The organism is Sphingomonas sp. SORGH_AS_0870 (assembly GCF_031453175.1).
Classification (GTDB): domain Bacteria; phylum Pseudomonadota; class Alphaproteobacteria; order Sphingomonadales; family Sphingomonadaceae; genus Sphingomonas.
On the sequence record NZ_JAVIYW010000002.1, the window covers coordinates 4,075,343 to 4,131,414 of the forward strand.

The 56,072-nt window shown below is 68.0% G+C and carries 56 protein-coding genes and 2 pseudogenes (2 of these 58 running past the window's edge); 32 read left to right on the forward strand and 26 right to left on the reverse strand.

The window, feature by feature from the left end:
- On the forward strand, window positions 1-283 hold the final stretch of the coding sequence (locus QE363_RS18835; protein WP_309697756.1) for a DUF1800 domain-containing protein. The gene continues 1,229 nt to the left of window position 1, outside the view; the window shows 283 of its 1,512 coding nt (coding positions 1,230-1,512); its start codon lies off the left edge, out of view; the stop codon is at window positions 281-283.
- A 9-nt stretch (window positions 284-292) separates the two neighbouring features.
- Window positions 293-1,504 carry a DUF1501 domain-containing protein gene (locus QE363_RS18840; RefSeq protein WP_309697758.1) on the forward strand — a complete coding sequence of 404 codons (1,212 nt, stop codon included), beginning with the start codon at window positions 293-295 and terminating at the stop codon, window positions 1,502-1,504.
- Between the two features lie 107 nt (window positions 1,505-1,611).
- On the opposite strand, the pseudogene QE363_RS18845 reads toward QE363_RS18840, so the two are convergent.
- The 5 genes and pseudogenes from QE363_RS18845 to QE363_RS18865 form a co-directional block, all read right to left on the reverse strand.
- Window positions 1,612-1,944, reverse strand: a pseudogene (locus QE363_RS18845) (transposase); the annotation flags it as partial.
- A gap of 14 nt (window positions 1,945-1,958) precedes the next feature.
- A protein-coding gene (locus tag QE363_RS18850; protein ID WP_307098127.1) for an IS630 family transposase occupies window positions 1,959-2,905 on the reverse strand; the annotation gives its coding sequence in 2 pieces (ribosomal slippage) (window positions 1,959-2,569 and window positions 2,569-2,905; 948 coding nt in all).
- Between the two features lie 264 nt (window positions 2,906-3,169).
- Entirely contained in the window at window positions 3,170-3,619 is a 450-nt protein-coding gene (locus tag QE363_RS18855) for an Rrf2 family transcriptional regulator (RefSeq protein WP_307101092.1), read from the reverse strand.
- Window positions 3,620-3,839: 220 nt separating this feature from the next.
- Entirely contained in the window at window positions 3,840-4,631 is a 792-nt protein-coding gene (locus QE363_RS18860) for a glutaminyl-peptide cyclotransferase (protein WP_309697761.1), read from the reverse strand.
- On the reverse strand, window positions 4,628-5,191 hold the full coding sequence (locus QE363_RS18865) for a helix-turn-helix transcriptional regulator (RefSeq protein WP_309697763.1): 564 nt from the start codon (window positions 5,189-5,191) through the stop codon (window positions 4,628-4,630). Before QE363_RS18865 ends, QE363_RS18860 begins: the two co-directional genes overlap by 4 nt.
- A gap of 115 nt (window positions 5,192-5,306) precedes the next feature.
- On the opposite strand from QE363_RS18865, the pseudogene dapF reads away from it, so the two are divergent.
- Together dapF and QE363_RS18875 are read left to right on the forward strand one after the other, a co-directional pair.
- Window positions 5,307-6,243 (forward strand): annotated as a pseudogene (gene dapF, locus QE363_RS18870) (diaminopimelate epimerase).
- 245 nt (window positions 6,244-6,488) lie between these two features.
- Window positions 6,489-7,313, forward strand: coding sequence for an oxygenase MpaB family protein (locus QE363_RS18875; protein WP_405053227.1), 825 nt, complete (start codon window positions 6,489-6,491; stop codon window positions 7,311-7,313).
- A gap of 2 nt (window positions 7,314-7,315) precedes the next feature.
- Here the strand turns inward: QE363_RS18875 and QE363_RS18880 are convergent, their stop codons facing one another.
- From QE363_RS18880 to QE363_RS18905, 6 genes are all read right to left on the reverse strand, one after another.
- Window positions 7,316-8,230 (reverse strand): winged helix DNA-binding protein, encoded by a 915-nt coding sequence (locus QE363_RS18880; RefSeq protein WP_309697770.1) that lies wholly within the window; start codon window positions 8,228-8,230, stop codon window positions 7,316-7,318.
- Between the two features lie 142 nt (window positions 8,231-8,372).
- Complete coding sequence (locus QE363_RS18885; RefSeq protein ID WP_309698246.1) at window positions 8,373-9,908, reverse strand: NAD(P)(+) transhydrogenase (Re/Si-specific) subunit beta; 1,536 nt, start codon at window positions 9,906-9,908, stop codon at window positions 8,373-8,375.
- Between the two features lie 8 nt (window positions 9,909-9,916).
- On the reverse strand, window positions 9,917-10,216 hold the full coding sequence (locus tag QE363_RS18890; protein ID WP_307101104.1) for a proton-translocating transhydrogenase family protein: 300 nt from the start codon (window positions 10,214-10,216) through the stop codon (window positions 9,917-9,919).
- A gap of 1 nt (window position 10,217) precedes the next feature.
- Entirely contained in the window at window positions 10,218-10,586 is a 369-nt protein-coding gene (locus QE363_RS18895) for a DUF559 domain-containing protein (protein ID WP_309697774.1), read from the reverse strand.
- Window positions 10,587-10,715: 129 nt separating this feature from the next.
- Window positions 10,716-11,837: an NAD(P) transhydrogenase subunit alpha gene (locus QE363_RS18900; RefSeq protein WP_309698247.1), complete on the reverse strand. Its 1,122-nt coding sequence runs from the start codon at window positions 11,835-11,837 to the stop codon at window positions 10,716-10,718.
- 10 nt (window positions 11,838-11,847) lie between these two features.
- Complete coding sequence (locus QE363_RS18905) at window positions 11,848-11,982, reverse strand: aa3-type cytochrome c oxidase subunit IV (protein WP_307101107.1); 135 nt, start codon at window positions 11,980-11,982, stop codon at window positions 11,848-11,850.
- 245 nt (window positions 11,983-12,227) lie between these two features.
- Between QE363_RS18905 and QE363_RS18910 the strand changes: the two genes are divergently transcribed.
- Complete coding sequence (locus tag QE363_RS18910) at window positions 12,228-13,649, forward strand: sigma-54 dependent transcriptional regulator (protein ID WP_309697777.1); 1,422 nt, start codon at window positions 12,228-12,230, stop codon at window positions 13,647-13,649.
- 39 nt (window positions 13,650-13,688) lie between these two features.
- Here the strand turns inward: QE363_RS18910 and QE363_RS18915 are convergent, their stop codons facing one another.
- On the reverse strand, window positions 13,689-14,573 hold the full coding sequence (locus QE363_RS18915; RefSeq protein ID WP_307101110.1) for a bestrophin family protein: 885 nt from the start codon (window positions 14,571-14,573) through the stop codon (window positions 13,689-13,691).
- 280 nt (window positions 14,574-14,853) lie between these two features.
- Between QE363_RS18915 and thiD the strand changes: the two genes are divergently transcribed.
- The 8 genes from thiD to QE363_RS18955 all read left to right on the forward strand — a co-directional run bounded on the left by thiD (window position 14,854) and on the right by QE363_RS18955 (window position 22,775).
- Window positions 14,854-15,681: a bifunctional hydroxymethylpyrimidine kinase/phosphomethylpyrimidine kinase gene (gene thiD, locus QE363_RS18920; RefSeq protein ID WP_309697781.1), complete on the forward strand. Its 828-nt coding sequence runs from the start codon at window positions 14,854-14,856 to the stop codon at window positions 15,679-15,681.
- Between the two features lie 72 nt (window positions 15,682-15,753).
- Window positions 15,754-16,350 (forward strand): ribonuclease HII, encoded by a 597-nt coding sequence (locus tag QE363_RS18925; RefSeq protein ID WP_309697783.1) that lies wholly within the window; start codon window positions 15,754-15,756, stop codon window positions 16,348-16,350.
- Window positions 16,351-16,571: 221 nt separating this feature from the next.
- A complete protein-coding gene (locus QE363_RS18930; protein WP_307101120.1) occupies window positions 16,572-17,711 on the forward strand; it encodes a site-specific DNA-methyltransferase in 1,140 nt (379 codons plus the stop codon).
- 147 nt (window positions 17,712-17,858) lie between these two features.
- Window positions 17,859-18,914: a dihydropteroate synthase gene (folP, locus tag QE363_RS18935; protein ID WP_309697786.1), complete on the forward strand. Its 1,056-nt coding sequence runs from the start codon at window positions 17,859-17,861 to the stop codon at window positions 18,912-18,914.
- 52 nt (window positions 18,915-18,966) lie between these two features.
- A complete protein-coding gene (locus QE363_RS18940; RefSeq protein ID WP_307101124.1) occupies window positions 18,967-19,728 on the forward strand; it encodes an exonuclease domain-containing protein in 762 nt (253 codons plus the stop codon).
- 54 nt (window positions 19,729-19,782) lie between these two features.
- Entirely contained in the window at window positions 19,783-21,282 is a 1,500-nt protein-coding gene (locus tag QE363_RS18945; protein ID WP_309697789.1) for an ATP-binding protein, read from the forward strand.
- Window positions 21,283-21,726, forward strand: coding sequence for a response regulator (locus tag QE363_RS18950; RefSeq protein WP_307101128.1), 444 nt, complete (start codon window positions 21,283-21,285; stop codon window positions 21,724-21,726).
- Window positions 21,727-21,740: 14 nt separating this feature from the next.
- Window positions 21,741-22,775, forward strand: coding sequence for a histidine kinase dimerization/phosphoacceptor domain -containing protein (locus QE363_RS18955; RefSeq protein ID WP_309697791.1), 1,035 nt, complete (start codon window positions 21,741-21,743; stop codon window positions 22,773-22,775).
- 152 nt (window positions 22,776-22,927) lie between these two features.
- On the opposite strand, the gene QE363_RS18960 is transcribed toward QE363_RS18955, so the two are convergent.
- Window positions 22,928-23,689, reverse strand: a complete 762-nt coding sequence (locus QE363_RS18960; protein ID WP_309697793.1) for a methyltransferase — start codon at window positions 23,687-23,689, stop codon at window positions 22,928-22,930.
- A gap of 133 nt (window positions 23,690-23,822) precedes the next feature.
- On the reverse strand, window positions 23,823-26,315 hold the full coding sequence (gene gyrB, locus QE363_RS18965; protein WP_309697795.1) for a DNA topoisomerase (ATP-hydrolyzing) subunit B: 2,493 nt from the start codon (window positions 26,313-26,315) through the stop codon (window positions 23,823-23,825).
- A 189-nt stretch (window positions 26,316-26,504) separates the two neighbouring features.
- Here gyrB and QE363_RS18970 point away from each other — a divergent pair, with 189 nt between their 5' ends.
- Complete coding sequence (locus QE363_RS18970) at window positions 26,505-26,879, forward strand: hypothetical protein (protein WP_309697797.1); 375 nt, start codon at window positions 26,505-26,507, stop codon at window positions 26,877-26,879.
- Window positions 26,880-27,304: 425 nt separating this feature from the next.
- Here QE363_RS18970 and recF read toward each other — a convergent pair whose 3' ends face one another.
- The 3 genes from recF to QE363_RS18985 form a co-directional block, all read right to left on the reverse strand.
- Window positions 27,305-28,348: a DNA replication/repair protein RecF gene (gene recF, locus QE363_RS18975; RefSeq protein WP_309697799.1), complete on the reverse strand. Its 1,044-nt coding sequence runs from the start codon at window positions 28,346-28,348 to the stop codon at window positions 27,305-27,307.
- Window positions 28,349-28,501: 153 nt separating this feature from the next.
- Complete coding sequence (dnaN, locus tag QE363_RS18980) at window positions 28,502-29,617, reverse strand: DNA polymerase III subunit beta (RefSeq protein WP_309697801.1); 1,116 nt, start codon at window positions 29,615-29,617, stop codon at window positions 28,502-28,504.
- Between the two features lie 151 nt (window positions 29,618-29,768).
- Window positions 29,769-30,383 (reverse strand): outer membrane beta-barrel protein, encoded by a 615-nt coding sequence (locus QE363_RS18985; RefSeq protein ID WP_309697803.1) that lies wholly within the window; start codon window positions 30,381-30,383, stop codon window positions 29,769-29,771.
- A gap of 141 nt (window positions 30,384-30,524) precedes the next feature.
- Between QE363_RS18985 and QE363_RS18990 the strand changes: the two genes are divergently transcribed.
- The 4 genes from QE363_RS18990 (at window position 30,525) to QE363_RS19005 (ending at window position 33,874) form a co-directional block, all read left to right on the forward strand.
- Window positions 30,525-31,184 (forward strand): histidine phosphatase family protein, encoded by a 660-nt coding sequence (locus QE363_RS18990; protein ID WP_309697805.1) that lies wholly within the window; start codon window positions 30,525-30,527, stop codon window positions 31,182-31,184.
- On the forward strand, window positions 31,181-31,651 hold the full coding sequence (locus QE363_RS18995; protein WP_309697807.1) for a hypothetical protein: 471 nt from the start codon (window positions 31,181-31,183) through the stop codon (window positions 31,649-31,651). Before QE363_RS18990 ends, QE363_RS18995 begins: the two co-directional genes overlap by 4 nt.
- Before the next feature lie 87 nt (window positions 31,652-31,738).
- Window positions 31,739-32,923: a 23S rRNA (adenine(2503)-C(2))-methyltransferase RlmN gene (gene rlmN, locus QE363_RS19000; protein WP_307101146.1), complete on the forward strand. Its 1,185-nt coding sequence runs from the start codon at window positions 31,739-31,741 to the stop codon at window positions 32,921-32,923.
- A gap of 192 nt (window positions 32,924-33,115) precedes the next feature.
- Window positions 33,116-33,874, forward strand: coding sequence for a sulfite exporter TauE/SafE family protein (locus QE363_RS19005; RefSeq protein WP_309697809.1), 759 nt, complete (start codon window positions 33,116-33,118; stop codon window positions 33,872-33,874).
- On the opposite strand, the gene QE363_RS19010 is transcribed toward QE363_RS19005, so the two are convergent.
- The gene (locus QE363_RS19010; RefSeq protein WP_309697811.1) at window positions 33,865-34,308 is read right to left on the reverse strand and encodes a hypothetical protein; all 444 of its coding nucleotides are present in this window, start codon (window positions 34,306-34,308) and stop codon (window positions 33,865-33,867) included. The two genes, QE363_RS19005 and QE363_RS19010, sit on opposite strands and share 10 nt — an antisense overlap.
- Window positions 34,309-34,826: 518 nt before the next feature.
- Window positions 34,827-35,447 carry a flavin reductase family protein gene (locus tag QE363_RS19015; RefSeq protein ID WP_307101151.1) on the reverse strand — a complete coding sequence of 207 codons (621 nt, stop codon included), beginning with the start codon at window positions 35,445-35,447 and terminating at the stop codon, window positions 34,827-34,829.
- A 25-nt stretch (window positions 35,448-35,472) separates the two neighbouring features.
- Between QE363_RS19015 and QE363_RS19020 the strand changes: the two genes are divergently transcribed.
- From QE363_RS19020 to QE363_RS19030, 3 genes are read left to right on the forward strand one after another with little or no spacing between them, the layout of a single operon-like run.
- The gene (locus QE363_RS19020; RefSeq protein ID WP_309697813.1) at window positions 35,473-36,207 is read left to right on the forward strand and encodes a cytochrome b/b6 domain-containing protein; all 735 of its coding nucleotides are present in this window, start codon (window positions 35,473-35,475) and stop codon (window positions 36,205-36,207) included.
- Window positions 36,204-36,956, forward strand: a complete 753-nt coding sequence (locus tag QE363_RS19025) for a molybdopterin-dependent oxidoreductase (protein WP_309697815.1) — start codon at window positions 36,204-36,206, stop codon at window positions 36,954-36,956. Before QE363_RS19020 ends, QE363_RS19025 begins: the two co-directional genes overlap by 4 nt.
- 18 nt (window positions 36,957-36,974) lie before the next feature.
- The gene (locus QE363_RS19030) at window positions 36,975-38,201 is read left to right on the forward strand and encodes a cyclopropane-fatty-acyl-phospholipid synthase family protein (RefSeq protein ID WP_309697818.1); all 1,227 of its coding nucleotides are present in this window, start codon (window positions 36,975-36,977) and stop codon (window positions 38,199-38,201) included.
- A 238-nt stretch (window positions 38,202-38,439) separates the two neighbouring features.
- Here QE363_RS19030 and QE363_RS19035 read toward each other — a convergent pair whose 3' ends face one another.
- Together QE363_RS19035 and QE363_RS19040 are read right to left on the reverse strand one after the other, a co-directional pair.
- A complete protein-coding gene (locus QE363_RS19035; protein ID WP_307101159.1) occupies window positions 38,440-38,844 on the reverse strand; it encodes a hypothetical protein in 405 nt (134 codons plus the stop codon).
- Window positions 38,841-39,272, reverse strand: a complete 432-nt coding sequence (locus tag QE363_RS19040; protein ID WP_307101161.1) for a TIGR01244 family sulfur transferase — start codon at window positions 39,270-39,272, stop codon at window positions 38,841-38,843. The genes QE363_RS19035 and QE363_RS19040 overlap by 4 nt, the downstream gene beginning before the upstream one ends.
- 159 nt (window positions 39,273-39,431) lie before the next feature.
- On the opposite strand from QE363_RS19040, the gene QE363_RS19045 reads away from it, so the two are divergent.
- The 6 genes from QE363_RS19045 to QE363_RS19070 all read left to right on the forward strand — a co-directional run bounded on the left by QE363_RS19045 (window position 39,432) and on the right by QE363_RS19070 (window position 45,354).
- Window positions 39,432-40,457, forward strand: a complete 1,026-nt coding sequence (locus QE363_RS19045; RefSeq protein WP_309697821.1) for a twin-arginine translocation pathway signal protein — start codon at window positions 39,432-39,434, stop codon at window positions 40,455-40,457.
- 60 nt (window positions 40,458-40,517) lie between these two features.
- Entirely contained in the window at window positions 40,518-41,690 is a 1,173-nt protein-coding gene (gene crtY, locus QE363_RS19050) for a lycopene beta-cyclase CrtY (protein WP_309697823.1), read from the forward strand.
- A complete protein-coding gene (locus QE363_RS19055) occupies window positions 41,687-43,162 on the forward strand; it encodes a phytoene desaturase (protein ID WP_309697825.1) in 1,476 nt (491 codons plus the stop codon). Before crtY ends, QE363_RS19055 begins: the two co-directional genes overlap by 4 nt.
- Before the next feature lie 170 nt (window positions 43,163-43,332).
- Window positions 43,333-43,635 carry a metalloregulator ArsR/SmtB family transcription factor gene (locus QE363_RS19060; RefSeq protein ID WP_309697827.1) on the forward strand — a complete coding sequence of 101 codons (303 nt, stop codon included), beginning with the start codon at window positions 43,333-43,335 and terminating at the stop codon, window positions 43,633-43,635.
- The gene (locus tag QE363_RS19065) at window positions 43,617-44,273 is read left to right on the forward strand and encodes an SdpI family protein (protein ID WP_309697830.1); all 657 of its coding nucleotides are present in this window, start codon (window positions 43,617-43,619) and stop codon (window positions 44,271-44,273) included. The genes QE363_RS19060 and QE363_RS19065 overlap by 19 nt, the downstream gene beginning before the upstream one ends.
- A 109-nt stretch (window positions 44,274-44,382) precedes the next feature.
- On the forward strand, window positions 44,383-45,354 hold the full coding sequence (locus tag QE363_RS19070) for a hypothetical protein (RefSeq protein ID WP_309697832.1): 972 nt from the start codon (window positions 44,383-44,385) through the stop codon (window positions 45,352-45,354).
- A gap of 8 nt (window positions 45,355-45,362) precedes the next feature.
- Here the strand turns inward: QE363_RS19070 and QE363_RS19075 are convergent, their stop codons facing one another.
- Both QE363_RS19075 and QE363_RS19080 read right to left on the reverse strand, forming a co-directional pair.
- Complete coding sequence (locus QE363_RS19075) at window positions 45,363-47,192, reverse strand: ABC transporter ATP-binding protein/permease (protein WP_309697834.1); 1,830 nt, start codon at window positions 47,190-47,192, stop codon at window positions 45,363-45,365.
- A 252-nt stretch (window positions 47,193-47,444) separates the two neighbouring features.
- On the reverse strand, window positions 47,445-49,412 hold the full coding sequence (locus QE363_RS19080; protein WP_309697836.1) for a S9 family peptidase: 1,968 nt from the start codon (window positions 49,410-49,412) through the stop codon (window positions 47,445-47,447).
- 122 nt (window positions 49,413-49,534) lie between these two features.
- Here QE363_RS19080 and QE363_RS19085 point away from each other — a divergent pair, with 122 nt between their 5' ends.
- Window positions 49,535-49,765 carry a hypothetical protein gene (locus tag QE363_RS19085; protein WP_307101176.1) on the forward strand — a complete coding sequence of 77 codons (231 nt, stop codon included), beginning with the start codon at window positions 49,535-49,537 and terminating at the stop codon, window positions 49,763-49,765.
- Window positions 49,766-49,867: 102 nt separating this feature from the next.
- Here the strand turns inward: QE363_RS19085 and QE363_RS19090 are convergent, their stop codons facing one another.
- From QE363_RS19090 to QE363_RS19100, 3 genes are all read right to left on the reverse strand, one after another.
- A complete protein-coding gene (locus QE363_RS19090) occupies window positions 49,868-50,818 on the reverse strand; it encodes a phytoene/squalene synthase family protein (RefSeq protein ID WP_309697839.1) in 951 nt (316 codons plus the stop codon).
- On the reverse strand, window positions 50,815-51,396 hold the full coding sequence (locus tag QE363_RS19095) for a TIGR00730 family Rossman fold protein (RefSeq protein ID WP_309697840.1): 582 nt from the start codon (window positions 51,394-51,396) through the stop codon (window positions 50,815-50,817). Before QE363_RS19095 ends, QE363_RS19090 begins: the two co-directional genes overlap by 4 nt.
- A gap of 412 nt (window positions 51,397-51,808) precedes the next feature.
- Entirely contained in the window at window positions 51,809-52,093 is a 285-nt protein-coding gene (locus QE363_RS19100) for a CsbD family protein (protein ID WP_307101183.1), read from the reverse strand.
- Between the two features lie 153 nt (window positions 52,094-52,246).
- Between QE363_RS19100 and recQ the strand changes: the two genes are divergently transcribed.
- From recQ to QE363_RS19120, 4 genes are all read left to right on the forward strand, one after another.
- Window positions 52,247-54,016: a DNA helicase RecQ gene (gene recQ, locus QE363_RS19105; RefSeq protein WP_309698248.1), complete on the forward strand. Its 1,770-nt coding sequence runs from the start codon at window positions 52,247-52,249 to the stop codon at window positions 54,014-54,016.
- 13 nt (window positions 54,017-54,029) lie between these two features.
- Window positions 54,030-54,554: a GNAT family N-acetyltransferase gene (locus QE363_RS19110; RefSeq protein ID WP_309697842.1), complete on the forward strand. Its 525-nt coding sequence runs from the start codon at window positions 54,030-54,032 to the stop codon at window positions 54,552-54,554.
- A gap of 697 nt (window positions 54,555-55,251) precedes the next feature.
- Window positions 55,252-56,034: a sterol desaturase family protein gene (locus tag QE363_RS19115; RefSeq protein WP_405052675.1), complete on the forward strand. Its 783-nt coding sequence runs from the start codon at window positions 55,252-55,254 to the stop codon at window positions 56,032-56,034.
- Window positions 55,940-56,072 carry the 5' end (the start) of a DUF2141 domain-containing protein gene (locus QE363_RS19120; protein ID WP_309697846.1) on the forward strand. It continues 305 nt past the right edge of the window, so only the first 133 of its 438 coding nucleotides appear in the window; the start codon lies at window positions 55,940-55,942; its stop codon lies off the right edge, out of view. Before QE363_RS19115 ends, QE363_RS19120 begins: the two co-directional genes overlap by 95 nt.

Below are 56,072 nucleotides of genomic sequence, written 5' to 3' on the forward strand. Positions count from 1 at the left end.
TGACCTGACCAGCGCGGGCTGGTCGGCACCGGGGCAGATGGCGACGCGGTTCGATATCGCACGCCAGATCGGCGGCGGCGCGGCGCGGCTGTTCCAGTCGCCCGACGCCGCACCCGCCACCCCGCCCCCACCGGCCCCGCCGCCCGCGCTGAAGGATTCGCCCGTCCTGACCGCGCGGATGGCGATGCTGGGCAAGCCGACCCTGGCCGCGCTGGCGCAGGCGCGCTCGCCCGCCGAATGGAACGCGCTCTATTTCTCCTCGCCCGAATTCATGCATCGATAGGAGGATGGCATGACGATCCCACCCCTGCATCGTCGCGATCTGTTGAAGGGCGCCGCCGCCATGGCGCCGATGGTCGTCGCGGGCCGCGCCTTCGCCGCGCCACAGGCGGGCAGCCGCTTGCTGGTCGTGTTCCTACGCGGCGCCTATGACGCGGTGAACATCGTCAGCCCCAGCGGCAGCGACTTCTATCGCCAGTCGCGCCCGACGATCGCGCTGGCGCGGCCCGATCCGGCCGATACCCATGCGCCGCTGCCGCTGGACGCCGACTGGGCGCTCCACCCGGCGCTGAAGGACACGATCCTGCCGCTATGGCAGGCGCGGCAGATCGCCTTCGTGCCGTTCGCGGGCACCGACGATATGAGCCGCAGCCATTTCGAGACCCAGGACACGATCGAGCTGGGCCAGCCGGTCGGCGGGCATCGCGATTACGGCTCGGGCTTCATGGCGCGGCTGGCGGATATCCTCGGCACGGGCGAGCGGCCGATCGCCTTCACCGACCAGCTGCCGCTCTGCTTTCGCGGCGGCGAGGACCCGATCCCCAATCTCGCGCTCGCCAATGTCGGCAAGCCGATCGACCAGCGCCAGGCCGCGCTGATCCAGAGCATGTATGCCGGTCATCCCGAACTCGCCCGTTCGGTCAGCGAAGGCTTTGCGGTGCGCGACACGGTCTACCGGACGCTGGACCAGGAGATGAAGGCCGCCAGCCGCGGCGCGGTGTCGCCCAAGGGCTTTGCCCTGTCGGCGCAGCGGATCGGGACGTTGATGCGCGACCGGTTCAACCTGGCCTTTGTCGATGTCGGCGGCTGGGACACGCATGTGAACCAGGGCGGCGCGACCGGCTATCTGGCCGACCGGATCGGCGAACTGGGGCGCGGACTGGCCGGATTCGTGCAGGCGATCGGGCCCGAGGCATGGCGCACGACGACGGTCGTCGTGGTGTCCGAATTCGGCCGCACCTTCCGCGAGAATGGCGATCGGGGCACCGATCACGGCCATGGCAGCATCTATTGGGTGCTGGGCGGCGGCGTGTCCGGCGGCCGGATGGCGGGCGATCAGGTCGCGCTGTCCGCCGCCACGCTCAACCAGAATCGCGACCTGCCGGTGCTGACCGATTACCGGGCGTTGATCGGCGGGCTGGTCGGCCGCCAGTTCGGCCTGTCGGGCGAACGTCTGGCGACCCTGTTCCCCGGCACCCGCGCGAGCGATCTGAAGCTGGTCTAGCGCCGATCGCCATTCAGGATTGCCTTTCCTTCCCTCGCCCCTCGTAGAGGGGAGAAGGTTGCGCAGACTTGGCCTTTGCCAAAGCAAAGGCTTAGAGCATTTTCCGATCAGTCTGCATCGTATCCGGCGTTGGCGAAGTAGTTGGCACACTCCTGTGGCGAGTACAGGTCGAGGATGCAGCCGATAGCGTCCCACAGGCCGTGGATGGTGCGCTCGGCGGCCTTTCGCAGGTGTGACTTGAGCTTGGAGAATGCTTGCTCGATCGGGTTAAAGTCGGGGCTGTAAGGCGGAAGGAAGAGCAGCCTGGCACCCGCCGCTTCGATGGTGTCGCGCGCGGCGGGCGCCTTATGGCTCGACAGGTTGTCCATGATGACGATGTCGCCGGGTGAGAGGCCGGGTACCAGTACCTGGCGAACATAGGCAACGAACGCATCCCGGTTAGAGCGGATTCTGATCAGTCTGGATCATAACCACAGGAGGTGAAGTAGTTGGCGCATTCCTGTGGTTGGAACAGATCGACCAACCTGCCGATGAGGGACCACAAGCCCGACACGGTGCGTTCGCCGGCCCTGCGCAGCATAGCCTTGAGGCGGGCGAAGGCCTTCTCGATCGGGTTGAAGTCGGGACTGTAGGGCGGGAGAAACATGAGGCGGGCGCCTGCGGCTTCGATGGCTTCACGGACGCCGGCACGCTTGTGGCTGGACAGGTTGTCCATGATGACCACGTCGCCGCGTCCGAGGTCGGGCACGAGAACCTGTCGGACGTAGGCCTCGAACCAGTCGCCGTTGATCGGGCCGTCGAGCACCATCGGCGCGATCATGCCGGTCATGCGCAGGCCAGCGACCAGCGTGGTCGTCTTGCGATGACCATGTGGGTAACCCATCCGCAGCCGCTCGCCCCGCCGGCAGCGGCCGTGGCTGCGGGTCATATTGGTCGCCGTCCAGGTCTCGTCGATGAAGACGAGCCGCGCAGGGTCGAGGTCGAGCTGGCCATCAAACCAGTCCTCACGCGCACTCAGGACGTCGGCGCGATCCTGCTCGATCGCATGCCCGGTCTTTTTTTGCGCGTGATCCCGTGACGGGCAAAGAAGCGGTGCAGCGTCGAGATCGCCACCGTCACGCCCGCCTGACCCAGCTCGCGACGCAACTCGTCCAGCGTGATGTCGCGACGCGCTTCGTGCAGCGCCAGGATCGTGGGCGCATGCGCTTCGATCCGCCGCGACCGCGTGTCCCCGCCCTGCGGCTTGGCGGCATAGGTGCCCGTGCTGCGGCGCTGGTCGTGCCACCGGATCACCGTCGCGGCCGCCACACCGAACCGCACCGCCGCAGCCCGGCAACTCATCCCCTCGTCAACCGCGGCCAGCGCTCGCGATCGTAGATCCATCGACAACGGCTTGCCCATCAATGCCGGCCCCCATCCAGCCAGCACCGTGAATCAGATCAGCTCGGCCATGGGAATCCCCCGCCGACTCAGGTCGGCCGGAAAACGCTCTAGTCGGAGCTGGGTGAGGGGTGGGCGCTCGCCAAGCGAGCGCGCGAGCCTTTGGGCTCGCTCGACCCCTCACCCAAGCTGCGCTAGCCAGCAGGCTGGCAAGCTTCGCTAACCCTCTCCCCTGTCCAGGGGAGAGGGAAGAAGAAGCAATGCTGAATGTCGATCGACTCTACGTCAGGCCGAAAGCCGCAACGGCACCGCCTGATCGCGGGCGCGGATGTCGTCCAGCACATCGTCGAGCGTCAGCTCGGCCAGCTTGTCCTCCAGTGCCTCGCGCACCGGGGTCAGCATCGATTCGAGGCTGGCGGTGATATGCCGGTCGATCAGCCCGTCGCCCTCGGGCGGCTGGCGGTGAAAGGCGAAGAAGTTTCGATCCTCCACCGCCTGATAGACATCGACCAGCCGAATCTCCGCCGATCGCCGGGCCAGCATCGCGCCGCCGCGATTGCCCAGTTGCGACCGGGTCAGCCCGGCGCTCGCCAGTCGGAGCAGCAGCGCGCGGACCACCGCCGCGTTGGAATTGACGCTGAGCGCGATGTCTTCCGAGCGCAGGGGCGTATCGCCATGGTCGGCCATGAGCGCAAGCATATGCAGCGAAACGACAAAACGCGTGCTGGTCGGCAAGAAACGTTGCTCCTTATTCCTTCGCCCCATGATCCGTCCGCGCGGGCACAGGGCTCACCCTCTTATGGCCGGATCGGGCCGAACACGCAATTCATAACTCATGTTATTTTTGCATATTCCCGCTGCGTAAACGCGCAAGTCCGCATCCGTATCCGGTCCCACCATCGGGAAAATATAATGGCGCCAAGGATATGCCAGGCGCGACGGAACGCCGCCCGCCTCAGCGGGCGGGTGCGGGCGCGGGCAGGCGGATCTCGAACAATTCGGGCCAGTTCTTGCCGGTGACGAAGATGCGGTGCTTCACCCGGTCGAAGGCGATGCCGTTGGCGACCGAGTCGGGATCGGTCAGCCCGACCCGCGCGATCAGGTCGCCCAGATCGATCACCCCGACCACCTGCCCCGAGGCGGGATCGATCCGCACGATATAACGGGTCATCCAGACATTGGCCCAGATCTGCCCGTCGATATATTCCAGCTCGTTCAGGTTCTTGAGCGGCCGTCCGTTCACCGTCACGTCCAGCGTGCGCGCGACCTTCATCGTCGCGGGGTCGAGGAAGCGCAGGCGCGGCGTGCCGTCCGACAGGATGATCCGATGCCCGTCATCGGTCATCGCCCAGCCCTCGCCCTCATAGCGCCATTCGCCGACCCGCTTGAGCGCCGGGCGGCTCCAGCGGAAACCCCGCCCGCCATGCCAGGTGACGCTGCGCAGTTCCTGGCCCCAGGCGACGATGCCCTCGCCGAACAGGCCGTCGGGGACGGTCGCCTGGCGCTGGGTCTTGCCGGTGGCCAGGTCGACCTGGCGGATCACGCTCTGCCCCTCGCGCCCCGTGCTTTCGTACATCGTGCCGTCGGCGATCAGCAGCCCTTCGGTAAAGGCGGTCGTGTCGTGCGGATAGGCGCGGACCAGCTCGGGCTTCTCCACCACCGGCGGGGCCGGTGCGGCGGGAGCCGTCTGTTGCGCCGCCGCCGGAATCGCCAGGGCGAGCGCCAGGATCGGGGCGAGCCGGATCACAGCGTGCGCACCAGCCGCGCCACCCGCGCGATCCAGGCGGGGGCCGCCACCGTCACGCCGGCGGCGCCGGGTTCGAGCGGCAACAGGCGGAGCGTGTCGTCCCCCACCGCCGCCAGCCGGGCAAAGACATAGCCGCCGACGGGGCGCGGCACGAGGATATCGCGATTCATGGCGTCGGCGAACCTATCGGGCACCAGCGGTTCGCACCAGAGCTCATCGCCCGCCCGGTAATCGCCGACCGCGCCGGTGACGGTGACGGCGATCATCCCCGGCGTCGCACAGGGCGGCGAGACGGCGCGTGCGCTGCGCGGTGCCACCGCCCCGCGCGGCCCCAGCAGCGCCGCCACCGGCAGCGTCTCGCGCACCGGCAGCGTGACCAGATCGGCGGTGGTGCAGCCCAGCGCGGCGGCGATGCGGTTGAGCCAGGGCAGCGACACGGTCCGCGTCCCCATCTCCAGCCGTCCGATCGTCTGCGGCGTGGTCGGCGGGCAACAGGCGCGCGCGACATCGTCCAGCGTCATGCCCTTGGCCCGCCGCACTTCCCGGATCGCGGTGATCATGTCCCTGTGCCCCTCCAATCCCTGCCGGCGGTCAGCCGGTCCGGTGCCCGCGCTGCTGGCGGAGCCCGTCCGGCTGGGCTAAGCGCCGAGCCATATTCTGTCGGAGTTATCGCCCATGCGGTTCGAGATCGTCAAATGCCATGGTTCGGGCAATGATTTCCCGATGATCGACGCACGCGCCCTGACGCTCAGCGAAGCGGAATGGGCCGCGGTCGCGCGCGCGCTGGCGAACCGCGCGGGGCCGGTCGGCGGCGATGGCTTGCTGCTGCTGGTCCCCGGCGACGACCGCGCCGCCTTTGGCATGGTGATGCGCAACAGTGACGGCAGCGAGGCCGAGACCTGCCTGAACGGCGTCCGCTGCGTCGCGCGCGCCGGGTTCGAGGCGCTGGGGATCGAGGCCGCGACGGTGCGGCTCAAGACCTCGCACGCCGATGCGGTCCATGACGCCGATCTGGCGCCGGGCGTCTATACGGTGCGCGAGACCGCCGGGCCCGCCGGGCTGTCGACCGCCGCCTGGCCGATCCATGGCGCGCCCGACCGGCTGGTCGAGGCGGTGCTGCCCATGCTCGATGCCGAGCGGCGCTTTACCGCGGTCACCATGCCCAATCCGCATCTCGTCCATTTCGTCGACGCGGTGGACGAGGCCGAGCTGGTCCGTCTGGGCGGCATTTGCGAGGCCGCACCCGACTGGCTGCCCCACCGCGCCAATGTCTCCTTCGTGGAGGTGCGCGGGCCGTCGCTGTTCGTCCGGACCTTCGAGCGCGGGGTGGGCCTGACCGACAGTTGCGGCAGCGCGATGGCGGCATCCACCTATGCCGCCTGCCTGACCGGGCGGATCGGCTGGGACGTGCCGACCGTGGTGTTCAACCGGGGCGGGCTGGTCCGCGCCTTCGCGCAGGCGGACGGCATGGTCACGCTGTCGGGCAATGCGACCTATGAATGGGCGGGCTCGGTCACGGTCGACCTGGCGAGCGAAACCGCCAGCGATCTGGTGGGTGGAACGGCGCTTTCCCGAGGAGATCGCGGCGTGGGAGGCGGCCCGACGGGGTTGAGGGGCGCGGGTGTCGGGCGTGGCCTTCGACTTCGCTCAGGCTGAACGGACTTTGGGGTAAGGGACGAACGGACAAATCTTGCGGGGAGCATGGACGGGCCAACATCTCGCCAGGGACAAATCCCCCCGCCCCGTTCAGCCTGAGCGAAGTCGAAGGCCACGGGAAAACGCGCGCGGCAAGCATCGACCATCCCGATGCTCCTCGCTCGCACGCAACGCAACGTCCCGACGACGCGTTATCTCACCATGCTCCCCGTCCGCCGCCAGATTGCCGACCAGATCCGCGACGTCGTCGGCAGTCGCGAACTCGACCTGACCCGGCCGCCGGGCGATGACGGGCTGTTCGGCCCCGGCTCGGCGACCTGGGCGGTGCATGGCGATTTCACTGCGATGATGGCGGGCGGCATCGCCTCGCTGCTGATCCAGATGCTCCATCCCGCCGCGCTGGCCGGGGTCTGGGACCATAGCGATTTCCGCCGCGACATGGCGGGGCGGCTGCGGCGGACCGCCGGGTTCATCTCGGTCACCACCTATGGCGCGACCGAGGCGGCCGAGCAGATGATCGCGCGGGTGCGCCACGTCCATGACCGGGTGAAGGGCACGCTGCCCGACGGCACCCCCTATGCCGCCAACGATCCGCACCTGCTGACCTTCGTGCACGCCGCCGAGGTCGACAGCTTCCTGCGCGCGCATCGCACCTATCGCGACCCCGATTTCTCCGATGAACAGGCCGACCGCTATCTGGCCGAGATGGCGCAGATCGCGCGCCGCCTGGGGGCCGTGGACGTACCCGAGGACCGGCACCAGCTGGCCCGGTTCCTCGCCTCGGTGCGCGGCGAGCTGCGCGTCGATGCGCGGACCAGGACGGTCGCGCGCACCCTGTTGAACCAGCCCGCCCCCAGCCCCGCGCTCGCGCCGGTCAGCAACTGGCTGACCCAGGCGGGGATCGCGCTGCTGCCCGACTGGGCGGCGCGGCTGCATGGCCTGGACGGCGCGGTCGCGATGCGTCCCGCCATCCGGGCGGGCACGCGGCGACTGGGCGGCGCGATCCGCTGGGCGCTGGCGGGCTAGGCTCAGCCCAGCCGCCGCAGCGCCGCCAGATAGGCGCGCATCCCCTCCAGCGCGCGGTCGGTCAGCACCATGAAGGCGCGGCGGCGATCGGCGGGATCGGGCTGGCGCGCGAACAGCCCTGCCTCGGTCATCTTGCCGATCCAGCGCAGCGCGGTGGTCGGCGCAACGGCCGCGGCGATGCACAGGCTGGACACCGATACGCGGTGCCCCTCCAGATGCGCGGCATAGAGATCGAGCAGCATGTCCCAGGCCGGCTCCTCGAACAGTCCCTCCCCGAACAGCCCGTCGCGCAGCCGCCGCGCGCGGATCATCCGGCGGACGATCTCGGCATCGCCCGGCTGGGCGCGCGCGGTGGCGGCGTGGAAACTCTGATGCCGGTCGCCGACCCCGCCGCGCCCCTCCTCCTCGCCCTGCACCGACAGCCGCGCCAGCACCTCGGCGATCCGGGCGACCTCGGCGTTGAGCTGGCGCAGCCGTTCGGATTCGCCCTCATGGACATGGCCGTGCAGCATCGACGCGCCGCCATTGGTCGCCCCCGCCACCGCCAGTGCGGCGACCAGCTCCAGCTCGCTCGCGTCGCACAGCATCACGACGCGCGGGCCGAGCAGCATCGCGGCCACCAGATCGATATCGGCGGTCGGCAGGCTGACCAGCACCGGCAGGTCGAGCGCGGTCGCCACCGCGTCGATCCGCGCCAGCGCTACCTCCATCGCCAGCGCCTCCGCGCCGTGCGTGTCGATCATCAGCAGCGGCCGCCCCGCCTGCCGCCCGATCTCCTCGGCGACTGCGGGCCAGTCGATCGCGCGCATCACCCGCCCGCCGGCCTGCCGTACCGCCTGCCCCGCCGCACCGCTCAGCGCGGGCACGCTGATGACGACGACCGGAAATCCGTCCCCATAAGGGTCTAGCTGTTCCACACCTGCTCCCCGCCGCCCGCCATGGCGGGCTTTCGATCACGGTCGCAGCATGACCGGCCCGGCGGAGCCGCCGCCCCGCCGTCGCCATCGTCGCTGCGACCGGGATGACGTCCGGGAGTCGACGTCAGTCCGAATCGGACGCTCAGCCGAGCGCCTTGACGATCTCTTCGACCATCTTCTTCGCGTCCGCCAGCAGCATCATGGTGTTGTCGCGATAAAATAGCTCGTTATCGACACCGGCATAGCCGACGCCGCCCATCGACCGCTTGATGAACAACACCGTCTTGGCCTTCTCCACATCGAGCACCGGCATGCCGTAGATGGGCGAGGACTTGTCGGTCTTGGCCGCCGGGTTGGTCACGTCGTTCGCGCCGATGACGAAGGCCACGTCGGTCTGCGCGAATTCGGCATTGATGTCCTCCAGCTCGAACACCTCGTCATAGGGCACGTTCGCCTCGGCCAGCAGGACGTTCATATGGCCCGGCATCCGCCCCGCGACCGGGTGGATGGCGTATTTGACGCGCACGCCCTCCTTCTTGAGCAGGTCGCCCATCTCGCGCAGGACATGCTGCGCCTGCGCCACCGCCATGCCGTAACCGGGGACGATGACGACCTGCTCGGCCTGGCTCATCAGGAAGGCCGCGTCCTCCGCGCTGCCGCGCTTCCACGGCCGGTCGGTCGCCGCCGAAGTCCCGCCCCCCGCATCGCTCGCGCCGAAGCCGCCCGCGATCACGCTGACGAAGCTGCGGTTCATCGCCCGGCACATGATATAGGACAGGATCGCGCCCGAACTGCCAACCAGCGCGCCGGTCACGATCATCGCCGTGTTGTGCAGGGTGAAACCCATCGCGGCGGCGGCCCAGCCCGAATAGCTGTTCAGCATCGACACCACGACCGGCATGTCCGCGCCGCCGATGGGCACGATCAGCAGGAAGCCGATGACGAAGGACAGGAGCGTGATCGTCCAGAATATCCACGGCGCCTGGTCGCGCGTGAACATCGTCACCAGGATGACGATCGCCCCCAGCAGCCCCGCGTTCAGCGCATGGCGGCCGGGCAGCAGGATCGGCTTGCCCCCCATATTGCCGTTGAGCTTCAGGAAGGCGATGACCGAGCCGGAAAAGGTGATCGCGCCGATCGCCACGCCCAGCGCCATCTCGACCCGGCTGACGACATGGATGCTGGCAAAGGGCTGTCCGATCATCGGGACGACCATATCGGCGATGTCGAAGGCGACCGGGTTCAGGAACGCGGCGCAGGCGACCGCGACGGCGGCGAGGCCGACGAGCGAGTGGAAGGCGGCGACCAGCTGCGGCATCGCGGTCATCGCGATGCGCCGCGCGGTGGTGATGCCGATCGCCGCACCCAGGCCGATGGCGGCAAGAATTTCGAGAACGGCAACCCAATCAATCTGAGAACCAAAGGGGCAAATTGCCTCTCCGATTTCACATGCCGTCGTCCAACCGGAGCCGATCGATGGCACATGCGTCACCAGCGTCGTGACGACGGCAATCGCCATGCCGATCATGCCGAAGCGATTGCCCCGCTGGCTGGTCGTCGGGCTCGACAGCCCGCGCAGCGCCAGGATGAAGCACACCCCCGCCACCAGATAGGCGAGCGAAACCCAGGGGTTCGCGGCAACGGCCTCGACCGCAGGGGCGAGCGGCGCGGGCGGCACGGGGGCGATCACGAGCGCTTCTCCTTCTTGCGATACATGGCGAGCATCCGCTGCGTCACCGCAAAGCCGCCGAAGATGTTGATGCTGGCCAATACGACCGCCCCCAGCCCCAGCCACTTGGCCACGCCCGAACCCGTCGCCCCAGAGGATGCGGCGGACGCGATCAGCGCCCCGACGATGATCACCGAGGAAATCGCGTTGGTCACCGCCATCAACGGCGTGTGCAGCGCGGGCGTCACCGACCAGACGACATAATAGCCGACGAAACACGCCAGCACGAAGATCGACAGGATCGATACGAAGTCCATCTTATTCCTCCCCGAGGTGGCGGTTGGCGGCGGTGGCGAGGATATGGCCGGTCACGCCCTCGATGTTTTTCCGGATATCGATCGCTGCGATACGAAGGGTAATCAGGCCGCGATGTGCGAACCAGCGATCCCTGACCTCGTCGCGTGCCGGTCGATCGCCACGTCCATGCGCTTCGCCATCCACCTCAACGACCAGTCTTGCCTCGTGACAGTAGAAATCGGCGACATAGGGGCCTGACGGATGCTGACGCCGGAATTTGAAGCCACCGGGACGGCGGCGGAGCACCTGCCACAACGTGATTTCGGGTGCCGACATCGCCCGCCGCAAACCCCGCGCCCGACCGTCGATCCCTTCGTCGCCCTGTAACACCCTAATTCCTCCCCTTTAAGGGGAGGTGGCGCGCGCAGCGCGTCGGAGGGGTGTCCCCCTCTCGATAACGCGACACCCCTCCGTCAGGGCTTCGCCCTGCCACCTCCCCTTGCAGGGGAGGAATCAGGGTCACGACTGCAACCTCGGGTTCACCACCTGTCCCCCTCGGGTCAGCCGGATCGCATCGCCGATCTCCGCGTCGAGCACCGGACGCCCGGCGTCCTTGTCCCAGAAGGCGGCCAGGAAATTGTGCAGGTTGCGCGCGAACAGCGCCGAGGCGTCGGCGGCCAGGCGGCCGGGCATGTTGCGGTGGCCGATGATCGTGACGCCGTGGCGCGTCACCACCTCGCCCGCCACCGCGCCCTCGACATTGCCGCCCGCCTCGACCGCCAGGTCGACGATGACGCTGCCCGGCCGCATCGTCGCGACCTGCGCATCCGTCACCAGGCGCGGCGCGGGGCGGCCGGGGATCAGCGCGGTGGTGATGACGATGTCCTGCCTGGCGATATGTCCCGCGACCAGTTGGGCCTGGGCGGCGCGATATTCCTCGCTGGTCTCGCCCGCATAGCCGCCGGTGCCTTCGCCCTCGATCCCCGCCACGCCCTCGACGAAGATCGGCTTGGCGCCCAGCGACTGGATCTGTTCCCGGGTGGCCGAGCGGACATCGGTGGCCGACACCTGCGCGCCCAGCCGCCGCGCGGTCGCGATCGCCTGGAGCCCCGCGACGCCCACCCCCATCACGAAGACGCGCGCCGCCGGGATCGTCCCCGCCGCCGTCATCATCATCGGCAAAGCGCGGCCATAGGCGTTCGCCGCCTCCAACACCGCCTTGTAGCCGGCCAGATTGGACTGGGACGACAATATGTCCATCGACTGGGCGCGGGTGATGCGCGGCATCAGGTCCATCGCCAGCGCCTCCAGCCCGGCGGCGGCATAGCCCGCGACCGTCTCGTGCCGCCGGAACGGATCGAAGGCCGCGACCACCCAGGCGCCCTGGCCCACACCGCGCAGCCCCTCGACCTCGGGCGCCTGGACCGCCAGGACGATCCCCGCCCCCGCCAGCACCTCGCCGCGTTCGGCGACGGTCGCGCCCGCCTGTTCGTAATCGCCATCGGCGATCCCAGCCGCCTGCCCCGCGCCGCGTTCGACCGCCAGCGTCGCGCCCAGCGCGGTCAGCTTGCGCACCGTCTCCGGCGTGGCGGCGACGCGGCTCTCGTCCCCGGCCGTCTCCCGCAGCACCGCGATATGCACGCCCATCACATCACGCGATCAGCCAGAGGACGATCGCCACCAGAATGGCGACGCCGATCGATCCCCATTTCAGCATTCCGATCATCCGATCATAGGTCGCGACATGCGCCTTCATGTCGCCGGTGCCGGTCTCGTTGGCCGCCATGATCCTCACCCTTGCTGTCGGCATGCGAAAGTGGGTCCTTCCGCATTCACCGGATCAGGAGCTTATTCACCGGCACAGGCGGATCAACCCCGAAATGGCCCACGGGTCGTAACGGCGCAAAATCGAACGCTTGGGTCGCAATATAAGACGTGCCTTTGCGTCGTGTTTCGGACATTGTCCCGAATTAACGCAGATTTTAACAAAGTTGCGCCATTCAGGGGGCAACGGGGACTACGGGACGGTTTATGACGCGCAACGGCCAACGTTTGCTGCTGCTGATCGACGACGAACCTGCGCAACGGCGACTGATTGCCGCTTTGGCGCAGCGCGGCGGCTGGCGCACGCTGTTCGCGACCGATGCCGATATGGCGGCCTCCGTCCTGGGTTCGGTGCAGGGGCGCGAGCTGGACGCCGTGCTGATCGATCACTGGGCACCCGGCGCGGATGCCACCGCCCTGATCGCCGATTGCCATGCGCTTCGCCCCGAACTGCCCATCCTGATGCTGACCGCCAATGACTCGGTGGCGCAGGCGGTGGCGGCGATGCGCGCGGGCGCGACCGACTTTCTGGTCAAGCCGCTGGCCCCCGAGCGCCTGCTCGGCGCGCTGGAGGCGGCGGTCGCCGCGCAGACCAGCGGCGAGCTTCGCCCGCTGACCGAGAAGATCCCCGCGCTGCTCGCCTTTGACGATATCGTCGGCGACGCGCCGGAGTTCCGCGCCGCGCTGGCCGTCGCCGCCAAGGCCGCGCGCGCCCGCGTGTCGGTGCTGCTGGAGGGCGAAGGCGGCGTCGGCAAGGAATCGCTGGCCGAGGCGATCCATGCCGCCTCCCCCCGCGCCGATCGGCCGATGCTGCGCGTCAACTGCGCCGCCACCCCCGCCAACCAGCTCGACAGCATCATCTTCGGCCATGAGGAAGGCGCCTTTGCCGGCGCGTTCGAGCGGCGGATCGGCAAGATGGTCGAGGCGGACGGATCGACCCTGTTCCTCGACGAGATTTCGGGCATGCCGCTCGACACGCAGGCGCGGCTGCTCGACATGCTCCACACCGGGGCGATCGTGCCGCTGGGCGCCCGCCACGCGCGCGAGGTCGATGTCCGCGTCATCGCCGCCTCCGACGGACGCCTGCTGGAAGCGGTCGAGGCGGGGCGGTTCCGCGAGGACCTTTATTACAAGCTCAACACCGTCCATGTCGCGATCCCGCCGCTGCGCGACCGCGCGGACGACGTGCCCGCGCTGGCAAGGCACCTGCTCGACCGGATCGCGCAACAGCCGGGGCTGCGCTGGCTGGGCATCACCGAGGACGCGCTCGACCTGCTGCGCCGCTATGACTGGCCGGGCAATGTCCGCCAGTTGCAGAACGCGCTCTTCCGCGCCGCCGTGCTGTGCGAGGGCGATGTGCTCAATGCCTCGGATTTCCCGCAGATCGCCTCGCTCGGCGACCGGCCCTCGGCGACGACCGGCGCGGCGAACGGGATGCACAATGGCGGGATCAACCTGTTCCGCCCCGACGGCAATCTGCGCCCGCTGGAGGATATCGAGGCCGATGTCATCCGCTTGGCGATCGGCCATTATCGCGGCCGCATGACCGAGGTCGCGCGGCGTCTGGGGATCGGGCGCTCGACGCTCTATCGCAAGCTGGGCGAGCTGGGCATCGACAACGCCGCCTGACCCCTCCCCCGGCGCGGCCGGAGGAGGACGGCAGGAATCTTACCAGAGCACGCCGTCGACCGGCTTCATCGGTTCGGGTGCGGGGTCGCCGATCGCCTGGAGCAGATCGATCTCGATCGTCCGGCACATCGCGCTCAGCGGCAGGTCGTGGACCGTGTCGGAAAAGGGATCGACCAGATCGTCGCCGATCTGCAACGCGGCCAGGAACATCAGTCCCGCGATCGACGAGCCGACCGGCGTGGCGAAGCCCAGCGTCTCGACCAGCCCGATCGGCAGCAGCACGCAGAACAGCCGGGTGAAGAAGGCCGGGATGAAGCGATACTGGTTGGGAAGCGGGGTGTTCTTCAGCCGCTCCATGCCGCCCTGCGAATTGGCGATGTCGACCAGCACCGATTCCATCTGGGTCTGCTGGATGGTGTCGATCCAGCCCTTGCGGCGGGCATCGTCGATCCGGCGGCCGGTGCCGTCGAGCAGCCCGTTGGCGGTGTTGGTCCGCGCCAGCGCGGGCTCCGCCTCGCCGCGCGACAGGAAGCGCAGCACCTCGGTATCGACCGGCTGCTTGCGCAACTGGCAGCGCAGGGCGTTCACATAGGCGATCTGGCGCAGCACGATCGACCGCTTCATGTCGTGCGCCTCGGGATCGGGCAGGAAGTTGCGCGCGCTGCGTGCGATGTTGCGCGAGGCATTGATCATCAGGCCCCAGAGCTGCCGCCCCTCCCACCAGCGCTGATAGGCCGAGTTGGTGCGAAACCCCAGGAACAGCGCGAGCGCGGTGCCGAACAAGGTCAGCGGCAGCGACGGCGCCTTGAACGGCAGGACATAATAGGCGACCGTGACGATCACGTCCCAGATGAACAGCGCCAGCAGGGGACGCCATACCTCGGAAATGATGATGCGGGTGCGTGGTACGGCATCAACGATCAAATCAGGTCTCCCTTGTCATCCACGATGCGCTGCAACGCGATAATGCGCCGAATGGATGCGCGTCCGAAATAAGCGAGCGCCGCCGCGGGGAAAGGGGCGCGGCCCGCCGGAAACCAAACGTCACGAACCGGCCACAGAGTCGCCGCCGTCCGGAAGGCCGTCGAAACGACGCCAAGCCGTTCTTCCGCCTTTATTTATCCCCCGGCGCCGAGCGCGGTGGGGCGGCGTGCGACGCGCCGACGCTTGCCCGCCGCACGCCCGGCGGGCATGACGAAAAAATATGAGCGTCACGCCCCCGCCCCGCATCCTGATCGTCGCCGGTTCCGATTCAGGCGGGGGCGCCGGGATACAGGCGGATATCAAGACGGTGGCGATGCTGGGCGGCCATCCGATGACCGCGATCACCGCGATCACCGCGCAGAATACGCTGGGCGTGCAGGCGGTGCACCCGGTGCCGACCGCGATGGTGATGGCGCAGATCGACAGCGTGCTGGCCGATATCGGCGCGGACGCGGTCAAGATCGGGATGATCGGATCGGCCGAAACCGCACATGCGCTGGCCGACCGGCTGGAGACGCTGGACCTTCCGGTCGTGTTCGATCCCGTGATGATCGCGACCAGCGGGTCGGTGCTGGCCGATGCCGATGTCATCGCCGCCTTTCGCCGCTTCCTGGGGCTGGCCGCGCTGACCACCCCCAACCTGCCCGAACTCGCCGCGCTGGGGGGAGAGGCGATGGTCCGGCACCAGACGCGCGCGCTGCTGGTCAAGGGCGGCCATGGCGAGGGCCCGGTGATCGAGGACCGGCTGGTCGCCCCCGGCGGCGAGCAACGCTGGCAACATCCCCGGCTCGACACGCGCTCGACCCATGGCACCGGCTGTACCCTGGCCAGCGCAATCGCGACCGGGCTGGGCCAGGGCATGGCGCTGGCGGATTCGGTCGACCGCGCCATCGCCTTCGTCCAGGCCGCGCTCGCCGCCGCGCCGGGGCTGGGCCAGGGGCATGGCCCGATGGGGCATGGGCTGGGCATGGTCCCCTTCTATCACCTGCTCGCCGCGATCAGCCGCGAAGGCTGGGACGCCGCCGCCTTTGCGGCGCGCTGGGGGTAGACCCTTTCCTCCGCTGCAAGGGGAGGAATGGGCATCTTCCTATCCCGCTCGCACCACGATAAAGCCCCCGCCATGGTCGATCACAGCTTTCCCATGCCCCTGTGCGGCGTGGACGAGGCGGGGCGCGGGCCGCTGGCGGGGCCGGTGGTCGCGGCCGCCGTCATCCTTCCCGAGCGGAACTGCCCCGGCGGCATCAACGATTCCAAGAAGCTGACCGAAAAGACCCGCGCGCGCCTCTGTGCCGAGATCCGCGCCTGCGCGGTGGTCGGCGTGGGGATCGTCCATCCCGAGGAGATCGACCGGCTCAACATCTATTGGGCGACGATGAAGGCGATGACGCTGGCGGTCGACGCGGTGGTCGAGACGCTGGGCGGCCACCCCGCGCATGTGCTGGTCGACGGCAACCGCCTGCCCAAATGGGGCTATGCCGCCACCGCGATCGTCGGGGGCGATGCCAAGTCGCTGGCGATCGGCGCGGCCTCGATCGTGGCCAAGCATGTCCGCGACGAGATGATGATCGCGGCGGCCGAGCAATGGCCCGCTTATGGCTGGCACAGCAACAAGGGGTATGGCTCGGCGACGCATCTGGCGGCGCTGCGCGAACATGGCCCCTCGCCGCTCCACCGCCGCAGCTTCGCGCCCGTGGCGCAATGTTATCTGGACCTTTGATCCCGCGATCGGACAGGGCGAGGATTTTACGGACGACCCGAGTCGCAATCGCCACACCCCGTCCCTTGGGGGCGAAGTTATCCACACCCCCAATATCTGCCACGAAATCGCAACACGTCGCCGAATCTGGCGGAATCACGCGAGTCGCGCCTGCGAATCGCCTCTTGACGTGTGACTCATTCCGGGTGGATGCGAGGGTTCGAGGGTAGAAGGAACATAGCATGGGGGTGATCCAGACGGTGGCAAAGCCGATCGGGACGCGGCCGGTATCGGCGCACCGCGAAAGCGACCTGCCGCTCGACCAGATCCTGATGGGCGACTGTATCGCGGCACTCCGCTCGCTGCCCGACAAGTCGGTCGACATGGTGTTCGCCGACCCCCCCTATAACCTCCAGCTCGGCGGCGAGCTGTTCCGCCCCGATGGCAGCCATGTCGACGCCGTCACCGACGCCTGGGACAAGTTCGACACCTTCGCCGCCTATGACGCCTTCACCCGCGCCTGGCTGGCGGAATGCTACCGCGTCCTCAAGGACAATGGCTCGCTCTGGGTCATCGGCAGCTATCACAACATCTTCCGCGTGGGGACCGCGGTGCAGGATCTGGGCTTCTGGATCCTCAACGACATCATCTGGCGCAAGTCCAACCCCATGCCCAATTTCAAGGGCACCCGCTTCACCAACGCGCACGAAACGCTGATCTGGGCGTCGAAGGGCGAGAAGGCCAAATACACCTTCAACTATCGCTCGATGAAGACGCTGAACGACGAGATCCAGATGCGGTCGGACTGGGAATTCCCGATCTGCGGCGGTCAGGAGCGGTTGAAGAAGGACGGGCACAAGGTCCACCCGACCCAGAAGCCCGAGGCTTTGCTCTATCGCATCCTGCTGGCCTGCACCCGGCCCGGCGACGTCATCGCGGACCCCTTTTTCGGCACCGGCACGACCGGCGCGGTGGCCAAGCGGCTGGGCCGCCGCTGGATCGGGATCGAGCGCGAGCCGACCTATTGCGCCGCCGCGATCGAGCGGATCGAAGCCGCACTGCCGCTCGACGAAAGCGCATTGGCCACGATGCAGAGCCCCAAGGCCCAGCCCAAGGTGGCGTTCGGCACGCTGGTCGAAAATGGCTATCTGATGCCCGGCATGCCGTTGATGGATGCCAAGCGCAAATGGCGCGCGACGGTCCGCGCGGACGGCTCGCTGCTGTCCGATTGCGGGCAGGCCGGGTCGATCCACCGGCTGGGCTCGCTGCTTCAGAACCGGCCGACCTGCAATGGCTGGACCTTCTGGCATTACGAACTGGAAGGCGCGCTGAAGCCGATCGACGCGATGCGCCAGACCTGGCTGCTGGCGACGCAACCGTAAAACGATCCTCCCCGGCACGGGGAGGGGGACCACCGCAAAGCGGTGGTGGAGGGGGATCGCCGCACGGGACGACCTATGTGGCGGCCCCCTCCGTCAGGGCTTCGCCCTGCCACCTCCCCGTGCCGGGGAGGATTTTAGGACAAGATCATGCACCTGCGCCCCATCCAGTTCGTCGATACCCCTGTGGGCCTGGAAGACGGCAGCGCCCTGCGTCTGGCGGGCGGGATGCAGTGGTTCTCGGCCTATGAGGTCCGCGAAGGAACCAGCCGTCGCATCGTCCCCGTTGCGCGCTTCGCGCAGGAACTGGGCGGCTCGCCCCGTGCCGAGGCGCAGCACGCCGCCTTCACCGCTCCCCGTGCGCCCTGGGTGATGGGATCGCGCACGCTGCGTTTCGACCAGCCTCAGGTCGCCGCCATCCTGAACGTCACCCCCGACAGCTTTTCCGACGGCGGCAAGCATGTCGGCGACCCCGGCGCGGCGGCGGACAGCGGCATGGCGATGGCGGCGATGGGTGCGAGCGTGATCGACATGGGCGGCGAGTCCACCCGCCCCGGCGCGGCCATCGTGTGGGAAGGTGACGAGATCGCCCGCACCGCCCCCGTCATCGAGCGGCTGGCGCGCGGCGGCGCATTGGTGTCGATCGACACGCGCAAGGCCGCCGTCATGGAGGCGGCGCTCGCGGCGGGTGCGGGCATCGTCAACGATGTCGCCGCACTCCTGTGGGACGACCGCGCGCTGGAGGTGGTGGCGAAGGCGGGCTGCCCCGTGATCCTGATGCACTCCCCCGATCCCGACAAGGGCGGGCATGGCCGGGTCGGTTATGGCGATGTGCTGACGGACGTGTTCGACTGGCTGGAGGCGCGGGTCGCGGCGGTGGTGGCCGCCGGGGTCGATCGGTCGCGGATCATGGTCGATCCGGGCATCGGCTTCGGCAAGTCGCTGGCCGACAATCTCGCGCTGATCAACGGGCTGGCCCTTTTCCACGGCCTGGGCTGTCCCATCATGCTGGGCGCCAGCCGCAAGCGGATGATCGGTGCGCTGTCGAACGAAGCCCCGGTGGATGCCCGGCTCGGCGGCTCGCTGGCGCTGGCGCTGAAGGGGGCGGAGGCGGGCGTGCAGTTGATCCGCGTGCACGACGTGGCCGAGACGGTGCAGGCGCTGCACGTCTGGCGCGGCCTGCGCGACCGCGCCCTGATGGGATAGCACGGGGGACAAGCCCCTCGCTTTTCGCGCCCCGAACGCCCACATAGGGGCCATGCAGCGTCCCCAGCCCCAGATTATCCGTGTCATCGACCTGGAGACGACCGGACAGGCCCCGCCCACCCACGGCGTATGCGAGATCGGGTGGCAGGACGTGGCGCTGGGCAAGGACGGCCGTTGGGAGCTGGAGGGCGAAGGCGGCAATATCCTGGTCAATCCCGGCCGCCCGATTCCGCCGATCACCCAGGCGATCCACCATATCCTGGACGAGCAGGTCGCCGACGCCCCCTGGTGGCACGATGTCGCGCGGCGCGTGCTCGACCCCTGGCCGCGTCGCCTGGCGCTGGCGGCGCACCGCGCCGATTTCGAGCAGCAATATTGCACCCCCGCCATGACCCAGTCCGCCGACTGGATCTGCACCTGGAAATGCGCGCTGCGCCTGTGGCCCGACAGCCCCAGCTTCTCCAACCAGGTCCTGCGTTACTGGCGCAAGCCCGCCGGGCTGGTGCATGAGCGCGGCCTGCCCATCCACCGCGCCTTTCCCGACGCCTATGTCACCGCGCACCATCTGCGCGACCAGCTGAACGAGGCGGGCCTGGCGCAGCTGCTGGAATGGTCGCGCAGCCCCGGCCTGTTGCCGCGCGTCCGCTATGGCCCGGATCGCGGCAAGGACTGGCGCGAGATCGACGAGGATTCGCTGATCGGGTTCCTGACCGACCGCGATCCCGACGTCCGCTTCACCGCCGAAACCGAGATGGCGCGGCGGCAGGGCGGCGGTCATGTCGGCCGCCCCAGCCCCCAGCAAATGCTGCTGTAACGGCAGCGCAACTTCTCTGGTATCCACGACATTCCTCCGATAAGGCGTCGCGTCATGCAGGAGGGATCTCCCAAGCCGAGCGCCGATAATCCGATCGGCCGCATCCTGATCGCCGCGATGGTGACGGGGTTCATCGCGCTGATCATGGCCGCGATCGCGGCGGGCTATGCCATTCGCCAGACCAATCGGCACGGCGACTGGGTGGTCCACACCTATCAGGTCGAAAGCGTCCTGACCGAAGTGCGGCGCCTGGCCGAACAGAAGGAAACCGCGCGGCGCGGCTATATGCTGGCCGGAACGCCGGCCTTCCTGGCCAGCTTCGACCAGGCGCATGACCAGCTGATTCCGCGCCTGGCCGACCTCAAGCGCCTGACCGCCGACAATCCCGCCCAGGCGATCCCGATGCGCGCGGTGGAGCGCCGCCTGGCCGAGCTGGACGCCGCCCAGCGTGCGACCAACACGCTGGTCCAGGACGGGCTGGGGGCCGAGGCGTTGCGCCATTTCCGCGCCGACAGCGGGTTGCAGCGGATGCAGAAGCTGCGCGTGATGTTCAACCGGATGGGCCATGAAGAGCGGCGCCTGCTCCGCCTGCGCGACGGCGAACAGACCGCCAGCCGCCGCCTGTTTTCCGCCGTGGTCGGTGTCGCGGGGCTATTGCTGGTGCTGGTCGCGGTCGTCTCGTTCCTGACCGTGCGCCGCTATACCCGCGACCTGACCCGGTCGCGCGCCGAACTGGCCGACCTCAACGCCACGCTGGAGGAACAGGTCAAGGAACGCACCGCCGACCTGGCGCTGGCGAACGAGGAGATCCAGCGCTTCGCCTATATCGTCAGCCACGACCTGCGCTCGCCGCTGGTCAACGTGATGGGCTTCACCGCCGAGCTGTCCGCCGCGACCCAGCCGCTGGCCGCGCTGATCGACCGCGCCGAGGCGGAGGCGCCGCAGATCGTGACCGAGGAAGCCCGTCTCGCCGCGCGCGAGGACTTGCCCGAGGCGATCGGCTTCATCCGCACCTCGACCGCCAAGATGGACCGGCTGATCAACGCCATCCTGAAGCTCAGCCGCGAAGGACGCCGGGTGCTCGCGCCCGAGATGATCGCGCTCGACCAGCTGGCCGAACAGATCACCGACTCGATCCGCCATGTGATCGACGATCGCGGCGTCACCGTCACCATCGCGCGGCCGATGCCGGTGGTGGTCAGCGACCGGATCGCGCTGGAGCAGATCCTGTCCAACCTGATCGAGAATGCGACCAAATACCGCCACCCGACCCGCCCCGCCGAGGTGCATGTCTCCGCCGAGGAGACGCGCGGCCGGGTGATCGTCGCGGTGCGCGACAATGGGCGCGGCATCGACCCGCGCGATCACCAGCGCATCTTCGACCTGTTCCGCCGCTCGGGCCAGCAGGACCAGCCGGGCGAGGGCATCGGCCTGGCCCATGTCCGCGCGCTCGCCTATCGCCTGGGCGGTACGATTTCCGTCGAATCTCAACTGGGTGAAGGCGCGACCTTCTTCCTGTCGCTACCAGCCACCCTTTCCATCGAAAGCGCCTGAATGAACGACCATCGCTCCGTCGGCATCGTCATGATCGAGGACGACGAAGGCCATGCCCGCCTGATCGAGAAGAATATCCGCCGCGCGGGCATTCTGAACGACATCCGCCATTATACCGACGGCACCAGCGCGCTCGACTATCTGTTCAACGCGCCCGACGGCCCGGCGAAGAACGGCCCGGCACTGGTCCTGCTCGACCTGAACCTGCCCGACATGAGCGGCACCGACATCCTGGCCAAGATCAAGGCGGAAAACAGCCCGCTCAAGCGCACCCCGGTCGTCGTGCTGACCACCACCGACGACAAGGTCGAGATCCAGCGCTGCTACGACCTGGGCTGCAACGTCTATATCACCAAGCCGGTGAATTATGAGAATTTCGCCCAGGCGATCCGCCAGCTGGGCCTGTTCCTGTCGGTGATCCAGGTGCCCGAGGTCGAGGGCTGATCGCCCGCTTGCCCATGACGACCGGCGGCCCGCCCCGCATCCTCTATATCGACGACGACGATGCGCTGCGTCGGCTGGTGTCGCGCGCGCTCGGGCGGCACGGCTATGCGGTGTCGTGCGCGGCATCGGGGGACGAGGGCGTCGCGCTGGCGGCGGCGGGCGATTTCGATCTGGTCGCGGTCGACCATTATATGCCCGGCATGGACGGGCTGGAGACGCTGGCCGCGATCACCGCGCTGCCCGATCCGCCGCCGGTCGTCTATGTGACCGGCTCGGACGAGGGGCGGATCGCGGTCGCCGCGTTGAAGGCCGGGGCGGCGGACTATGTGGTGAAGACGGTCGGCGAGGATTTCTTCGCGCTGCTCGCCGCCAGCTTCGCGCAGGTGCTCGACCGCACGCGGCTGGAACGCGCCAAGGCCGTGGCCGAGGCCGAACTCCGCGCCTCCAATGCCCGGCTGGAGGCGATGCTGAGCGAGGTCAATCACCGCGTCGCCAATTCGTTGCAGCTGGTGTCGGCGATGATCGGGTTGCAGAAGGGCAGCCTGACGGATGCGCAGGCGCGCGAGGCGCTGGAGGATACGCAGCGTCGCATCCGGGCGATCGCGCAGGTGCATCGTCGGCTCTACACCGCCAACGATGTCGATCAGGTCGACCTGCGCGACTATCTGGGCGCGCTGGTCGAGGAACTGGGCGAGAGCTGGTCGCACCATAGCTGTCCGCGCACCCTGACCTTGTCCGCCGAGCCGATCCGGGTGAAGACCGACCGCGCGGTGTCGATCGGGGTGATCGTGACCGAACTGGTCACCAATGCCTGCAAATATGCCTATCCCGACCGCGCGGGCGAGGTGCGCATTTTCCTGAGCCGCGTCGAGCAGGGCTGCGAACTGGTGGTCGAGGATGACGGCTGCGGCATGGCGGTGGACCAGAAGCCGCAGGGCACCGGGCTGGGCGCCAAGCTGATCCGCGCGATGGCGCAGAGCCTGCAGACGACACTGGATTACGACCCGAACCATGCCGGGGTCCGGGCGGTGCTGCGGATGGCGGTCTAGCGGGCCCGGCGCTTGGCCTTCGACGTCGTTCGGGCTGAACGGGGCGGGGGAACAGATGCGGTGAAACCCAAACTCCGTTCAGCCTGAGCGAAGTCGAAGGCCACGCTCCCCCCTCCCCAATCCGCCGCCAGCCCTGACGCGCGCCGCCCAGTTCAGGGCTTGCGGAACTTGTAGACGAACTGGTCGGTGCGCCCGCGAATGGCGGGGTCGAAGACGTTCTTGCTATGGTCGTCCTCGGGGTTGCGCAGGACGCGGCTCTCACCGACGAAGCGGAAGCCGACCGACTGGACCTGGCGCTTCACATAGTCGGGGTCGATCCGGTGCGTCGTGTTGGTGTCGGCCAGCCCCTTGCCCACCGTATCGGCGTGATCGATGATGACATAGGTGCCGCCCGACTTCAGCAGCTTGAACACCGCCTGGTCGAAGGCGCGCAGCGCGGGCTCGCCCGCATCCTTGTTAGCGACGTCATGGTAATTCTGGACGGTCCAGAACAGGTCGATCGGCTGGTCCGAAACGGGGATGTTCACCGCCTGCACCTGTACGGTGGCGTTGGGCAGGTTCAGCGCCTGGATCGCGCCCAGCGACTTTTCAGCATAACGCTGCGCGGCGGCGGGCCAATAGGCATAGACATGCCCCTTCGGCCCGACGATGCCCGACAGGATACGGGTCCAATAGCCCTTGCCCGGCAGGTAATCGATCACCGTATCGCCCGGCTTCACGCCCGAGAAAGCGAGGACGGCGGCCGCCTGGCGCCGCGCATCGTCGCCCGCCTGCTCGGCCCGCGCCGGATCGGCGAGCGCGGCGGTGATGTATGCCGGGACGGCGGCGGGCTTGGCGGACGCGGCAGGCTTTTGCTGCGCCACCGCGACGGTCGTCCCCGCCGCCAGCATCAGTCCCAGTGCGATCGCCTTCATGCCTGCTCTCTCCTATGTTCTGATGCCGTCATCCCCCACCGCCGTTCAGGCTGAGCGTAGTCGAAGCCCAAGGGAAACGCGTGGCCTTCGACTTCGCTCAGGCTGAACGGAGCGGGGGAATGGATAGTCCCGATTACACGTCCAGATTCGCCACGTTCAGCGCATTGTCCTGGATGAACTCGCGTCGCGGCTCGACGACTTCGCCCATCAACCGGCTGAACACCTCGTCCGCCGCCGCGACGTCGTCCGACGTCACGCGCAGCATCGAGCGGACGGCGGGATCGAGCGTGGTTTCCCAAAGCTGCTCGGCATTCATCTCGCCCAGACCCTTGTAGCGCTGGATCGCTAGGCCCTTGCGGCCCGAGGTGAGGATCGCGTCGAGCAACTGGCTGGGCCGCGCCACGCGGGTCTCGCCGCGCGCCAGCGTGGTGCTGTGGCCCTCTTCGTCGGTCGGCACGACATCGGCCGAGGGCTCGGTCGCGGCGCTGCGCAGCGGCACCAGCTTGCCCGCCTGCGCGAAGCTCTCGGCCTGTTCGGCGGCCAGGCTGTGCAGCTTGCGCGCCTCGGCCGAGGCGATGAAGCTGGCCTCGACGATGTGGTGATCGGTCACGCCGCGCCACAGCCGCTCGAAATGGACGCCGCCATCCTCGGTCAGACGCGCCGACCAGCGCGCCTCGTGATCGCCCGACTCCAGCCGCCGCGTGGTTTCGACCACCGTCGCCATGCGCTGCTCGCGGGTCAGCACGGGGTCCAGCGCGCCCGCCAGTGCCAGCACCTCGATGATCGAGGCGTCATAGCGGCGCGGCACGTAGCGCATCAGGGTCCGCATCCGCCGCGCATGATCGACCAGCGCCTTCAGGTCGTTGCCCGACCGCGCGCCGCCCGGCCCCTCCAGCACCATGGTCGAGACGCCCGCCTCGACCAGATATTCGTCGAGCGCGGTGTCGTCCTTGAGGTACACCTCCGACCGTCCCTTGGTCGCCTTATAGAGCGGCGGCTGGGCGATATAGAGGTGCCCGCGCTCGATCAGCTCAGGCATCTGGCGATAGAAGAAGGTCAGCAGCAGCGTGCGGATATGCGCGCCGTCGACGTCTGCGTCGGTCATGATGACGATCTTGTGATAACGCAGCTTGTCCGCGTTGAAATCGTCGCGACCGATGCCGGTGCCCATCGCCTGAATGAGCGTGCCGATTTCCTTGGACGAGATCATGCGGTCGAACCGCGCGCGCTCGGTGTTCAGGATCTTGCCGCGCAAGGGCAGGATCGCTTGGAAATGGCGATTGCGCCCCTGCTTGGCCGAACCACCGGCCGAGTCACCCTCGACCAGGAAGAGTTCGGACTTGGCGGGATCGCGCTCCTGGCAATCGGCCAACTTGCCGGGCAACGAGGCGATATCCATCACCCCCTTGCGCCGGGTCAGCTCGCGGGCGCGCTTGGCGGCCTCGCGCGCGGCGGCGGCGTCGATGATCTTGGCGACGATCGCGCGGGCGTTCTGCGGGTTTTCCTCCAGCCAGTCGGCCAGCTTGTCGGCGATCAGCGCCTCCAGCGGCTGGCGGACCTCGGAGGAGACCAGCTTGTCCTTGGTCTGGCTGCTGAACTTCGGATCGGGCAGCTTGACCGAGACGATCGCGGTCAGGCCTTCGCGCATGTCGTCGCCGGTCAGCGTCACCTTCTCCTTCTTCAGAAGGCCCGACTTGTCGGCATAATTGTTGAGCGTGCGGGTCAACGCCGCGCGGAAGGCCGCGATATGGGTGCCGCCGTCGCGCTGGGGGATGTTGTTGGTGAAGGCGAGGACGTTCTCGTAATAGCTGTCATTCCACTCCAGCGCGACGTCCATGCCGATCGCATCGCGCTGGCCATGGATGGCGATGGGTTCGGGGAAGAGCGGCGACTTGGAGCGGTCCAGCCACTTCACGAAGGCGGCGATGCCACCCTCGTAATAGAGCTCGACGGTCTTGGGCTCGTCATGGCGCGCATCGGTCAGGAACAGACGGACGCCCGAGTTCAGGAACGCCAGCTCGCGATAGCGATGCTCCAGCTTGTCGAAGTCGAACTCGGTGATCTTGAAGGTCGCAGGGCTCGGCAGGAAGGTGACGCGGGTGCCCTTCTGCCCCGGCTCGGCCTTGCCGACGACCTTCAGCGGCGCGACCGCATCGCCGTGTGCGAAGCGCATATAATGCTCCTCGCCGTCGCGCCAGATGGTCAGGTCGAGGAACTCGGACAGCGCGTTCACCACCGACACGCCGACGCCGTGCAGGCCGCCCGAGACCTTGTACGCATTGTCGTCCGACGTGTTCTCGAACTTGCCGCCCGCATGGAGCTGGGTCATGATGACCTCGGCCGCCGAGACGCCCTCTTCGGGGTGGATGCCGGTCGGGATGCCGCGACCATTGTCGGTGACGCTGACCGAGCCGTCGGCGTTCAGCTGGATGTCGATGCGGTCGCAATGCCCCGCCAGCGCTTCGTCGATCGCATTGTCGCTGACCTCGAACACCATATGGTGCAGGCCCGAACCGTCGTCGGTGTCGCCGATATACATGCCCGGCCGCTTGCGCACCGCGTCGAGGCCCTTCAGCACCTTGATCGAGGAGGCGCCGTACTCATTCGTCTGGGGGGTATCTGCCATAGCGAGTATATAGGAATTCCGGCCCCCAAGGGGAAGCGAAATGGGAGGCGGCGGGACCCTTTCGCGCACCCCCACACGCCGCCGGTCCGGGGGCGCCGAAATCGCCCGGCTGACGGGAATGTCACGCCCCGGTCGGGAGCGGGCAAGCCGCCCGCGCGTAGAATCCCCGCATCATCCGATGGGAGAGATATGATGACCGGCAGAACCCTGCTCCTGGCGACGGTTATGGCCGCGCTGCCCGTCTCGGCCCGACCGATGGGCCGCGACTATCCCGGCTGCGACCTGGCGCAGCAGCACCGCCTGCGCGCGCCCACCGGCGGCAAGGTCCGCGACCCGCGCCAGGCGCATGTCGCGATGCGCGCCAATATCCTGGAGGCGGACATCGGCAATGCCCGCAAGGCGCGCCGTCTGTCGCAGGCCGAGGCGCAGGCCCTGTGGCACGATGTCGAGCGGGTTCGCCGCGACGCCGATCGCTTCGTGGCCCGACAGGGGTTCCTGAGCGCGGGCGAGACGGCGAGTCACGACCGCGCGCTCGACAGGGTGGCGGTGAGACTGTGCCGGTGAGGTGATGGGCTCTGCGAGGCACCTTTGCCCTCCCCCATCCCCTCCCGCTTGCGGGAGGGGTGCGTTGCGGGGCGACGTCCGGTGCACACCGATAGTGGTCCCTGCCGTTGAACCGGAGCATGCCCCTCCTACCAGCGGGAGGGGAGTCTCACCGAGCCTCCCGCAAATTAGGGCGGATCGACATTCAGGTCTGCTTCTTCCCCTCTCCCCTGGACAGGGGAGAGGGTTAGCGAAGCTTGCCAGCCTGCTGGCTAGCGCAGCTTGGGTGAGGGGTTGAGCGAGCCCTAAGGCTCGCGCGCTGCGCGCATTCACCCCTCACCCAGCTCCGACTAAGCCTTTGCTTTCGCAAAGGCCAAGTCTGCGCAACCCTCTCCCCTCTTCGAGGGGCGAGGGGAGAAGAAGGCATCGCTGAGTATCGATCGGCCCTAGAAAACGACCCGCGTCGCCTCGCCCGGCACATCGGCGAACAGCGCGGGCTCGGTCCCGGTCATCCATACCTGCCCCCGCCCGGCCAGCCGCTCGAACAGCGCGGCGCGGCGGGACGGGTCGAGATGCGCCGCCACCTCGTCGAGCAGCAGCACCGGCGGCACCCCGCGCCGCTCGGTGACGAGATCGGCATGCGCCAGCACGATGCCCAGCAGCAGCGCCTTCTGCTCGCCGGTCGAACACAGCGCCGCCGCCTGTCCCTTCGCCACATGCGTCACCGCCAAGTCGGCGCGGTGCGGTCCCACCAGCGTCCGCCCCGCCGCCGCATCGCGCCTGCGCCCCATCGCCAGCGCATGGGCGAAGGCGGCCGGGTCCACCGCCTCCCCCTTCAACGCCAGCGCGGCGCGCGCGAACACGCTGTCGGGCACCTCCTCCAACCGCTGGTCGAGCGCCGCGACTGCCGCGACGCGCGCGGCATCCACCGCCGCGCCATGCTCGACCATCCGCGCCTCCAGCGCGCTCAGCCAGTCGGGATCGACCGGACCTTCGCTGGCGAGCAAGCGGTTGCGCTCGCGCATCGCCGCGTCATAGCGGGTCGCGTGCATCCCATGCGCCGGAGCCAGCGCCAGCACCAGCCGGTCGAGGAATCGCCGTCGCTCCGACGCGGGCTCGACGAACAGCCGGTCCATCGCCGGGGTCAACCACAGGACAGACAGCCAGTCGGCCAGCGCATTGGCGCTCGTCCCCGCGCCCTGCACCCGCACCACCCGCCGCTCGGGCGAGGAAGCGAGCGCGCCGGTCGCGATCTCGACATCGCCGTTCAGGGTCGCGGCGACCCCGAACCCGCCCTTGCCTCCCTGCCGCGCCATCGCCGACAGCGCCGCCCGTCGCAGGCCCCGGCCGGGGGCGAGCAGCGACACCGCCTCCAGCACATTGGTCTTGCCCGCACCGTTCTCGCCGGTCAGCACGACGAACCCCGCACTGGGGTTCAGCGCGAGGTCGGCATGATTGCGGAAATCGGTGAGGATCAGGCGGGTGAGCATCGGGTCCGCCTTAAACGATCCTCCCCAGCATGGGGAGGTGGCAGGCCGAAGGCCTGACGGAGGGGGGCTTCCACACGGGACATCCCCCGCGGCGATCCCCCTCCACCACCCTGCGGGTGGTCCCCCTCCCCGCGAGCGGGGAGGATTTGGGTCTTAGACCCGCATCGGCATCAGCACGTAGAGTGCGGGGGCCTTGTCATTCTCGCGGATCAGGGTCGGCGCGGCGGCGTCGGCCAGGTGGACTTCGACCAGGTCGCTGTCGATCTGCGCCAGGATGTCGAGGAGGTAGCGGCTGTTGAAGCCGATCTCGAAGCCCGGCGCGGTATATTCGCCCGGCACCTCTTCCGAGGCGGTGCCGTTTTCGGGGCTGGTCACCGACAGGGTGATCCGGTCGCGGTCCAGCGCCATCTTCACCGCGCGGGTCTTCTCCGTCGCGATGGTCGAGACGCGGTCGACGCCCTGCATGAACGCCTTGGGGTCCAGCTTCAGGATCTTGTCGTTGGCGGTCGGGATGACGCGGCTGTAATCGGGGAAGGTGCCGTCGATCAGCTTGGAGGTCAGGATCGCCTGGCCCAGGTCGAAGCGGATCTTGGTGCCCGACAGCGACACGCCGACCGAGCCGTCCACCTCGTCGAGCAGCTTGCGCAGCTCGCCGACGCATTTGCGGGGCACGATCACGTCGGGCATTCCCTCGGCGCCCTGCGGACGCTCGATGGTGACGCGCGCCAGACGGTGGCCGTCGGTGGCGGCGGCCTTCAGCACGGGTGCGCCGTTATCCTCGGCGACGTGCAGGAAGATGCCGTTCAGATAATAGCGCGTCTCTTCGGTCGAGATGGCGAAGCGGGTCTTGTCGATGATCTGCTTCAGGAGTTCGACCGACAGCTCGAACTGGGTCGGCAGCTCACCCTCGGCGATCACCGGGAAATCGTCGCGCGGCAGGGTGCCCAGCGAGAAGCGCGCGCGGCCCGCGACGATGGTCATGCGCCCCTCGGCGGCGGTCAGCTGGACCTGCGCGCCCTCTGGCAGCTTGCGCGCGATGTCGAACAGCGTGTGCGCCGACACGGTGGTCGAACCCGGCTGGTCGACGGCGGCGGCGACGCTGTCGTTGATCTGGAGGTCGAGGTCGGTCGCCATCATGCGCAGCTGGCCCTCGGCCGTCGCCTCCAGCAGCACGTTGGAGAGGATCGGAATCGTGTTCCGCCGCTCCACCACCGACTGGACATGGCTCAATCCCTTGAGCAGCGTTGCGCGTTCGATCGTCGCCTTCATCTCGAAATCCCCCGCCGGAACGACCGCATGGTCCGATTCCGATAGTGATAAATGGCCTTGGTTCCTACCCGCGAAGAAGGGGCCGGAGCAAGGCTCCGACCCCTCCAACATTGGGGTAAAACCACCGTTAATGTGGAAAACCCGCGATCCTTTAGAAACGCAGGCCCAGGCCGGCCATCAACTGGTGGCGGTTCGGATTGATGCCGACGCCGTCCAGCTCGTCATAATGCGAGTAGCGATATTCGCCCTTCACGAAGGTGTTCGGGCTGATCGCATATTCCAGGCCCGCGCCCAGGCGATAGCCGCCGACTTCCTGCGAATTGACGGTGGTGACGCCCGCCGTGGTGTAGCGCGCATCGAACTTGGCGTTGGTGTAACCGGCCTTCAGATAGCCCAGCGCGACCGGCGAGATCACATAGCCGACGCGCGCACCAGCATAGAGATCGCGTCCCGCGCCCAGGCGGAATTCGTCGCCCGCAACGCGGATGCCGTTGCTGCGCGTGTCCGAGCTGCTGCCCGAAATCTCGCCCTCGGCACCCAGGATCACCGGGCCCGCCGGAATGTCATAGCCGATGCCGGCGCCGTAGAGCACGCCGTCGCTCGAACTCTTGTCCTGTCCCTGGCGGTCGTTCAGGCTGTCATAGCCGATCAGCCCTTCGACGCGGAAACCCGTGAAGGGCTGGCCCGTGGTCGTCTGGGCGGCGGCGGGGGCCGCGGCGGCGATGGCGGCCGAGGTCGCCAGGGCGGCGAGCATGAGCTTACGCATAACTTACTCCGTTACTGTACAGGCCGCCGTTACAGGTGGCGGTCGCACGCTCAATGACGGGAAAGCGCCTGCGTTGCATGAACCTCAGCTAAACAGGAAAAAGCGTTGCATACGCGCAACAGCCGCGACAGGGATGCGGCCATGGCGACCCCCGATGCCCTGCCCGCCCGACGCGGCCGCGACTATATCGCCCGGCATGGCGAAACCGTCTTCAACCGGATCGGACGCATCCAGGGCGACCGGGTCGACCTGCACACCCCGCTGACCCGCAAGGGCTTTGCCCAGGCCGATGCGATCGGCACGGTACTGCGCGAACGGTTGGGCGAAGGTCCCGTGGGCGAAGGTCCCGCGCTGACCCTCTGGTCCTCGCCCGCCGGCCGCGCGTTGCAGACGCTGGCGGTCATCGCCGAGCATCTGGGGCTGGACTGGCACCAGACGCACCAGGACGTCCGGCTGATCGAACTGGGGTTCGGCAGCTGGGGCGGCCGCACCCTGGCCGAGCTGACCGCGACCCATGGCCCCGTCGTCCATCCGCACGGCATGGCGGTGGCCGCCCCCGATGGCGAGACCTATGCGGCGATGGCCGAACGGCTGGGGCGATGGATGGCCGATACGCAGGACCATGACGGCGATCGCCTGATCCTGATGCACGGCCTGTCCAGCCGGGTGCTGCGCGGGCTGCTGCTGGGCCTGGCCGACGACGCGCATTGCGGCGTGCCGGTCGCCGAGCGCCTGCCGCAGGGGTCGATCGTGATGATCGAGCGGGGGCGCGAGACGCTGGTCCACCGGCCTTCGGCATGAGACGGCTGGCGCTGATCCTGCTGCTCGCCGCCATGCCCGCCTCCGCGCGCGAGACGATCGGCATCTACAAGGGCTGGGGCGCGTTTCGCGATCCGGGTCGCTGCTATGCCATCGCCCGGCCGGTGCTGGCCAACGGGCGAACGGGCGGTTTCGCCAGCGTCGGCACCTGGCCCGCCAAGCGCCTCCGCGCCTCCTTCGCGCTACGCCTCAGCCTGCCGCGCGACCGCGAGACACCGGTGACGCTGTCGATCGGCGAGCGGCGCTTTCCGCTGGTCGGCACCGACCGGCTGCTCTGGGCGCCCGATGCCGCGACCGACCATGCGCTGGTCATGGCGATGCGGTCCGGGCGCAGCATGAGCGTCTCGGCGGTCGATCCCGGCCGCCGCCCTTTTGCCGACACCTATGCGCTGGCGGGCGCGGCGGCGGCGATCGATGCAGCGACGCTGTCCTGCGTGACTCGTCCTTAGCCATCCCTCGGGCGCATCCTCGTACCAGTGGAAATGGATGCGATTTTGCGCTATGGCCACGCGATGCAGACAGTTTCGGCCGCCCCCATGCCCATCCCCGGGCACATCGATCCCGTGCCCGTGCCGCGCGGCGTGCAACCGCGTCCCGATGGCCGAGTCGACCTGATCGGGCTGACCAAGGACCAGTTGCGCGAGGCGCTGCTGTCCGGCGGCATGGAGCTGAAACAGGCCAAGCTGCGCTCCAAGCAGATCTGGCACTGGCTCTACAATCGCGGCGCGACCCGCTTCGCCGACATGACCGACATCGCCAAGGCGCAGCATCCCTGGCTGGAGGAACGCTTCGTCATCGGCCGTCCCGACGTGGTCGAGGCGCAGGTGTCGAGCGACGGCACGCGCAAATGGCTGCTCCGCTCGCCCGACGGGCAGGATTACGAGATGGTGTTCATCCCCGACGCGGATCGGGGTACGCTGTGCGTGTCGAGCCAGGTCGGCTGCACGCTCAACTGCCGTTTCTGTCACACCGGCACGATGCGCCTGGTGCGCAACCTGACCGCGGGCGAGATCGTCGGGCAGGTGATGCTGGCGCGCGACTCGCTCGGCGAATGGCCCAGCCAGCCCGAGGGCCGCATGCTGACCAACATCGTCATGATGGGCATGGGCGAGCCGCTCTATAATTTCGATGCGGTGCGCGATGCGCTGAAGCTGGTGATGGACGGCGACGGCCTGGCGCTGTCCAAGCGTCGCATCACCCTGTCGACCAGCGGCGTCGTCCCGATGATGGCGCGCGCGGGCGAAGAGATCGGCGTGAACCTGGCCGTCTCGCTCCACGCCGTGACCAAGGACGTGCGCGACGAGATCGTGCCGCTCAACAAGAAATACGGCATCGAGGAACTGCTCCAGGCCTGTGCCGACTATCCCGGTGCCAACAATGCCCGGCGCATCACGTTCGAATATGTGATGCTGAAGGACAAGAACGACTCGGACGCCGATGCGCACGAGCTGGTCCGCCTGCTGCGCCACTATAAGCTGCCCGCCAAGGTGAACCTGATCCCGTTCAACCCCTGGCCCGGCGCCGATTACGAATGCTCGACCCCGGAGCGGATCCGCCGCTTCTCCGACATCGTGTTCGAGGGCGGCATCTCGGCGCCGGTGCGCACCCCGCGCGGGCGCGACATCGACGCCGCCTGCGGCCAGCTGAAGACCGCCGCCGAGAAGAAGAGCCGCGCGCAGCTCGACCGCGAGGCGGAAGAGAAGTTCGCCGCTTTGGGCTGATCTTTTCCTCCCCTGCAAGGGGAGGTGGCAGGCCGAAGGCCTGACGGAGGGGTGTCCCGCTCTCGATAGGATGACACCCCTCCACCATGCTGCGCATGGTCCCCCTCCCCTTGCAGGGGAGGAATGTCCAAGTGCTTGCCGCCCGCCCTCGGTTGAGGCACGGAAGCTCCGCACCATGCGTTACCCGCCCCGATGATCGACTGGACCTTTCTCGCCCTCGCCGCCGCCGGGGGCTTTGTCGGGGGTGCGATGAACGCGCTGGCGGGCGGGGGCAGTTTCTCGACCATGCCGACGCTGATCGCGCTCGGCCTGCCCTCCACCATCGCCAACGCCACCTCGAACGTCGCGCTGCAACCCGCCGCGATGGCCAGCGTCTGGGCCTATCGCCATGGGCTGGAGCCGGTGATGGGCGTGTCGATGCGCCGGATGGCGGCGATCACCTTCTGCTTCGCACTGCTGGGCAGCGTGCTGCTGTTCCTGACGCCGCCGCGCGCCTTCGACCTGATCGTGCCCTGGCTGTTGCTGACCGCGACGATCGCCATCGCCGCCGGGCGCCATGCCTCGGACTGGCTGGCGCGGATCGCCCGGCCCGGCCCCCGCGCGCTGATCGGTGCGCAGGCGGTGCTGGGCATTTACGGCGGCTATTTCGGCGGCGGCATCGGCATGATACTGACCGCCGCCTGGGGCTTGTTGTCGAGCCGCAGCCCGGCGCAACTGGCCGCGCCGCGCACGCTGATGCTGGCGACCGCCAACGCGGCCGCCACGCTGGTGTTCGTCGTCACCGGCATGGTCGCCTGGGCCCAGTGCCTGCCGATGCTGGCGGGCGGGATAGCGGGCGGGTGGAGCGGTGCGCTGATCGGGCGCAAGCTGCCCCCCGGCCTGATCCGTGGCTGGACGCTGCTCCTGACGACGGTGACGACGGTGGTGTTCTTCTGGCGCGGCTATGCCTGACCGGCTTTGAGCGGCGGCATGGCGGGCATCGACTCCATCTCCGCCACCAGCGCCCGCATCGCGACCTCTTCCTTGCGGAGCCACTGCGCGATCTCGAAGCGCAGCTCGGCGGTGGCGTGGCGATAGCCGACCCAGTCCTTGACGATCGCCTCGATCGGCCAGCGCGATACGAAGCCCGAGATGCGCTGGCGATAGGCGGGGACATGCGCCTGCAAGGCCAGCCAGCCAGCACCGCCGGGCGTATGGGCCAGCCGCTCGGCGGCGGGCAGCGCCGTGCCGGTCAGCCAGGTCGCGCGCTGGCGACTGACATTGGAGATCAGCCAGCGGTTGCGACTCAGCGCAACGGGATCGGGCGCGGACGCGCCGCACAGGGCGCGATGTTGGGTCATGACGCGCGTCAACTCTTCGCGCATGTGCAGCCATTCGGACAGCATAAGGGGTGCCTCGACACAATCGGGACCGCATGGCGCCCTGCCCTGGTCGAGCCCCACCCCGGCCCGGACCGCCGCAAGGAGCATGCGGTGAGAAATAGAGTTCGCGCCAGGATCGACCCACCCCCGGCCATCCCGCGCCATCGCACCAGCATATTATCGAATCATCGCATGCCTCCCATTGGGCAGGCATTTTGGGCTCTATAATCTAAATCAACGTTTAATGGCCGCGCTGGCCGCCTCCCCTGCGGGTCGATGGTGAAGCCAGTCGCGGTGCAGCCAGCCTTCTTCCCTCTCCCCTGGACAGGGGAGAGGGTTAGCGAAGCTTGCCAGCCTGCTGGCTAGCGCAGCTTGGGTGAGGGGTCGAGCGAGCCTGAAGGCTCGCGGCGCTCGCCAAGCGAGCGCCCACCCCTCACCCAGCTCCGACTAGGCCTTTGCTTTTGCAAAAACCAAGTCTGCGCAACCCTCTCCCCTCTGCGAGGGGCGAGGGAAGGGAAGGCATCGCCGAATGGCGATCGGCCCTAGTCGGGCCGACGCATCTCGAAGCGAGCCGCCTCGGTCACCTCGAAATAATCGACCGGGCCGCCGCCGCGCAGGATCGGGCGGGCGCGGGCGGTCTGATAGATTCCGTTCTCGATCAGATCGGCGGCGATATGGATGCCCACCGCCTCGCCGATGACCAGCCACTGGTCGAGCGCGCGCCCTTCCTTGGTCTCCAGCCGGACGAGCTGGGTCAGGCGGCATTCGAACGACACCGGGCTCTGAGCGACGCGCGGTGCGGCGACCAGCCGCCCGTCCTCCGCCGCCACGCCCGCCAGCGCGAATTCGTCCACCTCCGCCGGGACATGCGATGCACTGGCATTCATCGCATCGGCCAGCGTCATGGTGGCCAGGTTCCAGGTGAAGACCTTGGTCTCCGCGATATTGGCGACCGAGTCCTTCCACCCCTGCGACGAAAAGCCGATCAGCGGCGGACGGTAGTTGAAGACGTTGAAAAAGCTGTAGGGTGCCAGATTGTTGACCCCCGCCGACGACCGGCTGCCGATCCAGCCGATGGGCCGGGGGGCGACGATCGCGTTCAGGGGATCATGGGCCAGGCCATGGCCGTTGACGGGTTCGTAGAAATGCCAGTTGTCGATCATGGATGGTCACCGAAAGGGAGTGCGAATGGAAGCCGGAACGCCGACCGAGCCGGAAAGACCCCGGAAGGGGCCCGGAACCGTCATCCGTCGTCATGGATGGGTGACGCGGGTCTGGCACTGGGTCAATGCGGTCGCGGTGCTGATCCTGCTGGGATCGGGGCTGGGCATCTCCAACGCGCATCCCCGGCTCTATTGGGGACGCTACGGCGCGAATTTCGACCACGCCTGGGCCAGCCTGCCGCATTTCCCCGGCTGGATCACGATTCCCGCGCGCTACAACCTGGCGATCTCGCGCCGCTGGCACCTGTTCTTCGCGCTGGTGCTGGGGTTCGGACTCCTCGCCTATATGATCGGGGGGCTGGCGACCCGGCATTTCCAGCGCGACCTGCGCATCCGGGCGCGCGAGTTGCGCGCCGCCGCGATCCGGGCGGACCTGGGGCGGCATCTGGCCTTTCGCTTTCATGACGAAAAGGACCCCCGTGCCTATAACCTGTTCCAGAAGCTCAGCTATGTGCTGGTCCTGTTCGTCGCATTGCCGCTCGCCATCCTGACCGGGATCGCACTGTCGCCGGGCATGAACGCCGCCTGGCCCTGGGTGCTGGAGATATTGGGCGGACGGCAATCGGCGCGCTCGATTCACTTCATCACCGCCAGCGTGTTGGCACTGTTCACCATCGTCCACCTCGTGCTGGTCATCCTGGCGGGCGCGGGCAACGAGATGCGCGCTATGATTACCGGCCGCTGGAGGGTTCCCGAATGAGCGCGCTGATTCGTCGCCGGACGATCCTGACCGGCGGGGCCGGGCTGTTGCTGGCCGGGTGCGACCGGATCATCGAGCAGCCCACCGCGCGCAAGATCCTGTTCGCGGGCGAGGATATGCAAAAGGGATTGCAGCGGGCGCTGATGGACCGGGGCGCGCTGGCGCCGGAATATCGCCGCGACCAGATGTCGCCCTATTTCCGCACCAACGGCACGCGCGATCCGGGGACGCCCGAATATGCCGCGCTGGTGGCGAATCGCTTTCAGGGCTGGCGGCTGAAGGTCGGCGGGCTGGTCGCCACCCCCCTCTTGCTCTCGCTGCGCCAGATCGGCGAGTTTCCGGCCCGCCGCCAGATCACCCGCCACGATTGCGTCGAGGGCTGGAGCGCGATCGGCGAGTGGATGGGGCCGATGCTGGGCAATGTGCTGAAGGCCGCGAATATCAGCAGCCGGGCCCGCTATGTCGTCTTCACCTGCGCCGATCTCTATGGCGGCCAGCCCTATTATGAATCGCTCGACCTGATCGACGCCTTCCACCCGCAGACCATCCTGGCCTGGGGCATGAACGGGCGGATGCTGGACGTCGGCCACGGCGCGCCCTTGCGCCTGCGGGTAGAGCGGCAGCTGGGCTACAAGCACGCCAAATATCTCATGGCGATCGATGCGGTCGAAAACCTGTCCAACATAGGTTTGGGCAAGGGCGGCTATTGGGAAGACCATGTCGATTATGACTGGTACGCCGGAATTTAAGGCACTAGTCGGTGCCATATGGCGCTGATCGATCTCTTTCTGTCGCGCGCGGTCCGCAAGGGCCGCCTGTCCCTCACCCATCATGACGGCACCGTCCGCGAATTCGGTACGCCCGATCCCGGTTATCCCGACGTCGCGATCCGCTTCACGGACTCGCGGGTGGCGGGGCAGATCGTGCGCAACCCCGCGCTGGCGGCGGGCGAATGTTTCATGGACGGTCGCCTGCTGGTCGAGAAGGGCGATGTCCGCGACCTGGTCGAACTGCTGACCGCCAACGACAAATGGGAAGCGGGCCGGGCCAATCTCAACCCGTCCTGGCTGGTGCGGGCGGCGGGCGCGGTCAAGCACCGGGTCGACCGGATCAATATGGAGCGGCGGTCGAAGAAGAACGTCGCGCATCATTACGACCTGTCGGGCACGCTGTACGAGCTCTTCCTCGACACCGACAAGCAATATAGCTGCGCCTATTTCACCGACCCGCAGAACGACCTGGAGCGGGCCCAGCGCGACAAGAAGGCGCATATCGCCGCCAAGCTGGCGATCGAGCCGGGGATGAAGGTTCTCGACATCGGCTGCGGCTGGGGCGGCATGGCGCTGTACCTGCACCAGAAATGCGGTGCCGAGGTGCTGGGCGTCACCTTGTCCGAGGAACAGCTGAAGGTCGCGCGCGCGCGGGCCGAGGCGCTGGGCGTGTCGGACAAGGTGAAATTCGAGCTGATCGACTATCGCCGGGTGGAGGGGCGGTTCGACCGCATCGTCTCGGTCGGCATGTTCGAGCATGTCGGCCCGCCGCAATACCGGACCTTCTTCCGCAAGTGCCGCGACCTGCTGACCGAGGACGGGGTGATGCTGCTCCATACCATCGGGCGCTTGAGCGGACCGGGCGTCACCGACGACTGGACGACCAAATATATCTTCCCCGGCGGCTATAACCCGGCCCTGTCCGAGATCGTGCGCGCGCAGGAGGGGATGCGCATGTTCCTGACCGATGTGGAGGTGCTGCGCTGTCATTATGGCTGGACGCTCGACATCTGGTACGAGCGGACGGTGGCGGCGAAGGACCGGATCGTCGAACTGTACGACGAGCGTTTCTATCGCATGTGGCTCTTCTACCTGGCGGGCGCGGGCGCGGCGTTCCGCAACGGGGGCCTGTGCAACTATCAGGTACAGCTGACGCGCGGCCGCCTGTCGGTGCCGGTCACGCGCGACTACATGTTCGAGGGCGAACGCGCGCTGCGGGACTGAAGTCCCCCTTCTTCCGCTCTCCCCTGGACAGTGGAGAAGGTTAGCGGAGCTTGCCAGCCTGCTGGCTAGCGCAGCTTGGGTGAGGGGTCGAGCGAGCCCAAAGGCTCGCGCGCTGCGCGCATGGACCCCTCACCCAGCTCCGACTAAGCCTTTGCTCTCGCAAAGACCAAGTCTGCGCAACCCTCTCCCCTCTGCGAGGGGCGAGGGAAGGAGAGGCATCGTTGAACGTCGATCGGCCCTAGCGCGGGGCCAGCCGCCGGATGTCCAGCACATCCACCCCGGCCAGCGTGACCGGCCCGAACCGGCCGCCCGCTTCGGCGATGATCCCCTGTGTGGTGGAGCGGACCCGCGTCCACGGGATTTCCTGCACCACCAGCCGACGTCCGCGCAGCTTGATCGCCGCGACCCGACCGTCGGTCGCCACCGCCAGCGCGCCCTGCCCGTCGGCGCCGACCACCGCGCCCGACACCGCAAAGCCCGCCAGCGCCGCTTCGGCCGCCGCGGCGACCTCTTCGGGCGAACCGACGCGCCGGTCGCGGCGGCGGCGGACCAGCCAGCCGATCCCGACGCCGCCCAGGGCCATGCCGACGCCCGCCCCGGCGAGCGCCCAGCCCGCCAGCGTGCCGGTGACGGGCAGGATCATCCCGCAGCGCCCGACAAGGCTTCCAGCGTCGGGCGAAGGCCGGACAGGTCATAGCCCGCGCCCTCGGCCTGCATGACGATCAGCGTGGGATTGCGCCCCGCCTTGGCCGCCGCCAGCGCCCACAAATTGCAGCTGCGCGTGCCCGAGCGGCAAAACGCCAGCACCGGCCCCTTGGCCTCGACCAGCGCCTGGGTCATCTGGTCGACCATCTCGTGGCTGAATCCGCCCGGCGTCACCGGGATGGCGGTATAGGCCAGCCCCTGATCCTCCGCCGCGGCCCGGATCGCGTCGCCGGTCGGCTGGCCGGGCTCCTCGCCATCGGGACGGTTGTTGACGATGGCGGTATAGCCCGCCGCCTTGATCGCCGCGACATCCTCGGGAAGGATCTGGGGGGCGACGGCGACGCTTTCGTTCAGAGGACGGATCATGCGGCTCACCTATTCAATGGGCCGTTTCACCGCAACATGCGACACGCCCCATTCCTGTCGAAAAGACGCATCACCGTACGCATGGCTCCGTCGCGGGGGGGGAACATCCGCGCCCGCGCCACGTCTGGCCATGATGTATCGTTTGCAGGAGGCCCGTCCATGTCGCTGATCGATCGTCGCCAGGGGCTATGGGGTCTGGCCGCGCTGGGCATCGCCACCACCCTGCCGCTGGCCTGGCGCCGTGCCCAGGCCGCCACCCCCGTCCGGCCGGGCACGCTCGCGGTAGTCGAGAAGGGCGCGGGCCGCGTCGCCTTCTACGGCGTGCCCGACGGGCGCCCACTGGGCAGCGTCGCGCTGGGCGTGCAGCCGCACGAGATGGTCGCCGACCCCGCCGGCCGCTTCGCCTATGTCGGCGGCTATGGGGTCAAGGGCTGGCAGGCGGCGGGCGAAGGCGGGCATCAGCTCTGGGTGATCGACCTCCAGCAGCGGCGTCTGGCGCGGACGATCGATATGGCGCCCTATCGCCGCTGGCACGGCATGCGGACGGATGCGAGCGGAAGGCTCTATGCGCTGTCCGAAACCGACAGCGTGCTGGCCCGGTTCGACCGCCCCGCCACCGCCGAGACGCCCGACCGGATCATCCCGGTCGGCGGCGCGCGCAGCCATTATTTCGTGGTGAAGCCCGATGGCAGCCGCGCCTATATCGCCGATACGATGAGCGGCATGGTCATCATGGTGAACCCCGACGATGCCAGCTTTGCGCCGGTCAAGCAGCATATCGGCGCCGCACCCGAAGGACTGGCGCTCAGCCCCGACGCGCGCACCCTCTATGTCGTCGACCGCCCGGCGGGCATCCTCCATGCGCTCGACGCGATCACGCTCCAGCCCCGCGCCCGCACGACCCTGCGCGGCGAGGCGGTGCGGGTGATCGTACAGAGTGACGGCCGCCTGATCGTTTCGAACCAGGCCGACAAGAGCCTGACCCGCCACAACCCCGCCACCCTGGCCGAGGAAGCCCGACTGCCCCTGCCCGCCGCCGCGCCGGGGCTGAACCTGCCCGATGGCGGGTCGATCCTCTATGCCGCGCTGGACGACGACCGGATCGCGATGATCGATCTGGCGCGCTGGCAGGTCATCGGCACCTTCGCGACCGGCGATGCGCCCGACACGGCGGTTCTGCTGTGACGCGCGCGATCCCGTCACCGGCTCTTTGCCTGACCGCCGCTTTGCGGTAGCGGTGCGGGGATGGCGGCCAAAATCTCCTGCGATGTTGCGATCATTGGCGCGGGGCTGGCGGGCGGCCTGATCGCGCTGGCGCTGAAGGCGCGCCACCCGTCGATGGACGTGCGCCTGGTCGATGCGGGCGAGACGATCGGCGGCAACCATCTCTGGTCCTTCTTCGGCAGCGACGTCGCCAAGCGCGACCGCTGGATCGTCGAGCGGGTCGTGGCGCATGGCTGGCGCAGCTATGACGTGGCCTTCCCCGCCCATGCCCGCACCCTCGACCAGACCTATTATTCGATCGAAAGCCACCGGCTCGACGCCGAGGTGCGCCGCGTCCTTCCCCCGGAGGCGCTGATCCTGGGGCGCAAGGTGCTGGCGGTATCGGCCACCGCGGCGGTCTTCGCCGATGGCGACCGGGTGGAGGCGACCGGCGTCATCGACGCGCGCGGCGCGGGCGACCTGTCGGCGCTGTCGTGCGGATGGCAGAAATTCGTCGGGCAGGAACTGCAACTGGCGCGCCCGCATGGCTGCGAACGGCCGGTGGTGATGGACGCCACCGTCAAGCAGGTCGACGGCTATCGCTTCGTCTATGCGCTGCCCTTCGCCGAGGACCGGATCTTCGTCGAGGACACCTATTACTCCACCTCCTCCGAACTGAACCGCCGCGCGATCGTCCAGCGGATCGAGCGTTATGCCGACAGCCGCGGCTGGATCACGCAGGCCGTCGTGCGCGAGGAGGCGGGCGTCCTGCCGGTCGCGATGGGCGGCGATTTCGACGGTTACTGGCGCAGCGGCGGGGCCCGGACGCCCAAGGCCGGGATGCGCGCCGGGCTGTTCCACCCGACCACCGGCTATTCGCTGCCCGATGCGATCCGCATGGCCGCGATGCTGGCCGAACGCCGCGACTTTGCCGGGGCCGATCTGCACGACGCGACCTATCGCATGGCGCGCGCCGCCTGGGACGCGCGCGGCTTCTACCGGATGCTCGACACGATGTTGTTCAAGGCCGCCGAGCCCGATGAGCGATACCGTGTCCTCGAACGTTTCTATCGACTCCCGCCCGACCTGATCGGGCGCTTCTATGCGGGGCAATCGACCATGGCCGACAAGGCACGAATTCTGACCGGACGGCCGCCGGTGCCGATCCTGCGCGCCATTGCCGCGCTGCGCGGCCATTCGGGGGGCCGCGCATGAAGACCGCGGTCGTCATCGGATCGGGCTTTGGCGGCCTGGCCCTGGCCATCCGCCTGCAATCGGCGGGCGTGCAGACCACCATCGTCGAGGCGCGGGACAAGCCCGGCGGGCGCGCCTATTATTGGGAGCGCGACGGCTTCACCTTCGATGCGGGTCCGACGGTCATCACCGACCCGTCCTGCCTGGAGGAATTATGGGCGCTGACCGGGCGCACCATGTCCGAGGACGTACAGCTCGATCCCGTCAGCCCCTTCTACCGGCTGAACTGGGTCGACGGCACCAATTTCGACTATAGCAACGACGACACCCAGCTGCGCTCGGAAATCGCCAAGCTGAATCCCGACGATATCGCGGGCTACGGCCGGTTCCTGGACTATGCGGCGGGCGTTTACCGCGAAGGCTATGAGAAGCTCGGCCATGTCGCGTTCCTCGACTTCGCATCGATGATCAAGGCCGCGCCCTCGCTGATGAAATATCAGGCGTGGAACTCGGTCTACACGATGGTGTCGAAGTTCGTGCAGTCCGAAAAGCTGCGCCAGGCGCTGTCCTTCCACACGCTGCTGGTCGGCGGCAATCCGATGACGACCAGCGCCATCTATGCGCTGATCCACAAGCTGGAGCGCGACGGCGGCGTCTGGTTCGCGCGCGGCGGCACCAACCGGCTGGTGGCGGGCATGGTCGCGCAGTTCGAGCGGATCGGCGGCGTCCTCCGCCTGGGCGATCCCGTCACCCGGATCGAGACGCTGGGCGACCGCGCGACCGGCGTGGTGACGAAGAGCGGCCTGACCATCCAGGCGGATGCGGTCGCGACCAATGCCGACATCATGCACAGCTATCGCGACCTGCTGTCCGACAACCGCTCGGCGCGGCGGACGGTCAATGCGCTGGAGCGCAAGCGCTACTCGCCGTCGCTGTTCGTCGTCCATTTCGGGATCAAGGGCGCATGGCCGGGCATCCCGCACCACATGATCCTGTTCGGTCCGCGCTATAAGGGCTTGCTGACCGACATTTACGATACCGGCGTGTTGTCCGAGGATTTCTCGCTCTATCTCCACCACCCGACCGTCACCGATCCCAGCCTGGCGCCGGAGGGCCATTCGACCTTCTATGCGCTGGCCCCGGTGCCGCACATGGGCAAGTTCCCGATGAACTGGGACGAGGTCGGACCGATCCTGGAGAAGCGCATCCTGGACGAAGTGGGCCGCCGCCTGATCCCCGACATCCACGAACGGATCGTGACCAAATTCCATTATGCGCCGTCGGACTTCGCCACCGACCTGAACGCGCATATGGGCTCGGCCTTCTCGCTCGAGCCGATCCTGACCCAGAGCGCCTATTTCCGGGTCCACAATCGCGACGATTCGATCCCGAACCTGTATTTCGTCGGCGCGGGCACCCATCCGGGCGCAGGGATTCCCGGCGTGGTCGGAAGCGCCAAGGCGACGGCGGCGCTGATGCTGGAGCGGAAGTAACCCGCCTCCGTTCAGCCTGAGCATAGGCGAAGGCCATGGGATGACTCGGCAGAGCACTCATGGGTGAGCGCAGCACATAGCCTTCGACTTCGCTCGGGCTGAATGGAGGGCGGGCAATCCGGCCTCTATTTAGCCTTTTCACTAATTAGCCTTTGTGCTAAACACTGGATATGGACCCGGTGTTCGAAGCCCTCGCCCATCCCACGCGCCGCCGCATCCTGGAGATGCTGCGTGGCGGGGGTATGTCCGCCGGTGCGATCGCCGATGCCTTCGACGTGTCTCGCCCCACCATGTCGGCGCATTTTGCCAAGCTGAAGGCCGCCGGCCTGATCCAGGCGGAGCAGCAGGGGACCAGCATATTCTACACGCTCAACCTGTCGATGCTGGAGCAGGTGTTGATGGGTTTCATGACCCGGCTGGGCGTGGGCGAAGACGATAGCAAGGGAGCGAAATCATGTCCTTCCGTCCGTTGATCGTCGCGTCCGCCATGGTGGCGGGGGGCATGGCGGCGGTGTCCGCGCTGGCGCTGACGCAGGTTGCGCCGGGCACGTTGCTGCCTACCCACTGGAACGCCGCCGGGCAGGCCGATCGCTTCACCGAGCCGGGCTATGCGCTGTTCCTGCCGGTGGTGCTGGTCATCATCCTGTCTGCGTTCATGGCCAGCCTGCCCCGGATCGAGCCACTGCAACGCGACATGGCGGGTAGTGCACCGCTGCTCCGTACCGTCTGGGCGGGATTGCTGGCCCTGTTCATCGGGGTCGAGGCGATGGTTGCGGGCCCCGTGCTGGGCTGGGCGCCGTCCCGCACCCTGATTCCGATCGCGCTGGGCCTGTTCCTGATCGCGGTCGGCAATATGATGCCCAAGTCGCGGCCGGGCTTCTTCGTCGGCATCCGTACGCCCTGGACGATCATCGACACCGACACCTGGATCGCGACCCACCGCCTGGGCGGATGGTTGTTCGCGGTGGCGGGTGCGGTCGTCGCCCTGAGCGCCTTGCTGCCGATCGGTGACGATAGCAAGACGCGGCTCGCGCTGACGGCACTGCTCGGGGCAACACTGGTCCCGATCGTCTTTTCCTATCTCCATTGGCGCATGAGACCCCCGCACTGATCCGATGTTGAGCGGCGATGACGGGCCACCTGCTGCCCGCCCATCAGGATGAAGGAAAAGATTTGCGAAGCCGAGGCCTCGTGCGGGTGCTCGTCCGATCCGGCCTTTATTGCGCCACGATCCACAGCAATGTTGCCGATACGCAACATTACGGGAGAGAGTGTTCGTGGCAGTTGACTTTTCCAAGATTGCCATTCTTTCGCTCACAACCTTCGGAGTTGCGGCGTCCTCGCCCCCTCAGGAGCGGGTTGTCGCGCCGGATGGGCTGGAACTGATCACAATCAACGGCGTCACGCGCATCGTCCGCATCGATCCGGGCGTTCCGGCCATGCCCCTCATCACCCAAGAATTCGCCGAAGCGGCGGGTATGAAAGCGGGCATGATCGGCGTCGGCTATGGCGTGGGGCCCAAGCTGATCGCAGGTCGCACCGCCGTGGCACGGGTCACGTTCGGCTCGGAAAAGCCACAGAAGCGGCGGATCGGTTTTACCCCACAGCCCTTCGCCACGGGAGTTGCGGGAGTCTTCGGGCCGGGCAGTCTTCCCGAACCCGTCATCCGCTTCCGTCTGCGCGAACCGGTCGCCGGGGAACGCACGATCGCCTTTCCCATGGTCGACCAAGGCGATTTGTTCGGCGGCTGGGCCGAGCGGTTCGCAACCATCATGGTGGAGGGAGGGCCGCTGCGCATCCGCTTCGATCCGCACCATCCCTACACCCTGGCCAATGCGGGCGCGGCGGTGCGGCTGGCCCGCGCCTATGGCGGCAGTTTGACCGGGTCGACCCGCACGACCGAGATCGCTTTCGGCGTCGAGCGCCCGATCCGCACCATGACGCTGGCGACCCCGCTAATCGTCGGGCCGCTCACCATAGGATCGTTGGGCGTGCGGACCACGGACAATGGCAAGACAGATAGCATCGCCGACGCCGACAAAGCCGTCGACCCCAATGAGGTGGTGGTAACCGGCAAGGGCAAGCACGACATCAAGCGCGATCGCCTATCGATCGGCGCGGACCGGCTCGACCGCTGCTCGTCGATCGTGTTCGACAAGCCCGCCCATCAGATACGGCTTAGCTGCCGCTGACATCGCGCCTAGGCGAGCAGCGCGTCGGCTTCCTCGGCCTGCTCGACCTCGGCGGCCTGGCGGGCCCACATCTCGGCATAGAGGCCGCCCCAGGCCAGCAATTCGCCATGCGTGCCCCGCTCCGCCACGCGACCGCCGTCGAGGACGACGATCTGGTCGGCATGAACGATGGTCGACAGCCGGTGCGCGATGACCAGGGTCGTGCGCCCGCGCTCGATCGCCTGGAGCGTCGCCAGGATGTCCGCCTCGGTCCGGCTGTCGAGCGCGCTGGTCGCTTCGTCCAGGATCAGGATGGGCGGATCCTTCAGCAGCGTGCGCGCGATCGCCACGCGCTGCTTCTCGCCGCCCGACAGCTTCAGCCCGCGCTCGCCGACCCGCGTCGCATAGCCCTGGGGCTGGCGTTCGATGAAGTCGGCGATGGCAGCGCCCTTCGCCGCGCGCTCCACCTCGGCCTGGTCCGCGCCCTCGCGGCCATAGCCGATATTATAGCCGATCGTGTCGTTGAACAGCACCGTGTCCTGCGGCACGATCCCGATCGCGGCGCGCAAGCTATCCTGCGTGACGGCGCCGACCGCCTGCCCGTCGATGGTGATCGCGCCCTGGTTCACATCATAGAAGCGATAGAGCAGCCGCGCGAGCGTCGACTTGCCCGCCCCCGACGGCCCCACCACCGCGCAGGTGGTCCCCGCCTGAATGTCCAGTGTCAGCCCCTTCAGGATGGGCCGGTCGGGTTCATAGCCGAAGACCACCCGGTCGAAGCGGACATGCCCGCCCGTGACGGCCAGCGCCGCCGCGCCGGGGACGTCGACCACCTCGGCGGGCGTATCGATCAGGTCGAACATCGCGCCCATGTCGATCACCCCCTGCCGGATGGTGCGATAGACCATGCCGAGCAGGTCGAGCGGGCGGAACAGCTGCGACAACAGGGTCGAGACGAACACCACGTCGCCCGGCGAGGCCGCACCCCGGCTCCATTCGCGCACGACCCAGGCCATGGCGAAGCCCAGCATCAGGCTGGTGATCGCGGCCTGCCCGACGTTCAGCCAGGCCAGCGAGTTCTCCGACTTGGTCGCGGCGCGCGCATAGGCCGCGACGCCATTCTCGTACCGCTGCGCCTCGCGCTCCTCGGCGTTGAAATATTTGACCGTCTCGAAGTTCAGCAGCGAGTCGACCGCATGCGCGACCGCGCCGGTGTCGAGGTCGTTCATCCGGGTGCGCAGCGCGTTGCGCCAGTCGGTCACCTTGCGGGTGAAGACGATATAGCCGACCACCATCACCAGCGTGGTGACGACCAGCACCGGCCCGAAGCTGCGCCCGAAGATCGTCAGCACCAGCCCCAGTTCCAGCACCGTCGGGGCGATGTTGAACAGCAGGAAATAGAGCATGGTGTCGATGCTCTTGGTCCCGCGCTCGACCACCTTGGTCACCGCGCCCGTCCGCCGCTCCAGATGGAAGCGCAGCGACAGGCGGTGGAGGTGGCGGAAGACATCGGCGGACAGCCGCCGGGTCGCGTCCTGCCCCACCGTCTCGAACACCGCATTGCGCAAATTGTCGAACAGCGTCGTGCCGAACCGCGCCGCCGCATAGCCGACGACCAGCAGGACGACGAGCATCGTCGCGCTCCGGTCCCCGCCCGCCATCCGGTCGATTGCATATTTCAGCGTATAGGCCGCACCCAGCACCTGGATCAGCTTGGACACCACGACCAGCGCCATCGCCCCGACGATCCGCGCGCGCAGGGCGGGCGCTCCGGCAGGCCAGAGATAGGGCAGGAAACGGCGAAGCGTCGGGATCAGCGGCCGGTCGGGCGCACCGGCGGTAAGGTCGAGTGGCGGCATGTCGTCCCCATGTCGGCGGAACGGGGGCGAAGTTCAATGGGGGCTGTCGAGGGGAGATCGCGGACGTGTAGCCAGCGGCGTTCCCTCCCCCATCCCCTCCCGCCTGCGGGAGGGGAGCGGCCAGGGGCGCCCGTTCGCCACGTTACCGAGAAGCAAGGTCTGCGGGCAACGGCATGTCCTGTAAGACTCCCCTCCCGCAGGCGGGAGGGGTTGGGGGAGGGCAAGGGGTCTCACCGAGCCCCCGCCCCGCCTTTACAATCCCTTCACGAACTCCGCCCCATGCTTCACCTGCGCGGTCGAGGCCTTCAGCGTATCCCCGATCGGCTCGGCACGGCCCCCCAGGCACGGGCCCAGGAAATTCTCCGCCACCGCGTTGAAGGCGATGTTGTTGGCGGGCCGGGCAAAGCCATGCCCTTCGTCGGGGAAGAGGACATAGGTGACGGGGATGTTCTTCGCCGCCATGGCCGAGACGATCTGGTCGCTTTCCGCCACATTGACGCGCGGATCGTTGGCGCCCTGGCCGATCAGCAGCGGCTTCTTGATCCGGTCGACAAAGGTCAGCGGCGAGCGTTCCTTCAGCAGCGCGCGGCCCTCCTCGGTCGTGGGATCGCCCATCCGCTTGTAGAATTGCTGCTTGCCCGCTTCCCAATAGGGCGGGATCGTCTTGAGCAGGGTGAACAGGTTCGACGGGCCGACGATGTCGACGCCGCAGGCGAACTTGTCCGGGGTGAAGGTCAGGCCCGCCAGCGTCGCATAGCCGCCATAGGAGCCGCCCATGATCGCCACCTTGTCGGGCACGGCCACGCCCTGCTTGACCGCCCAGTCGACCGCGTCGATCAGGTCGTCATGCATCTTGCGGCCCCATTGCAGGTCGCCCGCCGAGATGAAGTTCTTCCCAAAGCCGGTCGAGCCGCGATAATTGACCGACAGCACCGCATAGCCGCGATTGGCGAGCCACTGGTGATAGCCGTTATAGCCATAGCCGTCGCGCGCCCAGGGGCCGCCATGGACGAACAGCACCATCGGCACCGGCCCGGTCACGCCCTTGGGCCTGGTCAGGTAGGACACCAGGGTCAGCCCATCGCGCGCGGGGATCTCCACCGCCTCCATCGGCACCAGCGGCGCATCGGCCAGCTCGGGGCGGCTGACATAGAGTTGCGTCAGCTTTTTCGCCTTGCGATCGTACAGCCAGGTCGAGGCGGGCGCGGTGACCGGATCGAAGGTCACCAGCCATTTGTCGTCGGCATCGGTGCGCGACCCGATCGCGAACTCACCCTTGTTCTGCGCCTTCAGAAAGGCGAGGTCGGCCTTCACCGCATCGCCGACCGGGACATAGTCACGCTTCAGGTAATTGACCGAATAGGCCTCGACCCGGCCGGTCCTGGGATTGAACAGGCCGCCGCCGACATCGGCCTTGGGGCTTTCGCCGATCACGGCCATCTTGCCGCTGCCCATGTCCTGCGCCATCAGCGCGGCGGTGTTCCGGCCCCGGCTGTCCATCCAGTAGAGCGTCTTGCCGTCCACCGTGAAGCCCAGCGGCGAGGTGGTCAGCGAATCGTCCAGCCCGAACTGCACGACCGGCGTCGCCTCGACGGTGGTGCCGTTGACCCGGTAATAGTCGGAACCGCCATCGGGCCGCGCCTTGGCCGCCATGCGCAGGTGCAGCTGGTCGTCGGCCAGGAACCCGGCATAGCCGTCATTCTGCATCACCTTGGTCAGCGCGCCGGTGGTCAGGTTCAGCTCGTACACGTCATGCCAGCGCGGATCGCGATTGTTGACGCCGACCAGGATACGGTCCTTGATCGTCTCGCTGGTGCCGACGATCTGGACGCGCGTCTTCTCGAACGGGGTCAGCGCCTTCTGCTCGCCGGTCGCGACATTGACGCCGTAGAGCAGGAAATTCTCGTCGCCGCCCTTGTCGTTGACGAACAGGATCGACTTGGAATCGGGCGACCAGAAGGCCTGGCGGATCGGCCGCCCCTTCTCGGCGGTCAGCGGCCTGGCCTGGTCGGGCGTGGCGATCGGCGCGACCCAGACGTTGAGCACCCCGTCGCGCGGCGCGATGAAGCTGATCCACTTGCCGTCGGGCGAGAGCTGGCCGCCGACCTTGGTCGGATTGCCGAACAGCTTGGCACGCTCGATCAGCGGCACGTCCGCCGCCATCGCCGATTGCGCCACCATCATCGCGGCCCCGGCCGCCAGCAAAGCCTTGAACACCATATCATGCTCCCACCCTGTAACTGTATTGGTGAAGCATGACACCGCTTCCGCCATCCGACAAGCGCGATTTTGGAACCGCTGGCCGCCGCCAAGAGTTTTCAGGACCAAGTGGAGGCGGTGATATGCAGCCGATTTTCTATGTGATGGCGATCCTGGGCTGCGGCGACGGCAGCACCGATTGCACCGAGGCCCGAATGGTCCCCGCGCGCTATGAAACCATGGCCCAGTGCCGCGCCGATCTGGCCAACCGGATCGCCGCCAACACCGATGTCCCCTTCCCCGTCATCGGCGCGGACTGCCGCCGGGTCGGCGCACAAATGGCGAAGGCCGAGCGCAAGCCGTCGCGGGGCTGAATGCTCCCACGCCGTGTAACCTGAGCCTGTTTGCAAGCTAAATGTCCTGCCCCAAACCCCCGTTCAGCCTGAGCGGGGTATGAGATCAGCGGAGGGAGTGGATCAGCGCGGCCGGGTCCATAACGTCGGGTCGCGTGGGACGATCGTCATGCTGCCCCGGCGCGCCGCCTGTACGCTGGCGGCGGCCATGAAGCGCAGCTTCTCGGCCTTGCTGGTCCCGACCCGCGTGTCCCAGGCCCGCCGTCCGCGCCGGGCGACCTTGCGCCCGATCGCGCCATAGATCGCCGCCGCCGACAGCACCGCCCAGGCCGAGCGATAGGAGAGCGCGGGCGTCCCCATCCGCGCGCTCGCCTCGAACCGCGCCGCTTGGTCGGTCAGGCGACGGGCCAGCGCGCTCAGTCCCGGCCGGTGCGAGGGCGCCATGATCGCGTCGGCCGCGATGCTCTTATAGGCCAGCCACTGGCGCGGCAGGTAATGCCGCCCCGCGCCCGCATCCTCGGCGATGTCGCGCGCGATATTGGCGAGCTGGAACGCCATGCCCAGGTCGCAGGCCCGGTCGAGCACCGCCTCGTCATCGGGTGCCACGCCCATCGTCACCGCCATCATGCAGCCGACGACCCCCGCGACATGATAGCAATAGCGATAGAGGTCGTCGTCGCTGTCGGGCCGCCAGTCCTCGGCATCCAGCGCGAAGCCCGCGATCAGGTCGCGCGGCCAGCGATGCGGCATCCCCGTCTCCGCCGCCACGACGCGCAGCGCGTCGAACGCCGGATCGCCCACGACCCGCCCCGCCAGCGCCGCCTCGGTCTTGTCGGTCAGCTCGGCCAGCCGCGCGAGCGAATCGGCGACGCGGGTCATGCCATGGCCGTGATCTTGCCCGTCGGCGATGTCGTCGCAGCGGCGGCACCAGGTATAGAGCAGCCAGGCGCGCTCGCGCGTCGCGGGATCGAACAACAGGCTGGCCGCCGCGAAACTCTTCGAGCCCTTCGCGATCGATTCGCGCGCCGCCGCGACCAGCCTTGCACGCTCGTCGGGGTCGGCGGCGTGGTTCACAGATCGTCCGCGTTCATGCGCACGATCGGCTGGGTCGGGACATGCGCGGTCATCTTGGCCAGCAACCCGTCGAGCGTGGTATCGACGATCAGCAGCTCGCGGTGCTGCGGCCGGAGGAACCCGACCTCGCCCATCTTGTCCCAGAAGGCGACGAGATGATCGTAATAGCCGCCCGTGTTGAGCAGCCCGACCGGATCGGCATGATAGCCAAGCTGCGCCCAGCTCAGCGCTTCCCACAGCTCGTCCATCGTGCCGGTGCCGCCCGCGATGGTGATAAAGCCGTCGGACAGGTCGGTGAACGCCTTCTTGCGTTCGTGCATTCCGGGCACGACGTGCAGCTCGGTCAGGCCGCGATGCGCGACCTCGGCATCGACCAGCGCCTGCGGGATGATGCCGATCACCTCGCCCCCGGCCGCCAGCGCCGCATCGGCGACCGCACCCATCAGGCCCAGCCGTCCGCCGCCATAGACGACGCCGATGCCCCGCTCCGCCAGGCCGCGCCCGACGCTCCGCGCCGTTTCGATATAGAGGGGGTCGCTGGGGGTCGCCGACCCGCAATAAATGGCCAATCGCTTCATGGTGACGAGCGCTAGGCGATGGGGCGGGACGGGGCAAGCGGGTTACGGCGAACCGCCTGTCCCTGCCCGCCCACCACCCGTACCGCATGAAGAAACGGGCGACGCGGCCACCCCGCATCGCCCGTCACATCCGTTGGACTGGGTCGGATCGACATTCAGCATTGCTTCTTCTTGCCCTCTCCCCTGGACAGGGGAGAGGGTTAGCGAAGCTTGCCAGCCTGCTGGCTAGCGCAGCTTGGGTGAGGGGTTGAGCGAGCCCAAAGGCTCGCGCGCTCGCTTCGCGAGCGCCCACCCCTCACCCAGCTCCGACTAAGCCTTTGCTTTCGCAAAGACCAAGTCTGCGCAACCCTCTCCCCTCTGCGAGGGGCGAGGGAAGGAAAGGCATCGCTGACTGTCGATCCGCCCTTGGCGCTTACTTGCCGCGCAGCGTGTTGAGCAGCGCGATGCCGACCACGCCACCCAGCGCGGCCGAGGCCAGCGGACGCTCGCGGACGAAGTCGCGGACCTGATCGAACAGCGGACGCACCGCCTGGTCGACGCTGGTCTTGGCGTCGCCAAAAGCCTTCTGGGCCTTGCCGCCCAGCTGTTCGCCCTTGCCTTCGGCCTGCATGGTCTTGTCGCCCAGCACGCCGCCCAGGCCTTCCTTGACCTGACCGCCGAAATTGGTGGCTGTGCCGTTGATCGTGTCGGTGTTCATGAAACTTTTCCTTTCATGGGGCAGGAATGATTGGGGCATCAAACCCGCGAGGCCGCCGATGTTTCCGAAACGGCCGCGATGGAGAGCCGGGATCGACCGGCGCGCGTCGTCGCGCCCTTTCCCCATCCGCCCGGCGTCGCTACATGCACGGCGATGGTCGCCGACCCCCTTGCCAAGCTCCACGAAGTTTTCGGGTACAGCCAGTTCCGGGGTGTCCAGGAACAGGTGGTCGACCGTGTCCTGAATCGCCAGCGGACGCTGGCGGTGATGCCGACCGGCGCGGGCAAGTCGCTCTGCTACCAGCTGCCCGCCGTGATGATGGACGGATGCTGCGTCGTGGTCAGCCCGCTGATCGCGCTGATGCACGACCAGTTGCGCGCGGCCGAGGCGGTCGGCATCCGCGCCGCCACGCTGACCAGCGTCGACCATAATCGCGCCGAGACGGTCGCGCGCTTCCGCGACGGCCAGCTCGACCTGCTCTATGTTGCCCCCGAACGCGCGTCATCGGGGCATTTCCGCGAGCTGCTGGCCTCCGCGCCGCTCAGCCTGTTCGCGATCGACGAGGCGCATTGCGTCAGCGAATGGGGCCACGACTTCCGTCCCGATTACCGGCTGCTCGAGCCGTTGATGGATGCGTTCCCGGACGTGCCCCGGCTCGCGCTGACCGCCACCGCCGACGCGCATACCCGCGCCGATATCGCCAAGCAGCTGGGCATTCCGGTCGAGGGGATGATCGTCTCGGGCTTCGACCGGCCCAATATCCGCTATGCGATCAGTCCCAAGGCCAATGTGAATCTGCAGATCGCGCGGGTGGTCGCCGACACGCCCGGCCCCGGCATCGTCTATGCCCAGACGCGCGCCGCGACCGAGAAGCTGGCCGAGGCGCTGGCCCGCACCGGGCGGCCGGTGCGCGCCTATCATGCCGGGCTCGACCCCGCCGTGCGCGCCAAGAACCAGGCCGATTTCGTGGCGAGCGAGGATATGGTGATCTGCGCCACCGTCGCCTTCGGCATGGGGATCGACAAGCCCGATGTGCGCTTCGTCGCCCATGCCGGGCTGCCGAAGTCGATCGAGGCCTATTATCAGGAGACCGGGCGCGCGGGCCGCGACGGCGATCCGTCGGTCGCGCATCTCTTCTGGGGCGCCGAGGACTTCGCCCGTGCGCGCCAGCGCATCGCCGAGGTGGAGCCCGAACGGCAGCCCGGCGAGCGCGCGCGGCTGGCGGCGCTGGGGGCGCTGGTCGAGACCGGCGGGTGCCGCCGCCGCATCCTGCTGCGCCATTTCGGCGAGGATCTGGCCGAGGATTGCGGCAATTGCGACAATTGCCTGGGCTCGCCCGATGCGGTCGATGCGACGACGGTCGCGCAGAAATTCCTGTCCGCGGTGTTCCGCACCGGCCAGATGTTCGGCGCGGGCTATATCGAACAGGTGCTGACCGGCCAGTCGACCGAGCGCAGCCTGATGAACGGGCATGAGGCTTTGTCGGTATGGAATATCGTCGACGGCGACGAGGTGGCGCTGCTCAAGCCGGTCCACCGCGCGCTGCTGCTGCGCGATGCGCTGCGCACCAATCATCATGGCGGGCTGGAGTTCGGGCCCGCCGCGCGCGCGCTGATCAAGGGCGAAGCGCGGCTGTCGCTGGTCGTGCCGCCCAAGCGCGAGCGCAAGGGCCGTCGTGCCGCGCCGGTCGCGGCCAATCCGGCGGACAATCCGCTGTTCGAGGCGCTGCGCGCCAAGCGGCGCGAGCTGGCGCAGGAGGCGGGGGTGCCGCCTTACGTCATCTTCCACGATTCGGTGCTGCGCGACATGGCGGCGCAGCGCCCGACCAGCCGTGCGGCGCTGTCGCTGCTGTCGGGCATCGGCGCGCGCAAGCTGGACGCCTATGGCGAAGCCTTTCTGGCGGTGATCCGCGACGCCGGTTAGTATCGCTCGCGTCATGACCTTCACCAGCCCCGCCCCGACCCTGACCACCGAGCGACTGACCTTGCGCGGTCACCATCCCGACGATCTCGACGCGTTGGCGGCGATGTGGGCCGATCCGGCGGTGTACAGCATGATCGGCGGTAAGCCCCGCCTGCGCGAGGATGTGTGGATTCGACTGCTTCGATCGGTCGGATGCTGGACAGTGTTCGGCTATGGCGCCTGGGTGGTGTGCGACCGGGCGACGGGCGATGTGCTGGGCGATATGGGCCTGCTGGAATCGCGCCGTGCGATCCGGCCCGAACTGACGGTGCCGGAGGCGGGGTGGACGCTGGTTCCGAAGGCCCATGGCCGGGGCTATGCGGGCGAGGCGATGCGCGCGGTGCTCGACTGGGCGGACGCGCGGGGCATCGGGCGGACCTGCTGCATCATCGATCCGGGCAATGCGGCGTCGATCGGCCTGGCGGGCAAGCTGGGTTATGCGGCACCGGTCGAGGGGGTGTATCACGACCGGCCGATCCGGATTTTCCACCGGGGGTAAACCCGGCCCTCCGTTCGCGGGGAGCGAAGTCGAAGCGCATGGGAATGCGCTCGCGGACAGGGTGGGGCGTGGGCTTCGACTTCGCTCAGCCTGAACGGGGCGGGGGTTCGTGCGAAGGCGCGGAGATGCAGACCGCCCTCCGTTCGCACTGAGCGAAGTCGAAGTGCACGGGAGTGCGCTCGCGGATGGGGCGGGGCGTGGGCTTCAACTTCGCTCAGCCTGAACGGGGTTGGTGGTTCGTGCGAAGGCGCGGAGACGCGGACCCGCCCTCCGTTCGCACTGAGCGAAGTCGAAGTGCACGGGAATACGCTCGCGGACGGGGCGGGGCGTGGGCTTCGACTTCGCTCAGCCTGAACGGGCGCGGGGGGTTCGCGCGAAGGCGTGGAGACGCGGACCCGCCCTCCGTTCGCACTGAGCGAAGTCGAAGTGCATGGGAATGCGCTCGCGGATGGGGCTGGGGTTTGCGCGGGGGCGTGGAGAGGGAGTGCCCGGCCGAAGGCCGCTTCTCTTCACCGACGGTGCGGCAGAGGCGACGGACGAATCGGCGCCTGACGCCCGTGCCCACCCGAACCTCTCTGCGCCTCCGCGCCTCCGCGCGAACAAAAGGCCAAGGACCGGACGATCGCGGTTCAAGCCCCGCCCCCAATGGGTTACACTGTCCGCCGTGACGCTTGCCCTGATCCTGTCCGCCATCGCCATGACGCTGATCGTCGGCGTCCGCTATCTGCTCGCCTCGGGCGCGTTCGCGCTGGCGACGCGGGCGCGGCATCCGAACCTCTATACCGGGCTCGACCCGCAGATCCGGCGCGAGATCGGATGGAGCCTGGCCTCCGCCGCCATCTATGGCGTACCCGCCGGGGTCGTCGCCTGGGGATGGCAGAATCGCGGATGGACGCAAATCTATGCCGACATCCATGCCTGGCCGCTCTGGTACTGGCCGGTCTCGATCCTGCTCTATCTGGTCGCGCACGACACCTGGTTCTACTGGACGCATCGCTGGATGCACCGCCCGGCGGTCTTCAAGGCCGCGCATGCCGTCCACCATGCCAGCCGCCCGCCCACCGCATGGGCGGCGATGGCGTTCCACCCGATCGAGGCGGTGACCGGCGCTGTGGTAATTCCGCTACTCGTTTTTCTTATTCCGATTCACGTCGCCGCACTCGGCTTGGTGCTGACGATCATGACCGTTATGGGCGTCACCAACCATATGGGCTGGGAAATCTTCCCGCGCTTCATGTGGCGGGGGCACCTGGGGGGGTGGCTCATTACCGCAAGCCACCATCAACGGCATCATGAGCAATATGGGTGCAACTATGGACTCTATTTCCGTTTCTGGGACCGGCTCTGCGGCACCGACCGCGGCCTTGGCGATTTCGAGCGCGCCCATGCGCAGGCCGCGCGCCGTGTCGCTGGCGCTGATGCTGGCCGCGCTGCCGCTGATCGGCGCCGCGCCGGTCAGCCGGCTGGACATCGCGATTGACCAGCTGCGCTCGGCCAAGGGTTCGATCCGCCTGTGCC

Bases quoted from the DNA above. Each gene is read 5' to 3' on its own strand.
- QE363_RS18840 (WP_309697758.1), top strand. From the start codon at position 293: ATGACGATCCCACCCCTGCATCGTCGCGATCTGTTGAAGGGCGCCGCC.
- QE363_RS18865 (WP_309697763.1), bottom strand. From the start codon at position 5,191: ATGATCACCGCGATCCGGGAAGTGCGGCGGGCCAAGGGCATGACGCTG.
- QE363_RS18875 (WP_405053227.1), top strand. From the start codon at position 6,489: ATGCTCCCCGTCCGCCGCCAGATTGCCGACCAGATCCGCGACGTCGTC.
- QE363_RS18890 (WP_307101104.1), bottom strand. From the start codon at position 10,216: ATGGACTTCGTATCGATCCTGTCGATCTTCGTGCTGGCGTGTTTCGTC.
- QE363_RS18905 (WP_307101107.1), bottom strand. From the start codon at position 11,982: ATGGCGGCCAACGAGACCGGCACCGGCGACATGAAGGCGCATGTCGCG.
- QE363_RS18910 (WP_309697777.1), top strand. From the start codon at position 12,228: ATGACGCGCAACGGCCAACGTTTGCTGCTGCTGATCGACGACGAACCT.
- thiD (WP_309697781.1), top strand. From the start codon at position 14,854: ATGAGCGTCACGCCCCCGCCCCGCATCCTGATCGTCGCCGGTTCCGAT.
- QE363_RS18925 (WP_309697783.1), top strand. From the start codon at position 15,754: ATGGTCGATCACAGCTTTCCCATGCCCCTGTGCGGCGTGGACGAGGCG.
- QE363_RS18930 (WP_307101120.1), top strand. From the start codon at position 16,572: ATGGGGGTGATCCAGACGGTGGCAAAGCCGATCGGGACGCGGCCGGTA.
- folP (WP_309697786.1), top strand. From the start codon at position 17,859: ATGCACCTGCGCCCCATCCAGTTCGTCGATACCCCTGTGGGCCTGGAA.
- QE363_RS18940 (WP_307101124.1), top strand. From the start codon at position 18,967: ATGCAGCGTCCCCAGCCCCAGATTATCCGTGTCATCGACCTGGAGACG.
- QE363_RS18945 (WP_309697789.1), top strand. From the start codon at position 19,783: ATGCAGGAGGGATCTCCCAAGCCGAGCGCCGATAATCCGATCGGCCGC.
- QE363_RS18950 (WP_307101128.1), top strand. From the start codon at position 21,283: ATGAACGACCATCGCTCCGTCGGCATCGTCATGATCGAGGACGACGAA.
- QE363_RS18955 (WP_309697791.1), top strand. From the start codon at position 21,741: ATGACGACCGGCGGCCCGCCCCGCATCCTCTATATCGACGACGACGAT.
- QE363_RS18960 (WP_309697793.1), bottom strand. From the start codon at position 23,689: ATGAAGGCGATCGCACTGGGACTGATGCTGGCGGCGGGGACGACCGTC.
- gyrB (WP_309697795.1), bottom strand. From the start codon at position 26,315: ATGGCAGATACCCCCCAGACGAATGAGTACGGCGCCTCCTCGATCAAG.
- QE363_RS18970 (WP_309697797.1), top strand. From the start codon at position 26,505: ATGATGACCGGCAGAACCCTGCTCCTGGCGACGGTTATGGCCGCGCTG.
- recF (WP_309697799.1), bottom strand. From the start codon at position 28,348: ATGCTCACCCGCCTGATCCTCACCGATTTCCGCAATCATGCCGACCTC.
- dnaN (WP_309697801.1), bottom strand. From the start codon at position 29,617: ATGAAGGCGACGATCGAACGCGCAACGCTGCTCAAGGGATTGAGCCAT.
- QE363_RS18985 (WP_309697803.1), bottom strand. From the start codon at position 30,383: ATGCGTAAGCTCATGCTCGCCGCCCTGGCGACCTCGGCCGCCATCGCC.
- QE363_RS18990 (WP_309697805.1), top strand. From the start codon at position 30,525: ATGGCGACCCCCGATGCCCTGCCCGCCCGACGCGGCCGCGACTATATC.
- QE363_RS18995 (WP_309697807.1), top strand. From the start codon at position 31,181: ATGAGACGGCTGGCGCTGATCCTGCTGCTCGCCGCCATGCCCGCCTCC.
- rlmN (WP_307101146.1), top strand. From the start codon at position 31,739: ATGCCCATCCCCGGGCACATCGATCCCGTGCCCGTGCCGCGCGGCGTG.
- QE363_RS19005 (WP_309697809.1), top strand. From the start codon at position 33,116: ATGATCGACTGGACCTTTCTCGCCCTCGCCGCCGCCGGGGGCTTTGTC.
- QE363_RS19010 (WP_309697811.1), bottom strand. From the start codon at position 34,308: ATGCTGTCCGAATGGCTGCACATGCGCGAAGAGTTGACGCGCGTCATG.
- QE363_RS19015 (WP_307101151.1), bottom strand. From the start codon at position 35,447: ATGATCGACAACTGGCATTTCTACGAACCCGTCAACGGCCATGGCCTG.
- QE363_RS19020 (WP_309697813.1), top strand. From the start codon at position 35,473: ATGGAAGCCGGAACGCCGACCGAGCCGGAAAGACCCCGGAAGGGGCCC.
- QE363_RS19025 (WP_309697815.1), top strand. From the start codon at position 36,204: ATGAGCGCGCTGATTCGTCGCCGGACGATCCTGACCGGCGGGGCCGGG.
- QE363_RS19030 (WP_309697818.1), top strand. From the start codon at position 36,975: ATGGCGCTGATCGATCTCTTTCTGTCGCGCGCGGTCCGCAAGGGCCGC.
- QE363_RS19035 (WP_307101159.1), bottom strand. From the start codon at position 38,844: ATGATCCTGCCCGTCACCGGCACGCTGGCGGGCTGGGCGCTCGCCGGG.
- QE363_RS19040 (WP_307101161.1), bottom strand. From the start codon at position 39,272: ATGATCCGTCCTCTGAACGAAAGCGTCGCCGTCGCCCCCCAGATCCTT.
- QE363_RS19045 (WP_309697821.1), top strand. From the start codon at position 39,432: ATGTCGCTGATCGATCGTCGCCAGGGGCTATGGGGTCTGGCCGCGCTG.
- crtY (WP_309697823.1), top strand. From the start codon at position 40,518: ATGGCGGCCAAAATCTCCTGCGATGTTGCGATCATTGGCGCGGGGCTG.
- QE363_RS19055 (WP_309697825.1), top strand. From the start codon at position 41,687: ATGAAGACCGCGGTCGTCATCGGATCGGGCTTTGGCGGCCTGGCCCTG.
- QE363_RS19060 (WP_309697827.1), top strand. From the start codon at position 43,333: ATGGACCCGGTGTTCGAAGCCCTCGCCCATCCCACGCGCCGCCGCATC.
- QE363_RS19065 (WP_309697830.1), top strand. From the start codon at position 43,617: ATGTCCTTCCGTCCGTTGATCGTCGCGTCCGCCATGGTGGCGGGGGGC.
- QE363_RS19075 (WP_309697834.1), bottom strand. From the start codon at position 47,192: ATGCCGCCACTCGACCTTACCGCCGGTGCGCCCGACCGGCCGCTGATC.
- QE363_RS19080 (WP_309697836.1), bottom strand. From the start codon at position 49,412: ATGGTGTTCAAGGCTTTGCTGGCGGCCGGGGCCGCGATGATGGTGGCG.
- QE363_RS19085 (WP_307101176.1), top strand. From the start codon at position 49,535: ATGCAGCCGATTTTCTATGTGATGGCGATCCTGGGCTGCGGCGACGGC.
- QE363_RS19095 (WP_309697840.1), bottom strand. From the start codon at position 51,396: ATGAAGCGATTGGCCATTTATTGCGGGTCGGCGACCCCCAGCGACCCC.
- QE363_RS19100 (WP_307101183.1), bottom strand. From the start codon at position 52,093: ATGAACACCGACACGATCAACGGCACAGCCACCAATTTCGGCGGTCAG.
- recQ (WP_309698248.1), top strand. From the start codon at position 52,247: ATGGTCGCCGACCCCCTTGCCAAGCTCCACGAAGTTTTCGGGTACAGC.
- QE363_RS19110 (WP_309697842.1), top strand. From the start codon at position 54,030: ATGACCTTCACCAGCCCCGCCCCGACCCTGACCACCGAGCGACTGACC.
- QE363_RS19115 (WP_405052675.1), top strand. From the start codon at position 55,252: ATGACGCTGATCGTCGGCGTCCGCTATCTGCTCGCCTCGGGCGCGTTC.